Origin of the sequence: Mesorhizobium vachelliae, assembly GCF_033977325.1 — a bacterium.
Taxonomy (GTDB): Bacteria; Pseudomonadota; Alphaproteobacteria; order Rhizobiales; family Rhizobiaceae; genus Mesorhizobium; species Mesorhizobium vachelliae.
Genome location: NZ_JAVIIR010000010.1, coordinates 110733 through 166417 on the forward strand (window position 1 = coordinate 110733; position 55685 = coordinate 166417).

Sequence of the window (55685 nt, forward strand, 5' to 3'; positions counted from 1 at the left end):
TTCTCAACGCAGTCGGCGCCTCCTCAGGGCCACTCTACGCAACCGCTCTTCTGCGCGCCGGCAAGGCCGCGGGTCCGCGCCTATCCATGCCGGGAGCTGATTTGCGAACGATCATTGTGGCGATGCGCGACGGCATCGTCCAGCGCGGCAAGGCGGAGCCCGGCCAAAAGACAATGCTCGACGCCTGGGGGCCGGCTGCGGACGCCGCAGCCGACGGTCAGAGTGCCGATGCCATAGTCGCTGCGGCCCGGCAAGGAGCAGAAGCGACACGCAACATGGTCGCAACCATCGGCCGCGCCGCACGCCTCGGCGAGCGTTCTCTGGGCCACCCGGACCCGGGCTCGATTTCGGCCGCTATGCTGATCGAAGAAATCTGCAATGCGATGAAAGCCGCTTAACCCTTCTTTTTGTGGGCGATGAGCTTCCGATGAAATGAGTTGGCCGGCACCGCAAGCCTAAAGCATGTCTCCCGAAAGTGGGAACCGGTTTCGGGATAAAGACATGCTTAGAATAAAAACCTAAAGCGCATGGAGCGAATCTGAAAGATCGCGACGCGCTTTAGCGGGCGTTGTACTTGGCGTCGACTTGATCGATGGCGGCGACGTTGCCGGCCGACCGCCCCTGCGGGTCGAACGTCTCTTTGAGAAAGGCATCGGCGATAGCTTTCGCGAGTTCCGTGCCGATGACGCGCGCCCCCATGGTGATGATCTGGGCATTGTTGGAGAGCGCGGCACGCTCGGCCGAGTACGTATCGTGGGTCAGCGCCGCGCGGATGCCCGGCACCTTGTTGGCCGAGATGCAGACGCCGATCCCCGTGCCGCAGATCAGGATGGCTCGATCATATTTGCCGGCCAGCAGATCGCTGGCGACGCGGTCGGACAGATTGGCATAGAAAGGGTCGGGGCCGCCCTCGGCGCGCGACACTTCCGACACCTCGTGCCTGTCTTTCAGGTAATCCGCGAGAACCTTGGCGAGGCCTTCGCCGGCGCTGTCGCCGGCCACTGCAAGTCTCATGGTCAATTCCTTCTACAATGTTGCGGCGCATCTGGCGAGGATGTCGAGATAGCCCTCGACAGCCCAGGCGGAGCGCCCGATGAATAGCCCGTCGATATGCGGGCATGCGATGAGTTCGGCGCAATTGCCGGGATTGACCGAACCGCCATAGAGGCAAGGGACACGGCGCCCGAGCATGTCATGGGCAGTAGCGACGATCTCCGCCTGGCGGGCGTCGGCATAGTCCGAGGTTGCCGGAATGCCTTTGATGCCGATCGCCCAGACCGGCTCGTAGGCGAGCAGGATCGGCGCGCTCTTCTGCGCGGCGCCAAGCTTGGAGAGCGCGCCGCGCACCTGCCTGTCGAGAACGTCGCGAGCAACGCCGGCCTCGCGCTCGGCCAATGTCTCGCCAATGCAGATCAGTGGCGTCAGGCCATGGCGCACCGCGGCTTCCGTCTTGAGGCCAACGGTCTCGTCGGTCTCGCCGAAATGCTCGCGCCGCTCGGAATGGCCGAGCTCGACGATATCGAGGTTGCAGTCCTTGAGCATCGGCGGCGAGATCTCGCCCGTCCATGCCCCTTCGTCGGCCCAGTGCATGTTCTGCGCGCCGACCTTGACGGACGTATCCTTCAGCATCGCCTTGACCTCGCGCGCCGCCGTGAAGGGCGGGATGACGAACCGCTGGATACGCGCGTCGCCTTCCGGGCCGGCAAGCAGCCCGTCGGCGAAGGCGCGCGCCTGCGCCAGCGTCTTGTTCATCTTCCAGCTGGTCCCGATCCACAGTTGGGGCATCTCTGTCATCGGTCAGTCCTTGGCGGCTGCGAGCCGAATGCGGTCTGGTGCGGCATGGCTGTCAGTCGCCGAAACCGTCACGGATGGCCAGGAAATAGCGGTCGGTTCCGACCTGCCCGCCTTTCAGCGCGACCTCCAGCCCGTCGATTGCCGCGATGCCGGAGTGGGCGACGCAGAGCGGTGAGCCGGGCGAGGCCGGGAGGGGCATCCTGACCGTCAGCGCATCGACGCCCATCTGTCCAAGCGCATGGCTTGACGTATCGCCGCCGGCGATGATCACGCGCTTCAGTTTCTGCTCGACGGTCAAGGCGCGAAGCAGTTCGCCGAGGCCGCGGCCAAGCTTGTGGCGGGCGCCTTCCTTCCGGTCGATCTCGGCGCCACGATCGGCGGTGGGGCCGAGCGCGGTGTAGAGGATGACGCTGCGCCCGGCCTCGAGGCTAGCCTTGCCGGCTGCCACCGCACGCGCGATGGTGGTGTCGGAATGTTCCGACACCAGTTCGACCGGATCGACCTCGATGCCGTCGAAGCCGTCGCTCATCGCATGCCGGATCTGCCGTTCCGTCGTCGGCGAGCAACTGCCGGACACCACCGCGATGCGGTCGGCGGCACCGGGCGACGTGAAAGTGGCTTCGGCGGCCCGATCGTCGCTCTGCTTCCATTCGGCGAGCAATGCATATTCGATGCCGGAGGAGCCGACGACGAAGTAGCCGCCCGGCTTGCGGGCGCGCCAGATCTCCTTGCCGGCCAGCGCCTGGCTTTCGGGACCGTCGACATCGATGAGCAGGATCGCCGATCCGGCGGCCAGTCTGTCGAAGGTGGCGGACCGAGTCGGCGAACGCAGCGTCGCCAGGTCGAGCAATTCAGACGGAAAGTTCGTCTGGCGTGACAGGTGCACCAGAAGGTCCGATTCATCCATCGGAGTCGCCGGGTGGCGGCTCATCACCGGGTGGCGGTCGATGCGGTAGTATCTGTCGCGGTAGGCCGCGAAAAGATGGCCGAAGGCGGTGTAGCGCTTGAGCTGCGGCGCGCCGACCACCAGCGGCACGCAGTCTTGCGCGAACACCTCGTGGCCGATCTCGATCGCCCGGCCGATGCTGCCGATCGTCGGGCTGGAATCGAATGTCGAGCAGACCTTGTAGTGGCAGATCTCGGCTTGGAGCGACTTCAGCCAGGCGAAAGCGGCTTTGAGATGCGTGTCCATCCATTGCGGGGATTCGCTGCGGCTGGTGCCGGCAAGGCCAACGGCGCGGCAATGCGCGAAGCGTTCAAGCAGGTCGTTATCCGGCTTGCGCATGAACAGCACGGTCGGCACGCCGCCGAGCTCGAGTGCCTCCATCACGTCGGTCGAGCCGGTCAGGTCGTCGCCATAGTAGCTGAGAAGCAGGTCTTGCATGCTCAGGCCGCCTTGCCGTCGGCGAATTTCTCGATCGAGCGCGCAAGTTCGACATGGTCTTTGGCAAATTCCGTCAGCGGAATGCCCTCGACCGCAGCTTGCCAGGCCTGCAGCACGGCGCGCACGCCGGCTCCCGGCCCGTCCGGATGGCTGACGATGCCGCCGCCGCAGAGGTAAAGCAGGTCAACCGTGCGTCCTGTGCGTCGATAGGTTTCCGGCGCCTGTCCACCCCATTGGCCGGAGCAGACCACGGGCAGCGCGCAATCCTCGGGCGAGAACAGCGGTGTCGTCACCGCCTCGAAGGAGCGGATGAAGGAGTCATCCGGCTCCCAGTATTTGGACGCAATGCCGTTGATCTGGAACTGGTCGACGCCGAGCAGCCGCCAGAATTGCTGCCAGACCCTGAAATCCATGCCGAGGCCGGGATGGCGGGTGAGGATATCCCAGCCGTTGCGGTGCGCGTGCAGCACCAGCCCGGAACGCTTCCTGAGGAAAGCCATGCCGCCGAAGCCGATGGAGTTGATGTTGACCACCGCGCAATTGCCGCCGGCCTCGAGCACCAGGTCGTGGTTGCGCATCATCTCGTCCGGGTCGGCATGCGAGATGCCGAAGGCGTACATCACCTTCTTGCCGGTCTTCTGCTCGTGGTCGAGGATCAGCGGCATGATCTTCTTGACCCGCGCCGGCAGCGGCGAATAGGCCGGGCTCATCAGCTTCTCGTCGTCCTTGATGAAGTCCACGCCGGCCTCGATCAACTCGCCGACCATCGCGGCGGTCTCAGCGGGCCTCAGACCCAGCGCCGGCTTGACGATGGTGCCGATGATCGGGCGGCCCTCGACGCCGGCCAGCCGGCGACTGCCGGCAACACCGAATTGGGGGCCTGGATGAGCGCCCCTGAATTCCTCCGGCAACTTCATGTCGACGACACGGAGGCCAGACAACCCTCTGATCGAATAGGTGCCGCCGATCGCAATCGTCATCAGCGCCGCGAGGTCGGTGCCGATCGCGTCGAAGGGAAAGGCGATGTCGACATCGGCACGTTTGAAGGGACCGCTGCCGGCCTCGGGAATGGAAGGTTGCGCCGCGTCCGGCAGATGCCGGATCGCCAGCACGCGTGCGGCCACTCGTGCCTTTAGCTCCTCGGTTTCCCCAGGCAGCGCGACGAAGGTACCGGTCGACTGGTCGCTGGCGATCTTGGCCGCCAGTCCCTCGATGCTCCCTGAGGTCTCGATGCGATAAGTGAGGGTGATCATGGCCGGCAATACCCAGTCGAAAGGCCAGGAAAGGAATTCCCTGAGTTCAAAATCTGGTATAATGAGTACATAAGCATTGCAAGCAGTATCCGCCCGGCGCGACGTCAAAGCATGACGGGCATTCTGGAAATTGCGGTCGCGGTGCTAGATTGGAATCAGGGCCAAGGGAGTGATTCGCGGCGATGAACCGTTCGGAACCGATCGTCCGACGCAAGCTTTCCGATGAAGTCTTTGCCAGGCTGAAGCGGCTGATCACCAGCGGTGAACTGCAGCCAGGCGACGACATGCCGTCCGAGCGCGAGCTGATGGAGCGCTTCGAGGTCGGCCGGCCGGCGATTCGTGAAGCGATGCAGGCGCTGAGCAATATGGGCCTGGTCGCCATCTCGCATGGCGAGCGCGCCAAGGTGCTGCAGCTCACTGCCAAGTCGATCATCAAGCAGGTCGACGGCGCGGCCAAGATCATCCTGTCGTCATCGAAGGACACGCTGGAGCATTTGAAGAGCGCGCGCATCTTCTTCGAGCGCGGCATGGTCAGGGAAGCGGCCGAGAAGGCGACGCCCGAGGATGTGCAGCGGCTCAGGGCAACCGTCGCCGAGCAACGTAGCGCGCGCGGCGATGCCGAGGCCTTCATCTCCGCCGACATGAAGTTTCACTCCCAGATCGCGGCGATCTCGGGCAATCCGATCTATGTCGCGGTCAGCGAAGCGATGCTCGGCTGGCTGAAGGAATACCACACGGAAATGCTGATCTGGACCGGCAAGGAAAAGTTCACGCTGACTGAGCACGAAGAGATCATCGGCTGTATCGAGAAGAACGACGCCGAAGGGGCCGAGAAGGCGATGATCAAACACCTCGAACGCTCGCGCGCCCTCTACGTGATGAACTCCGAAAAGTAGCTTCAGCCGACCCTGGCTATGCCATAGGGGGGCATTGTCAGGTGCCCCGAAGCTGCACCTGGGTCAAACCCGCGCGCATCCGCTCCTTCCCAGATCATAACCGGACCTGCCGCTTCGCGAAGCAGCGCCGAGGTGTCGACCGCTACATTGTCCGGCGTGATGTTTGCCAACCAGGCTGTGATGACGCCGGCTGGTGAGCGGCCCGCCAGAACGGCCACGCGATCGTCACTGACGCGCACGGCAATCTGCGAATGGCCGGCCAGTGCGGCAAAGCCCTGCACCGCATGGAAGACCGGCCGCGGCGTTCCTTCCTCGGCGGGCTCACCGGCGGCCGCCAGCACGCCGAACGGTCCGGCAAAGCTGGATAGCGTCAGCATCTCCAGCCCGGCCGGCGCGACGCGCGCGGCATAGCCGATCGTCCATGCGGCGGCGAACAAGCCTGCATGGCGCGGATCGCGATTGGCCATGGCTATGCGCTGGCCGTTTGGATTGTCCTTGGTCGCGCCGCCATAGGGGTTCTGCCGCATGGCGATCGTCGACGGGCCGATGCGATAAGGCTTCGCCCCATAGATCGCCCTTGTCGACTGGGTGATGAAAGGCAGCGCCTCCAGCGATTGCATGATGCTGAGGTCGTCCGCCGCATGCACGATCGGGCAGGTGCAATGGGTGACGAAATCGAGCGCGCCGGCTGGGACGCGCTTGCGATTGAGCTCGGTGAAATAGCTGAACATGCCGCCGCCTAGACGGAGGCCCGGAAAGGCGCGGCGGGCCGCTGCGTAGACGTCCTCGAGCGGCGGACAGTCTGGCCAGGCGCTGCCGGGCGGCGTTGACTGGCGGTCGACCGAAGGCGAGACCGCGACGGCATCGAGCCGCAGGCCCGCTCTGCGCACCATCTCGGCGACGCCGGAGAGCTCAGCGTCGAGATCGCCGGCGCAGGCGACCACGCATTCAAGCGTCGTCGCAGCCGGGTACGCGGCGACAAGCCTGGCATGAGCCTGCAAGGCGTCCAGGCCATGGCCGCGTGTCGGATCGTAATGAAGGAGGAGCTGCTGTGGGCCAAGCTTCTCGAGCAGCGGCAGCTCGTCTAACGCCGCCTCGACATCTTCCGGATAAATGACCACACCGACATCGGGCAGCCTCGCTCCGGTCTCGCCGGGTTCGATGCGGACCGGCTCGGCGCCGGGTGCCGCGGCAGTCTGCTTGGAGCCGCCGGTGATGCGCAGGCTGATCGTCTGGCGCATCGGCTGGCCGGCCGGCAGCACATAGGGCCATGGGAGAGCGAGCGGCCGCACATAGGTCTTGTAGGAAGCATCCGACCAGTTGCGCTGGTCTTCCATCTCGAAAATGTCGCCTTCCATCCGGCATTCGGCGCTGACGCCCGGCCGCACCTGATGGGTGATGGCGCGCATACCCTTGAACGGTTGCCAGGGGTCGATCAGCAGCGGCAACTTGGTATCCACGATGGTGCCGTCGGTGTGCTCGACCTTGACCGGGCTGCCGGCGAGGCCGGCGATCGGATGCAGGATGCAGAAGCCGCAGCGGTTGGTCTTGAAATCGACGTCGGGGAGCGCGCTCACATCGAAGCTGAGGCGGCCGTCGGCGTGGCCTTCGATCGTGGCGCGGAAATCGAGCCGGCTACCGCCTGGACCTTCGCAGCTTGCCGAATAACGCACGGAGAAACGATCGTCGGCTTGTTCGATCGCTAGATCCGCCAGCACCGGCTCATAGGTGCCCCAGTCACGATCGCGTACGATATAGGCGATGGCGCGCAGCACCTCGATGCCGCCATGGCGGATGCTGCGCAGATTGCCGTTGGCGAAGTCGGCGCTGAGCGGGCCGGCGACGAGCCGGACCGGTTCGGCTTCGACCGCGCGTGTGCCGTAGAGCAGGATCGGATCGGCGGTCATTTGAGCAGCTCGTCGATCCGCACCGGTTGCCGGCTGGCGGCGCCGGCATAGGCTGCCTCGACCAGCGCGAATGTCTTGAGGTTGTCGGCGCCGGAGGTGGCGGGTTCCTTGCCAGCGGCAAGGCAGTCCACCCAATGTTTCTGGATCGTCATGACGCTTTCCTGGATATTGTGCCAGGGCCGTGACGCCCAGGTGAGTAGCGGCGGTGAGACATCGGTGACGCTCGTGCCGCTCCTGCCGGTTACGGTGAGCTTGTAGCCCTGAGCCAGCCGGATCGTGCCGTCCGAGCCGTCGAGCTCGATCAGAGTCTCGGGGAACGGTTCGGTGGCAAGCTTCGTCGCGTAGCTGCAATCGACCACCGAGGTTGCGCCACTGTCGTGGTCCATCAGCATTGTCGCAACATCCTCGCCGGCGATGTCAGGATTGACGCGTTTGGTACGCGCGGTGAGGCTCGATACGTCGCCGAGCAGGAAGCGGGCGATGTCGAGGATGTGGATGCCGAGATCCTCGATGATGAAGCGCTTGCCGGTCGCAAGATAAGGCTGCCCTGAAAACACGTCATAGGCCGATCGGAAGGAGATGCGGCCGAAGAACGGCCTGCCGATCTCGCCGCTGTCGAGCACCGCGCGCACTGCCTGGATTGGCGACTGCCAGCGGAAGTTCTCATGCACCATCAGCGGCACGCCCGCGTGGGCGCAGGCTTTCACCATGGCCTTCGCGTCGGCAAGCGTCGGCGCAAACGGCTTCTGGCAAATGACGGGAACGCGGTTATCGGCCGCCATCTCGACCAGTGACCGATGGCTGTTGACGGTAGTCGCGATGTCGACGAAGTCGAGCGTCTCATTGGCAAACAGCGCGGCCGCATCGCTGTAGCGCCTCGCTATGCCGAACTGGTCGCCGACGATCCTCAGCCGCTCGGGATCGCGGTCGCAGATAGCCGCGATCGAGGCGCCGTCTATGTCGCGCCAGGCATGCATCTGGTTGACGGCGAAGAAACCGCAGCCGATCAGCGCTCCACGCAAGGTCGACATGATCAGCCTACCCTTGCCATCTGCATCAGCGTCACGCGGCTCTGCAGCCGGCGCTGGGCCTGGTCGACGACGACCGCGACGATGATCACGAGGCCCTTGATCACCATCTGCCAGAACGAACTCACACCCATCATCACCAGTCCGTCGGAAAGGATACCGATCACGAAGGCGCCGACTATGGTGCCGCCGATCGTGCCGCGACCGCCAGACATCGAGGTGCCGCCAAGCACCGCGGCCGCGATGGCGTTGAGCTCGAAGCTCTCGCCGGTGGCCGGATGCGATGCCATCAGCTCGGACGAGATGATGAGGCCGACGATCGCCGCGCAGAAGCCGGAGAACATGTAGACAAACATCTTGACCATGTTGACCCGCACACCCGAAATCCGCGCAGCGCGTTCGTTGCCGCCGACAGCGAAGATGTGGCGGCCGAGCGGCGTGTAGCGCGCGAGATAGGCAGCTCCCAGCGCGACCACCACCAGAATCCAGATCGAAACCGGCAATCCAAGCACCTTGCCGGCGCCGAGATAGCCGAAGCCGGTGGTGCCAAGCTCCGGCTTGCCGACGAGGTTAGGGAAGGTCCGGCCATCGGACGACAAGAGCGCCATGCCGCGCGCGACATAGAGCGTGCCGAGCGTGGCGATGAAGGGCGCGACATTCAGCCTGGTGATGAGCAATCCGTTGACGGCGCCGATCAGTATGCCGACGGCAAGCGTGATGAGGGCGATCTCAACAACGTTGAAATAGACGGTATAGCCGATCTGCAGATCGATGCCGTTGAGCACGAGATAGCCGGCGACCATGCCGCACAGGCCGACGATCGAGCCGACCGACAGGTCGATGCCGCCGGTGATGATGACGAAGGTCATGCCCATGGCGAGGAAAGCATTGAGCGCCACGTGCTTGGCCATCAGGATCAGATTGGCGGCCGACAGAAAATTCGGCGCCGCGATCGAGAAGAATACCAGCACGGCAATCAGCGCGATGAAGGTCCTGAGCTTCATCAGCGTCAAGAGCATTGAGCCGCTGGAGGCGGAGGGCGCGGCAGCCTTGGCGGGGATGTCGGTCATCGGCGTTGCTCTCCGTGCGCGGGTCCATGGCCAAGCGCCGATGCGGCCACGATCGCCGCTTCCGTCGCCTCGGCGCGATCGAACATGCCCGTCAGTTTTCCGTTGCTCATCACCGCGATCCGGTCGGACAACGCCATCACCTCGTCGAGATCGGAGGTGGCAAAGAGTATGCCCAGCCCATCGCGCGAAAGCTTGCGCATGGTGCGGAACACGTCGGCCTTGGCGCCGACATCGATGCCGCGGCTTGGCTCGTCCATCAACAGCACCTTCGGTCCGGTGAGCAGCGCCTTGCCGATCACCACCTTCTGCTGATTGCCGCCAGAAAGCGACGACACCTCCTGCGCCGGGTCGGCGACCTTGATCGCCAGCTCGCGCACCATCTGCGTGACGGCCTGCCGCTCGGCCCCGCCGCGTATGTGGAACAGGCTGACGAAGCGCGACAGGCTGGCCAGCGTCAGGTTGCTGGCCACCGACAGGATCGACACCAGGCCCTCGCGCTGCCGGTCCTCCGGGATCAGCGCCAGGCCGCGCTGGATGCGCCGTGTCGTGTCGCGCTCCTTGACCTGCTTGCCGTAGATGAAGATCCTGCCGCTCGCCTGGCCGTGCCGGCCCATGATGCAGTCGAACAGTTCGCTGCGCCCGGCGCCCATCAGCCCGTAGATGCCGAGGATCTCGCCGGCGCGCAGCGACAGCGAAACGTGATCGACCGCCAACCCACCGGTGACGCGCGGCAGGCAGATTTCTTCGGCGCGGAACACCTCGCCGCCCGGCTGGTGGCCGTCGGCCTTGGCGAAATCCTTTGCGTCCGAGCCGATCATCTGCCGCACGATCCACTGCGTGTCGACGTTTCGCATTTCTTCCTGGCCGGTGATGCGACCATCGCGCAGCACGGTGATGTAATCGCCGATGCGGATCAGCTCTTCCAGTCGGTGCGAGATGTAGACGACGGCCACGCCGCGCGCCTTGAGATCGGCGATCACCTTGAACAGGATATCGACCTCGGCAGCGCTCAGCGCCGAGGTCGGTTCGTCCATGATCAGCACGCGCGCGTCGAGCGAAACCGCTTTGGCGATCTCGACAAGTTGCTGCTGGCCGATGCGCAGATCCTCGACCAGCATGTCCGGCCGGATGCCGGCTTCGAGCTGTTCGAGGAATTCGGCGGCGCGCCGCTCTTGCGCCTTGTGGTCGATCTTGCGCAAGGCGTTGGTGAGCTCGCGGGTGGCGAAGATGTTCTCGGCGACCGAGAGGTTGCCGAACAGGTTCAGCTCCTGGAACACCATGCCGATGCCGCGGCCGACGGCATCTCCGGAGGACGAGAACGAAACCTCGTTGCCGTCGAGCAGGATGCGGCCGGCGGTCGGCCGTTCGACGCCGGCGATGATCTTCATCAGCGTCGACTTGCCGGCCCCGTTCTCGCCGACCAGCACGTTGACCGCGCCCTTGCGCACCTCGAAATTCGCGTGCTTGACCGCGACGGTGCCGGCATAGACCTTGGAGATGTCTTCCAGCTTGAGAATGACGTCGTGACCGGAACTCATGGCTTCGGCCCGATCTCGGCCTCCGCCGGCGTCACCAGCGGGAGATCCTGGCCGCTCTCGATCGTGTAAGCGCCGAGCACCTTCGCGGTTCGACCCTCGAGCCCGTCGCGCGGCAGCTTGGACAGCACCGTCTTATCGGCGTAAGCATTGAAGGCCTTGCCGAACTGGGCGAAGTCGATCTGGTTGGTGAAGTCGTTGAACTGCACGAAATCCAGGCTGTCGCGCAGCGCCGTTCCGCGCATGGCCGGCCCGATCTGCACCCGCGCATCCGCCTTGCCGTCGCCATCGACGTCGACATCGATGGTGGCAGCGCGTGATTGTGTGTTGGCTGCGACGATCTTACCTTCGACGCGCACCGCGAAGGTCCACGGCGAATTCGCCTGCTTCTTTGCATTGCCGTATTTCGCGCCAGCGGCGGCTTGATCGGTCTTGGCCAGCGCATGGACCTCCGCGAAGGGTCCTGCCTTCTGCTGCAGATAGGGAATGACCTTCGAGGCCCAGATATCCTCGACCATCTTGTCGGGACTGAAGGCAGAGCTGTTGGCGCTATCGCCACTTTGCGCGGAAGGCGTCGGCAAGATCTTGCAGGCGCTGAGGCCGACGACGGCGGTGAGCGCAAGGATCAGCCAACTCTGCTTGGTCATGGCAATCAAGGATACCCGAAAGTGAAATGGAGGCGAGGGACGAACGAGCGTTCGCCCCTCGCAGCTTGCATTCGCGCCGGCTCAATTCTTGAGCGCGAAGGTCTCCAGCTTGGGAGCATTGTCGCCATTGATCAGAACGCAGTCCATCAGCTGCTTTTCCTTCTCGGGCGACTTCTTGTTCTTGATAAAGTCGTTGGCCTGCTCGACGGCCATCTGCGCCTGGGCGAAGGCCGGCTGCAGGACCGTCGCCTTGATGCCGCCGGAGGTGATGGAGTCGCGCACGTCGTTCGAGCCGTCGAAGCCGACGACGATGACGTCCTTGCGGCCAGCAGCCGCCAGCGCCGCATAGGCGCCCATGGCCATCGTGTCGTTGCCGGAGATCACGCCTTTAATGTCCGGGTTGGCCTGCAGGATGGACTCCATCTTGGAATAGGCCTCGGTCTGGCTCCAGTTGGCCGACTGCTGCGCGACCTTCTTCAGGTCCGGATAGTCGTCGATCACGTCGTGATAGCCCTTGGAGCGGATGCCGGCGTTGGTGTCGGACTCCTTGCCGACCAGCTCGACATAATTGCCCTTCTCGCCCATCAGCTTCACGAACTCCTGCGCGCCGAGCTGGGCGCCTTGGTAGTTGTTCGAGACGATCTGCGCCACGGCGACGCCAGTGGCATTGATCTCGCGGTCGATGAGGAAGGAGGGAACACCGGCGTCCTTGGCCTTCTGCACGGCGGCGACGGTGGCGTCGGCGCCGGCATTGTCGAGGATGATCGCCTTGGCGCCGCGGCCGATCGCCGTGTCGATCAGCTGCGACTGCTTGTTGGCGTCGTCGTCATGCACCAGCACCAGCGTGTCGTAGCCGAGTTCCTTGGCCTTGGCCTCGGCGCCCACCGCCTCCGCCTTGAAGAACGGATTGTCGTGCGAAGGCGTGATGATGGCGATCAGGTCCGCCGCATAGGCCGGCGCGGCGGTGCCGAGTGCGAGCACGCCGGCGAAAGCCGCAAGCGTCATTCTGCGAGTGAGTTTCATGAAGTCCTCCCGTTAAAAACCCGCCTCGGACGACCGAGGCCAATTGTCTGAATTCGTCAGATGGTTCAGACCGCGCCGCTCGGATCTTGAAAGCCTTTTGCCGGCTTTCATTCCGAAGCTTGTCTCGCGACTCTTCCCCGCCGTCTGTCACTCCTCCATGGGTCGGATTTTCAAAAATCCGAGCCAGGACAGCTAAGGCCAACTGGTATGATGAGTCAACCACTAATTCAGGTGATATGTACCTAGGGCATGATCCCGAAAAAGTGGGAACCGGTTTTCGGAAAAGATCATGCCCAACTAAGAGCTAGATCAGGGTGACGATTCAACGAAACGTCATCCTGATCTAGCGCGCGCGACTTCTTCGCGTCAGGTTATGCGCTGGATGCTGGCTGCGATCTCTTCCGGTTCGAAGACCCGCTTCCAGTCTTCGCGCATCAGCACCGGCTTGCCGAATTCGATGGCCTTGTTGCAGGCGTCCGAGAACACACCCTTGGTTTCACCGAAGATGACGGCGCCGAGCACGTTCATGTGGCCAAGCAGGAAGTCGAGCGCCGCCTGCCTGTCGACGCCGCGCGCCACGACCTCGTCGACGGCTTCCTTCATGACGACGAGCAGCGAAGCACACACCGTCTCCGACAAACCAGGCTCGAGCAGCGCCATTTGCTCAACAGTCACGCGATGCGAGCGCATCACCGGCGCCCAGATGATCCGAGCGATCTCCTCGCCCTTGGCATAGTCCTCCTCCGGACCTTGCATCAGGGCGCTGACGAAGTGCTGCTTGGCCTTGACGCCGCCGAAGAAGTCCTTTTTGGCCGCCATATCGGTTTCGTCATTGAAGATCGGCGGATGACAGGGATGGGTGACGAAATAGGTGAGATCCGGACGCTTCGGCAGGTGTCCGGCAAAGGGCGCCGCGGCGTCCAGCACGACAACCATCGTGCCCGCCGCCAGCTTGCTTTCGATGCTGGCCGCGACTTTGCCTATATGCGTGTCGGGCACCGCCAACACCACCACGTCGGAGCCTTTGAGTGCCTCGTCAACGTCAACCGTGTCGATCCCGAGCCCGCTCTTAAGCCGCTCCTTGCCAGATTCGCTGATCTCGACATGGCGGATGGTGTAGGGCGAACCGCGAAAATTGGTCGACAGGCGGTAGCCCATTTTGCCGCCGGCACCGAATAGCGCAATCGTAGTCATCAATCTGCTCCTGACGTTCAGACGACGGGCTGCGCCAATCGTCATCTTGCATACTGGTATGATCACTCTACCAGAATTTGGCAAGAGGAATCGTCTATGGTTTGTCCGTCATCTCGGCTGTACCGTCGCCGCCGGCACTTTCGTGTTGGCCTCCGGGTCCTTGTCGCCGTCCGCGAGCTCGGCCGGCGTACGCCGCCCCAGCGCCTGCCGTCCGGCCAGCGCCAGCACGAAGATGACGACGATGCCCTGCACGATGTCCTGGGCGCCCGGCGGCAGGCCGATGATCTGCATGGTGGTGACGATGAGGATCAAAAGGATGCTGGCGAACAGGGTGCCCAGCGCCGTCGCCGAGCCGCCGAAGATCAGCGTTCCACCGAGCACCACCGCGGCGATCGATTGCAGCAGATAGGGCTGGCCCATCTCCAGGAAGGCGCCGCCGATATAGGCGCCGAGCAGCAGCCCGTCGAGCGAGGCCAGCACCGATGAGATGACGAAGGCCGACACCACCACCGGGCCGTTGCGGATGCCCGCGAGCCGTGCCGCGACGCGGTTCTGGCCGACCGCCGACAGCAGTTGCCCGAACACCGTGTAGCGCAAAACGAAGGAGGTCGCGGCGACGCCGAGAATGGCGATGACGGCCATTATCGGCACGCCGGAGACACGGCCCGTCGCCAGCTCCTTCAGCGCCGGGCTGACCGCGAAACCCGGGATCGCCTTGTTCGACAAGAGCGTTGCGGTCGCCAGCACATAGCCGGTCGCCAGCGTCGCGATGATCGCCGGAATGCCTAAGCCGACGACAAGCAGCGAATTGAGCGCCCCGACGGCCAGGCCGAGCAGGATCGCGGCGATGATGCCAATGGCAAGGTTGGCATCCTGCCCCTTGATGGTCAGCAGGGCGACGAAGGCGCTGAGCGTGATCACCGAAGCGACGGAGAGGTCGATGTTGCCGCGTCCTGTGGTCACCACGAACATCTGGCCGATGCCGACGACCGTCAGGAACGATGCCGACAAGATGACTCCGGACAAGCTGGACAGGCTGAAGCGGTTGGTGACCACGGAGAGCACCAGCCACAACACGAGCACGCCGATCGCCGCCCAGATCCAGCGGTTCCGCTGCGCCCAGATGCCGAAAAAGGCAAATGCGTTCATGGCTCGCTCCTGCGGTCGGCGGTCAGACTGCGCAACGTGAGCAGCGCGATCAGGATCAGCCCTTGCGTGGCGGCGTTGTAGTCGCTGCTGACGCTGAGGGTGCCCAGAAGCGCACCGATCAGCGACAGCGTCACCGCGCCGGCGACGGCGCCGACCGGCGAGATCATGCCGCCGAGCAGGGAGCAGCCGCCCATCACCACCGCGGCGACGCTGAGCAGCGTGAAGGAATTGCCGGAGTTGATGTCGCTCGCCGTGTTGATGGCCGTCAGCGACAGGCCTGCAGAGCCCGCGAACAGGCCGGCGATGAGATAGCGCACCAGCGCATAGCGCGTCGGCGACCATCCCGAGCGGATCATCGCCGCGGGATTATTGCCGAAGCCGCGCAGCACCACGCCGAGCGGCAACCGGTCGATGACAAGCACGATCACTGCCACGGCCGCGATCATGATGATCGACGTCGGCATGAAGCCGATCGACCAGCCGAAGAGGGCGCTCAGCCAATCGGGGCTCGCGCCGCCGGGTGTCGGCTGCAGCGCATAGCCGATGCCGACCCAAATGAAGGACGCGCCCAGCGTGACGACGATGGCGGGGATCTTGCGCGCCTGGATGACGCCGCCAAGCCCTGCATAGGCGGCGAGCGCGGCCACCAGCGCCAGCGCGCCGAGCCATGGCTGGTCGTAGAGCAGCGTGGCGCTGATCACGCTGACCAGCCCGGCAAACGCGCCGACGCCGAGGTCGATCTCGCTGCCGCCGACGATGAACATCTGCGCCGCCGTCACCAGCACCAGCGACAGCGCCGGCATCAGCAGAAGGTCCAGCCCGAAAGTCGAGGCGACCGCCGGATTGATCGCGATCATGATGGCAAGCACTGCGGCAAGCCCGATGAACGGCGCGGCGTTGACCAGCCTGCGCCCAAGTCCCGCCATGGCGTTCCGATTGCTGACGGCGCTTGCCTGGCTGTCCGCCGATTGCGCGAAGGAGGCGCCGACGATGGCCTGCTCGGAGATCGCCTCGCCTGCCAGTTCCTTGACGATGCGGCCGCCGGAGAAGACCAGCACGCGGTCGCAAGCGAGCAGTTCCGCATCCTCCGTCGTGTGCCAGACCAGCGCGCGGCCGCCACGCGCGACTTCGTTGCAGAGCCGGTAGAAATCCTGCTTGGTGGCGATGTCGACGCCGCGGGTAGGATCATCGAGCAGGATGATCGGCGTGTCAGCAACCAGCGCTCGCGCCACCAGCGCCTTCTGCTGGTTGCCGCCGCTGAGCTCGGTGATGTTGGATTGGAAGCGCTTGTCGTCGAGCCGCAGCTTACTGGCGGCGCCTTTCGCCGTGTCGCTGTTGACGCGCTCGGAAACGACGCCCAGCGCCGACCGGCGGGCAAGCGCGCCGATGCTGATGTTGCCGAGCACGCTCCACAGCGGGAACACGCCTTCCTTCTGCCGGTCACCGGCGATAAAGCCTGCCTCGGCATGCCTGGCGACGGTCGCCTGCTGTTTTCGGTCGGGCTTGAAGATCGCGTGCAGCAGCTCCTTCTGCCCGCTGCCCTCGAGCCCGGCCAACCCGACGATCTCGCCGCGCACGATGTCGACGTCGCGGCCGAGCTCCGACGTCAGCGCTCCCGAGAGCCGCAGGAGCAGGTCCTGCGAGGATGCGGTGGGGACGCTGTGCTGATGGATCGGATTGGCGTCGCCACCCATCAACTGCACCAGCTTGCCGATCGAGGCATCCGAGGCGTGGCCCTGCCATGCCATGCGGCCGTTGCGCAGCACCACGACTTCGGTGGCGATGTCGATGATCTCCTGCAGCTTGTGGCTGATGAAGATGAAGGCCAGTCCGGCTTTTGCCCGTTCGCGGATGAAGGCCCTGAGCTGCTTCGAGCGGTCGAGGTCGAGAGAAGAGGTCGGCTCGTCGAGCACGATCAGCTTGACGCCGGGCGTCGCCGCGGCACGCGCGATCTCAACCATCTGCCGTTCGGCAATCGTGAGATGGCCAACCTCGGCATCGGTGTCGATGCCGTTACCCGGGAAGACGGCGTCGAGCGCCGCGCGGGCGCGGGTCCGGTACAGCGCGCGCCAGCCCGGCCGGCTTGCCGAGTCGCCAGGGGTTTCCAGGAAGAAATTCTCGGCGACAGACAGGTTGGCGCACAGCGACAGCTCCTGATGCACCATGCGGATGCCGCGCCGCTGCGCCTCGCCAGTGTCGTAGGCTGCGAACGCCACCTCTTCGCCGGCAAAGGAAATCGCCCCCAGCGTCGGCCACGTCGCGCCGCACAATATACGCATCAGCGTCGACTTGCCGGCGCCGTTGCCGCCGACGAGCCCGATCACGTCGCCGGCCCGCACACAAAGGTCGATCCCCGCATTGGCAAGCGTCGGCCCAAAACTCTTGGTGATCCCGCTCAGCGAAACGACGCTCGGTCCAGCAGGGGCGGCAGCGGCGCCCTGTACGGCAACGGCGATGTGGGACATTCGTCCTCCGGTTTTGCGCGGACAAAGATCGGGCGCGGCCGTGCGGCAGCGCCCGATCCCTGAACTGCTTGCCTTACTTGCTGAGCAGGTTCTGCTTGACCCAGTCCAGCGAATAGCTCGGGCTGATGATCTGCCCGCCCGGCAGCTTTGCATAGTCCTTCAGATTGCTCGCATCGACCGTCGCCACCGGCATGATCATCAGCTTGGGCGCCTTGGCGCCCTTGAGCAGCGAAAGACCGAGCCAGAAAGCGGCGCCGCCTATGCCGGGCGTGGTGTTCATCGAAACCGTCTGGTAGCCGTTCTTGGCGTTCTCCTCGGCCCACCATTTGACGAAGTCGGTGCCGCCGCCGCCTTCGATGATCGGCATCTTGTCCTTGTAGTCGCCGCCATACTGGACGAAGGCCTGCGCGATGCCGACATCGTCGCTGCCACCCTGGCCGAGCACGGCGTCGACGTGCGGCAGCGAGGGCAGCACATTGGCGATGGCCGCCTGCGCCACCGAAGCGGTCGCCTGGCCGTAGACGGTGGCCACCACCTTGATGTCCGGATACTTGGCCAGCACCGACTGCTGCGCGTTGAACATGTCGTTGTCGGGCGCCGAGCCCTTCACGCCGCGCACCTGGATGACATTGCCCTTACCGCCGAGCATCTTGAACACGGCTTCGGCCTGGGCCGCTTTGTAGCCCTTGAAGTCGAAATTGAGCTGGTAGTTGCACGGCGCCGAAGCGACGGAATCGAAGGAGATCACGATGATGCCGGCCTTGCAGGCCTTCTCGATCACGCCGTTGACGGCGGTCTCCGAAGCGGCGTCGACGGCGAGCACGTCGACTTTCTTCAAGATCAGTTCGGCGATCTGGCTGTTTTGCTGGGCGACCGAGCCGTCGCCGTTCATGACGATATAGTCGGCGATCTGCCCGGCGGCCTTGGCTTGCTTGGCCGAAGCTTCGAACGCCTCCACCATCTGGTGCCGCCAGGTGTTGCCGTAATAGGCGTTGGCCAGCGCGATGACCGGCGCGTCCTGCGACGCCATTGCCGGTAGAACCGAAACACTCGCCAGCGCAGCGGCAAGTGCCGCCACAGTTGCAAACTTCATGGATATCTCCTCCCAAAAACACCGCCCAACACGGCCGGTCGTCTGCCATTCCCTTATAGCGCCTCTTCCGAAAGATGCCATACCATTTACATGTTATACCAGCATACCAAATAGGCAAGCCGGTAGCGGAACTCGTTCGCTCCCGATTGTCGGGAAGCGAAATGCGGCCTGTCAGTTTTGTCTGTCCTCGCCAGTCGGACGGGGCCGGCTTCCGTTCCGGCCGCTCCGGCATCCCGTGCGCCGGTCTGTGGCTCGCCCACAAGGTGGACGTTATGTCATCATATATGTAATGTCAATTGGCGAGCAGGGCTTGTTTGCCTGTGCGACTCGCTGTCGATATGCCGGAGAGGGATCAAGGAGAGGCGGATGGAGCCGGTCCAGAAGAAGAAGTTGTATGTCGAGGTGCTTGATCGGCTGTTGGCTGCGATCTCGACATCGGAGTTTCCGCCCGGTTCACAATTGCCGTCGGAAAAGGAACTGATGACGATGATTGGCGTGGGCCGGCCGTCGATCCGCGAAGCGATGAAGTCGCTGCAGCAGATGGGTCTTATCAGGATTTCGCATGGGGAACGCGCACGCGTGATCAATCCGACGCCCGAAGTGATCGTCGACCAGGTCTCCGCCGCGATGATCATGATGCTGGCGACGAATTCCCGCGGGCTCGAAGAACTGAAGGAAGTCAGGCTCTTGCTGGAAACTGGCCTGGTCAGGATCGCCACGCGGCGGGCCACGGCCAAGAGCCTGGAGCGGCTTGCGGAAACCTTGCGCCATTTGCGCGAGGCAAAGGGCGACCAGACGCGATTCGTAGCCGCCGACATGGAGTTCCACGCCGTCATCGCGGAGATGAGCGGCAATTCGATGATCGCCGCCGTGGCCAAGGGGATGCTCGAGTGGCTCTCCCGCTTCAAGCGGGATCTCGTCGCCATGAAGGGCGCCGAACGTCTCACAGTCGAGGAGCATGAACGAATATACAAGGCGATTGCCAGTGGCGATGCGGAAGGCGCGAGCGCAGCCATGGCCGACCACATTGGCCGCGCCAATGAACTGTATTCGAAGTTGGCCGGCGGCACCGGCAGCTAAATAGCCTGCCTCTCAAAATTTTTTATCAACCAAACTCATATGATGACATAATGTCATTTTGGTGCTAACGCTCGCCCCATGAATGACATCTCAGTCGCGACAGCCGCATCGAGCGAGCGTCTCTCCGCCACTTATCTGGTCGAAACGCGCTATCCGCTGGAGGCGGCTGCAGCCGCGATGGCGGGCGAACAATCCAGTGGAACGTTCCGCGCCATCCCCGGAGAAACGGCAGAACTCCTTCGTCGGTTTGGAGCCCGCGTCGAGTTCATCGAGGACATCACCGATGTCGGGGAAGAGGCTTTGCCGTTCTCGCGCCCGCCGAAGAACGCGGCTGCCGCCACGCCTCGCCGGGCAAGGGTGGGCCTTTCCTGGAATATCGAGAATACCGGCACGGTGCTGGCTTCGGTCTGGTCCACGGTTCTGGGCAATCTGTTCGAGCTGCATCATTTCTCGGCCATGCGTCTGCTCGACGTCAGCTTCCCCGATGTCTTCGCGGATGCCTATCCGGGGCCGGCCTTCGCAGTCGAGGGAACGCGCCGTCTGACTGGCGTCGAAGGCCGTCCCCTCATCGGCACGATCGTCAAGCCGAGCGTTGGCCTTTCGCCGCAGGAGACAGCGGCGCTTGCCGACACGCTGATCGCCGCCGGCATCGATTTCATCAAGGACGACGAACTGATGGGCGACCCGCCGCATTCGCCGTTCGAGCAACGATTTGAAGCGGTCATGGCGGTGATAGACAGGCACGCGGACCGGAGCGGTCGCAAGGTCATGTATGCGGCCAATATTTCCGGAGATGTCGACGCCATGCGGCGACAACTGGATCTGATAGGCAGTCGCGGCGGCACTTGCGCCATGCTCGTCCTGAATTCCGTAGGTCTGTCGGGTGTCGTCGAGATGCGCCAGCATTCCGCCGTCCCCCTGCATGGCCATCGGGCCGGCTGGGGCCTCTTCAGCCGCTCACCCGATCTGGGCATGAGCTATCTCGCCTACCAGAAATTCTGGCGTCTGGCCGGCATCGATCACATGCATGTCAACGGGCTGTCCAACAAGTTCTGCGAGCAGGACGAGACGGTGATGGCGTCGGCCCACGCCTGTCTGACGACGATGTTCGGGCGCGCGGATCGTCCCGATACGGTCATGCCGGTGTTCTCGTCCGGACAGACCGCGGTGCAGGCAGGCGAGACCCGCGACAGGCTCGGCTCGAACGATTTCATCTATTGCTGCGGCGGCGGCATCATGGCGCATCCAGGCGGACCGGCCGCGGGCGTGCAAAGCCTGCACGATGCTTTTGACGCCGCCGCAGCCGGCATTCCCGCGCGCGACTATGCCGCCAACCATCCGGAACTCGAGGCCGCGCTGCAGGCGTTCGGCTGAATCTGCGCCATCCGGCGCGCCGTCAAGGTGAACTGGGAGAGAACAAATGACGACATCCGTAGCGGTGCTTGGAGCCGGAGGGAAGATGGGCTTCCGCGTGACCGGCAAGCTGATCGGAGCGGGTTACGATGTCCGCGCCGTGGAAGTCGGCGAGGCAGGCCGCAAGCGGCTGGCCGATGCCAACATCGGCGCCGTCGTCATGGAGGAGGGCATTCCCGGCGCCAAGGTCCTGGTGATGGCTTTGCCTGACAACATCATCGGCCAGGTGATGCGGCAGATATCGCCTATGTTGGCCGAGGGCACCATGATCCTCGTCCTAGATGCCGCGGCGCCCTATGCCGGCGACCTTCCCGGGGATCGGCCGGACCTAACCTATTTCGTCGGCCATCCTTGCCATCCGCCCTTATTCAATGACGAGACGGAGTGGGCGGCGCGTCGCGACTATCACGGCGGCATCGCAAGGCAATCCATCGTCTGCGCCCTGATGCAGGGTCCCGAGGAGCACTACGCGCTTGGCGAAGAAATATGCAAAGCGATGTGGTCGCCGATCATCGACTGCCATCGCGTGACCGTCGAACAGCTGGCGATCCTCGAGCCGGGCCTGTCCGAGATGGTTGCGATGCCCTTCGTCGACACGATGGTCGAGGCTGTCGAGGAATGCGAGCGCAGATATGGCATTCCGAGACAAGCCGCTCTCGACTTCCTCATCGGCCATCTGAACGTCGAGATCGCCATGTGGTTCGGTTACTCGCCGAAAGTGCCGTCGGATGCGGCGCTGCGCCTGATGCGGTTTGCCAAGGGTGTCGTCGTCCGCGACGACTGGCGCCAGGCGCTGTCTCCGGCCAAGGTCAAGGAAGCTTCCGAACTCATCGTCTTCGGCAAGGGAGCCTGAGCGCTGTCTTCGACGCCACGGATCATATCGATATCGACAGCTCTCTTCGACGGCTACTCCATGGAGTTGGCCGTCGCGGAAATCGCGCGGGCTGGGGCCAGGCATGTGGAGCCAGCCTTCATTCGCGGTTATGTCGATTTCGATGAGGGCATGTTCACCAGCACGAATGCCTCGAGGCTGCGGGCAACAGCAGAAATTGCAGGGCTTGGGATCAAGGCCGTATCGGCTCATCTCGACCTGTCGGGACCGGATGCGGTCGACGCGTTGTCGCGGCGCATCGCCTTTGCTGCCGGTCTTGGAGCATCCTTCCTGATCACCAATGTCGGGCCGATGATGAAAAGGGCGGACATACGAAGAGCGATCGATGCCGTTCTGCCGAGGCTCGAGCAGGCCGGGATTGTTCTGGCGCTCGAGAACCCCGGACATGGCGAAGGCGATTTGCTCGGCAATGCTCGATCTGGGGCAAGTTTCGTGCGCCAGATCGGATCGCGACACGTCTGCCTGAATCACGACGCCGGAAATGTTTTCACCTATAGCCGTGAGGCTACGCAGCCGGCAGAAGATATCGCGGCAGCCATCGACGTTGTTGGCCATGCGCATCTCAAGGACGTTGTCAGCGGCGATGCAGGATGGGCGTTCTGTGCTCTCGGCGTGGGCGTCGTCGATTACCTGAAATACTGGCGCCTGCTCTCTCCGGCGCTTCCGGTCAGCATCGAAATGCCATTGCGATTGGAACGCCCCGAGCGCCGCGACCCGCAACGACGAAAGATCCCTGTCGATATTCCGACCATTCGGGCCGCGCTGGAGCGCTCGCTGCGTTTCGTGAACTCGCTGGAGCCTGCCTGAAACAGCGCCGCGTGAACCGCGACGGTTGTTCAGGCGACGACGATCCAGCCGTGCCTTTCCGCTAAGCTCTTGAAAGAGCGTGGTGATCCCGACAGGAATCGAACCTGTGACCTACAGATTAGGAATCTGCCGCTCTATCCTACTGAGCTACGGGACCACGCGGCCCGACACATAAACGCTTCGGGCCGGTTCGCCAAGAGGCGAGAAGGCAGTTGGAACGCTTGCTGCCTTCGACAGCTGGATCGTCAGGCAGCCAGCGCGGTCTCGGCCAGCTTGACCCAATAGCTCATGCCGTGCGGGATGACCTCGTCGTTGAAGTCGTAGGCCGGGTGATGCAGGCCGGCCGAGTCGCCGTTGCCGATGAAGATGAAGGCGCCGGGGCGGGCTTCCAGCATGTAGGAGAAATCCTCGCCGCCCATCACCGGCTGGATGGCACGGTGGACATGGCTGTCGCCGGCGATGTCGGCGGCGACATCGCCCGCAAACGCGGTTTCCTCGGCATGGTTGAAGGTGACGGGGTAGTTGGCGTCGTAATCGACCTCGATGGTGGCGCCGAAGGCGGCGGCGAGGCCGGCGCAGAGCGCGCGGATGCGCTCTTCCGATTTCTTGGCCACTTCCTTCTTCAGCGTGCGCACGGTGCCGGCGATCTCGGCGCTTTCGGGAATGACGTTATAGGCGTCGCCGGCGTGGAATTTCGTCACCGACACCACCACGGCCTCGACCGGATCGGTGCTGCGCGAGGCAATCGTCTGCAGCGCGCCGACCAGCTGGCTGGTGATGACGATCGGGTCGATCGTGCCGTGCGGCATCGCGGCATGGCCGCCGCGGCCCCTGACGGTGATGGTGAATTCCGCCGTCGCGGCCATGATCGGGCCGGGCTTGATGGCGAACTGACCGACCGGCAGGCCCGGCATATTGTGCATGCCGAACACTTTCTCGATGCCGAAGCGTTCCATCATGCCGTCCTTGACCATCTCGTTGCCGCCGCCGCCGCCTTCCTCCGCCGGCTGGAAGATCACCGCCACGGTGCCGGTGAAATTGCGCGTCTCGGCAAGATATTTGGCCGCGCCCAAGAGCATCGCGGTATGGCCGTCATGGCCGCAGGCATGCATCTTGCCGCGCACGGTCGAGGCCCATGGCTTGCCGGTGATCTCGTCGATCGGCAGCGCGTCCATGTCGGCGCGCAGCCCTATCGTCGGGCCATCGCCCCTGCGGCCGCGGATGATGCCGACGACGCCGGTCTTGCCCAGCCCCGTCACCACCTCGTCGCAGCCGAAAGCCTTCAGCTTCTCGGTGACGAAGGCGGCGGTCTGGAACACGTCGAAATTCAGCTCCGGTGTCTGGTGCAGATGTCGTCGCCAACCGGCGACTTCTTCCTGCATTTGCGCGGCTCGGTTCAGAATCGGCATGATCGTTCCATCTCTTGGTTGGTTGGCGGCAGTCGGTCCAGAGCCGATGCTCAGCAAATGTGATTGTCAATTGTGATGTGTGGCACTTTGCCATTTTGGCGACACATAGGGTAAATAGCACCGCAACAATGCGGTCCGGGGTGAGGGTCGGCCCGCATTTATGCTGGTGATGGGTAACGAAATCTTACGGACCCAGCGGCGATCACGGCAAGAGGCGATTTCGGATTTGATCATGCGGCAGAGGCATTTCCTCAACCTATTGCTGGCAGGCGCGCTGGCGATTACGGCTTTTGCCGGCGCGGCTCGGGCCAATCCGGTCGTGCTTTTCGACCTCAAAAGCGGCTATGTGCTGGAGCATCAGGACGCGTTCAAGCGCTGGTATCCGGCCTCGCTCAGCAAGCTGATGACGGCCTATGTCACCTTCCGCGCGATCCAGGCCGGCGAGGTGGCGCTCGATTCGCCGATCAAGGTGACGAAACATTCGGCCGGCGAGCCGCCGAGCAAGATGGGCTTCAAGCCCGGCTCGGTGATGCGGCTCGACAACGCGCTGAAGATGATGCTGGTCAAGTCGGCCAACGACATCGCAATGGCTGTCGGCGAGAATATCGGCGGGTCGCAGGCCGCCTTCGCCGACCGCATGAACACCGAGGCGGCCCGGCTTGGCATGGTCGGTACGCATTTCGTCAACCCGAACGGGCTCTACTCGCCGGAACAATATACGACCGCGCGCGATCTTGCCGTGCTGGTGACGGCGTTGCGCAATGATTTTCCGCAATACGCCCCGTGGTTCTCGATCGAGGGCCTTGCCGTCGGCAAGAAGGCGATCCCGAACTACAATCTGCTGATTGGGCGCTATGCGGGCGCCGACGGCATGAAGACCGGTTTCGTCTGCTCGTCCGGCTTCAACATGATCGGCTCGGCGACGCGCAACGGGCGCACGCTGGTGGCGGTGGTGCTTGGCGAGAAATCGGCGATCAGCCGCGCCGAAGCGGCGGCAAAGCTCCTCGACCAGGGTTTCGACATGCCGGCCGCCACCTCGACCACCCTCGCTGCGCTCAAGCCTTATGGCGACACGCTGTCGCCCAACGACATACACGACGAGATCTGCAAGAAGAAGGAGCCCGAAGAGCAGTCCGAAGCGGCCCCCGAGGTTGCGGCCAAGGATAAGCCGAAATCGCCCTACCAGGTGAAGCTCGACCACCCGACGCTGGTGGCGGTCGGGCTCGGCGGCGCCACGGGGCCGGCGCCCAAGGCATTCGTCGACCAGGCCGATCAGAACTATGCCGATGTGCCGCTGCCGAGCTGGCGGCCCGACCGGCCGGCGCCGGCCGGCGCCGAGCCGGTAGCGACGGCCGCTGCCGGGGCGCAGGGCGACCGGCCCGTCAAAGCCGCCAACTAGCCACGCTCATGAGCAGCTTTCCCATTCCCGTTTCCGTGCTCACCGGTTTTCTCGGTGCCGGCAAGACGACGCTGCTCAACCGGCTGCTCAAGGATCCGGCGCTCGCCGACACGGCGGTGATCATCAACGAGTTCGGCGAGGTCGCGATCGACCATCTTCTGGTGGAGCAGGCTTCCGACGGCATCATCCAGCTTTCCGACGGCTGTCTCTGCTGCACGGTGCGCGGCGACCTGGTCGACACGCTTGCCGATCTCGTCGACCGGCTGCAGACCGGCCGTATCGCCAAACTGGCCCGCGTCGTCGTCGAGACAACGGGCCTGGCCGATCCGGCACCGGTGCTGCAGTCGATCATGGCGCATCCGGCGCTGGTGCAGGCCTTCCGGCTCGACGGCGTCATCACGCTGGTCGACGCCGTCAATGGCGAGGCGACGCTCGACACCCATGTCGAGGCGGTGAAGCAGGCGGCGGTGGCCGACCGCATCGTGCTGACCAAGACCGACCTTGCCGATGCGGCCGAGGTCGAGGCGTTGCGGGCAAGGCTGAAGCAGGTCAATCCGGGCGCCGTCGTGCTCGACGTAAACGAGGCCGGCACGGGCGCCGCGTCGCTGTTCAATTGCGGCCTCTATGATCCTGAGACCAAGTCCGCCGACGTGCGGCGCTGGCTTGGTGAAGAGGCGGCGCATGGTCACGACCATGATCATCACCATGACGGCGATCATGATCACCATCACGGGCATCGCCATGATACGCGCGTGCGCACGCACTCGCTCATCCATGACGGCCCGGTGCCGTTCTCGGCGATCGAGATGTTCCTCGATCTTCTGCGCTCGACGCATGGCGAGAAACTCCTGCGCATGAAGGGCGTCATCGAGCTTGCGGAGGATCCGTCGCGGCCGCTGGTCATCCATGGCGTGCAGAAGATCCTGCATCCGCCGGCGAGGCTGCCAGCCTGGCCCGACGGCCAGCGTGGCACAAGGCTGGTGCTGGTCACGCTCGACATGCCGCAGGACTATATCCGGCGGCTGTTCGCCGCCTTCACCAACAAGCCGTCGATCGACACGCCGGACCGGGCAGCGTTCGAAGCCAATCCGCTGGCAATTGCGGGGCTGTAAGCCGAAAGAGCAGTCTCGGGTCTAACGTTTTCACGCAATTCCGGACGGAAAACCGCGACGCACTTTTCCTGGAATTGCTCTAGCTGCCGCGCTCGACCAGGAAACGGTGGCCGCCGGAAACCGCCGCCGTCTCAATCAGCTGATGGCCGGCATCGGCGCAGAACGCCGGAATGTCGATCACGGCCAGCGGGTCGGTGGTCTCCAACCACAGACGGCTGCCCGGCCGCATCGCGGCCAGGCGCTTTCGCGCCTTCAGCACCGGCAATGGGCAATTCAGTCCCTTGAGATCGTATACGGCGGACTTGGCCAAGATTAGCCGCCGAACATGCCGAGCAGTTTCTTCTTCAGCTTCGACACCGTGCCCTCATCGGCGCTTGCCGCCTGGGCCTCAACCGCCGGCTGCGCGGGCGCTGCCTCGACGCCGGCGGTGACGACCGGCTGCTGCGCCGCCTGCTTGGCGGCTTCCTTCTCGGCCAGGGCCTGCGCCTTCGCCTGCTCCTTGGCGGCCTTGGCCGCCTCGATCGCGGCCAGGCGCTGCTCCTCGGCCTTGCGCTTGGCTTCCTTTTCCGCGTCGGCTGCCGCCATCTTGCGGCCGAGCGGGGAATCGATGCGGCCCATGCGGGTCGTTTCGGTCACCGAGCCGTCGGAATTCATCGACGGCGGATCGATCGGCACCCGCTCGCCGCGGGCGCGGCGCTTCGACCAATCGGAGACGATGCTGGCTTCCTTGATGCCGGCAATCGTCGGCTTGGGCGGCGGGGTGCTGGAGCTCACGGCCGAATTGAAGGCCGCGTCGTAGCTTTTCTCGTAATTGGTGTAGGCCACCTTCAGCGAATCCGGCTGCGTCGTCGCGGGGCAGGGGCCGGTCGGGTCGAAGGTGGTGCCTTCCGGCGCCACCTGGTTGAACACGTAGCGCTTCTCGCAGACGTCAACCTTCGGCGGCACCTTGGTGATCTCGAAATTGTCGTAGCCGACCTTCAGCATCTTCCAGAACTCGTAGTTCGGGTCGTTGCGGTAGCGCGCCATGTTGGCGGCGGTCATGCGGAAAGGGAAAGCCTGGATCTGGAACTCGGTCTGGCCGCCCTGGAAGGCGTCGCGGCCGAAGGCATAGATCTGCTCGATCTGGGCATCGGTCATCGAATAGCAGCCGGATGACGAGCAGGCGCCGTGAACCATCAGGTTCTGGCCGGTGCGGCCATTGGCGCGGTCATAGGCGTTGGGAAAGCCGATGTTGAACGACAGATGGTAATTCGAGCGCGGATTCATCTGCGAGGGACGGACCGTATAGAAGCCCTCCGGCGCCTGGCGGTCGCCCTCGGTGTATTTGGGACCGAGCTTTCCCGACCATTTGCAGATGTCGTATGTGGCGACGAGATCGTAGCGGCCATTGGTCTTGGCCTTCCAGATCTCCAGCTTGCCTTCTTCCTTGAAGATGCGCGCCATCACCGAGGAGGTGCGCACCATGCCCTTGGCCCTCATGTCGGCAAGGATCTTGTCCGGCAGCGGCTTGTTGGCCTCCGGCGCGAAATCCTTCATCGACGAATCATTGCAGCCGGCGACGCCGATGGCGGTAATCAGGACTCCGGTGCGGGCAAGCTTGGCAAACATCGATACGGCTACGTCTTTTCTCTCGGGCCAACGGCTTTCGGCATGGCCGGGCCCGCAGGCTGAACACCAGTGGACCGTAAGCCCGTTAACCTTGAAAATTCCTTACCGCAAGCTTCGACAAACCCCTCACGGCAATTTCCATTGAGCCGAATCCGGCGGCATTTTTGTGGCGAAATTGGTCATTGCCGCCACAGTTCACCGCCAGAGGCCCGATTAGAGGCTGCGGCCCATCGCCAGGTACTTCTCGCGGCGCTGCTCGCGGAAATCGGTGTTGGCGCCGGCAAAATCCTTCATCGTCCTGGCGATGAGGTCGCCGGTGGACGCAATCACTGTCTCCGGCGCACGCTGGGCGCCGCCGATCGGCTCGGGAATGATGGCGTCGATGATCTTCATCTCGAGAAGATCCTGCGCGGTGATCTTCATGTTGGTCGCCGCATCCTTGGAGCGGGTGGTGTCGCGCCACAGGATCGAGGCAGCGCCCTCGGGCGAGATCACCGAATAGATGGCGTGCTCCAGCATGTAGACGCGGTTGGCGGTGGCAATCGCGATGGCGCCGCCTGAGCCGCCTTCGCCGATGACCACCGAGATCGACGGCACCTTCAGCGAAAGGCAGGCCGAGGTCGAACGGGCGATCGCCTCGGCCTGGCCGCGCTCCTCGGCGCCGACGCCGGGATAGGCGCCGGCGGTGTCGACCAGTGTCAAAAGCGGGATCTTGAAACGGTCGGCCAGTTCCATCAGGCGCACCGCCTTGCGGTAGCCTTCGGGCCGCACCGAGCCGAAATTGTGCTTGATGCGGCTTGCCGTGTCGGAGCCCTTCTCCTGGCCGATGACCGCCACCGGCTCGCCGCGGAAGCGGGCGAAGCCGCCGACGATCGCCTGGTCGTCGCCGAAATTGCGGTCGCCGGCCAGCGGCGTGAAATCGGTAAACAGCGTCTTGATGTAGTCGACGCAATGTGGGCGGTCCGGATGGCGCGCGACCTGCACCTTCTGCCAGGGCGTGAGCGCCTTGTAGAGGTCGCGCAACGCGTCGCGCGAGCGCTTTTCCAGCCTGCTGATCTCTTCGGCGACATCGACCGCTTCGCCGTTCTCGGCAAGCTTCTTCAGCTCAAGGATCTTGAGCTCCAGATCCTGCACCGGCTTTTCGAAGTCGAGGTAGTTGTACATGCTTGAGCGGACCGATCCGTCGGGAAGGCAAAATGGCTGGCGGAACCGCTGAAATGCCGGCTCCGGGCGGTGGAACGTCGCCCTCACATAGCGATATGAGGCCTAGTCGGCAAGCGGATGATGATCGTTGACCAGCCGCACCAGCCGCTCCTCCAGCACATGGGTGTAGATCTGCGTGGTCGAGATGTCGGCATGGCCCAGGAGTTGCTGAACGGCCCTGAGATCGGCGCCGTTCTGCAGGAGATGGCTGGCAAAAGCATGGCGAAGCACATGCGGCGAGATTTTCGCTGCCGCGATGCCGGACCGCGCGGCCAAGCCTTTGAGATCGCGGGCGAAAACCTGCCTGGAGAGGTGGCCGCTGTCGGAGGAGGCAGGGAACAGGAACGGGCTCTCGGCAAAGGCCGGCCTTTCGGCCCTTGCGGCAAGCCAGGCGCGCATGGCGGCATGCGCCTTGGCCGACAGCGGCACCATGCGCTCCTTGTCACCCTTGCCGCGCACCATGAAGAAACGATCGTCGCGCAGCGCCACCGTCACCGGCAGTCCGACCAGCTCCGACACGCGCAAGCCCGTGGCGTAGAGCACCTCGACCAGCGCGTGCAGGCGCAACGCCGCCAACCGGTCGCCATCCGGCCCGGTTTCAGCGGCCTCCTGCGCCGCCCGGTCGAGCAGGCGGCCGGTCTCGGCCTCGCTCATCGTCTTCGGCAGCGGCCGGCCCTTGCGCGGGCTGTCCAGCGTGCCGGTCGGGTCGTCGCCGCGCAGGCCTTCGGCATAGAGGAATTTGAAGAACTGCCGGATCGCCGACAATTTGCGCGCCTGCGAGGTCGCCGCGAAGCCCCGCGCCGCGATGTCGTCGAGATAGGCACGGATGTCGGCCGATCCCGCGCCGGCAAGCCCGCCTTTGATCGCCTCGGAAGCGTCCTCCAGATCGCGGCGGTAGGACGAAAGCGTGTTTTCGGCCGCGCCCCGCTCGGCGCTCATCATTTCGAGGAAGGCTTCGATGCGGGCGGCGCTGTTCATCGGGCCGGAAGCAGTGCTTCGCCAGTTTTCTTGGGATTGAGCTTTTCGGCCGGAATACGGATGCTCATTTCCGCCTTTCTCGGCTCCACGAACATCGCCAGGGCGAACATCGCGCCATAGGCAATGCCTGCGAGAACCGCCAGCGTCACGACGAAGCGAAACAAAGTCGGCATTCAAATTTCGCCCGTCTTGTTGTTCTGCGTTTCCAAAGCCCTGTGCCCTTATGGGACGCCAATCCGGGCAATTCAAGGACGAAGGGTTTGGGTCGACAGAGGTTTTGCCGGAAAAGCTTCTAAGCAGGCATTCGCGGCAAGCCCACGAATGCTTGCTTAGGGATTGTAGTTTTTCGCAGGTTCTCTTCGCAAAACCGTGGGCCACTTTTGCGGAACCTGCTTAGGACGTTTGCCCGGCCGTGCTTGACGCAACCGGGCTTTTGATGTCGATACGGCGCAAAGAGGCCCCGATGAACGCTCTGCCACCAAATCCGACGGACGAAGGCCGCGCCGCGCTGATCGAAGCGCTCGGCAGCCGTTCGATCGTCTTCGTCGGGCTGATGGGAGCCGGCAAGACGGCGATCGGCCGCAAGGTGGCGACGATGCTTTCGCTGCCCTTCATGGACAGCGACCAGGAGATCGAAAGCGTCTCGCGCATGACGGTGCCGGAGCTGTTCGAACGCTATGGCGAGCCGGAATTCCGGGCGCTGGAGCAGCGCGTCATCCTGCGCCTGCTGGAGAACGGACCGCAGGTGCTGTCGACCGGCGGCGGCGCCTTCATGAACGCGCAGACGCGCGAGGCGATTTCCGCGCATGGCATATCGGTCTGGCTGAAGGCCGACCTGGACCTGTTGATGGAGCGCGTCTCCAAGAAGCAGAACCGGCCGCTGCTCAAGAATCCCGATCCGCGCGGCGTGCTGGAGAAATTGATGGGCGAGCGTTATCCGGTCTATGCAACGGCCGACCTGACCGTGCCGACGCGCGACGACCGCAAGGAGATCATCGCCGGCGAAGTCGTCGCGACGCTCTGCACCCATCTCGGCGTCGAGGCGATCGCGACGGGCGCTACAAGCGCCACAAGTGACGAGGTGCAGCCGTGAGCCATGCCGAGCCGGTGAAGGTCGAGGTCGGCCTCGGCGACCGCGCCTATGACATCCTCATCGGCTCGGGGCTGCTCGCGCGCTCCGGCGAAGAGATCGCGCGCCGGCTTCCCGGCACCCGTGCGGCCATCGTCACCGACGAGAACGTCGCCGCCGCGCATCTCGACACGCTGAAGGCGGGGCTACAGAAAGGCGGCATCCAGTCCGCCGTCATCACATTGCCGGCGGGCGAGAAGACCAAGAGCTTCGCTCATCTCGAGGAGGTGGTCGACGGCGTGCTCGCGGCAAAGCTCGAACGCCGCGACGTGGTGATCGCGCTTGGTGGCGGCGTCATCGGCGATCTTGCAGGCTTTGCTTCCGGCATCGTGCGGCGCGGCATGAATTTCGTGCAGATCCCGACCTCGCTCCTGGCGCAGGTCGACTCCTCCGTCGGCGGCAAGACCGGCATCAACAGCGCGCGCGGCAAGAACCTTGTCGGCGTCTTCCACCAGCCCCGGCTGGTGCTCGCCGACACCCAGGTGCTCGATACGCTGCCGATCCGCGAGTTCCGCGCCGGCTATGCCGAGCTTGCCAAATACGGGCTGATCGACCGCCCGGCCTTCTTCGCCTGGCTGGAACAGAACTGGGGGCAAGTCTTTGCCGGCGGTGCGGCGCGGGTCGAGGCGATCGCCGAGGCTTGCCGCGCCAAGGCCGATGTCGTCGCCCGTGACGAGTTCGAGACCGGCGACCGCGCGCTGCTCAATCTCGGTCACACATTCGGCCACGCGCTGGAAGCCGCCACGCAATATGACGGCGCGCGCCTCGTCCATGGTGAGGGTGTGGCCATCGGCATGGCGCTGGCGCACCGCTTCTCGGCGCGGCTCAACCTGGCGAGCCCGGACGATGCGGACCGGGTCGAAGCACATCTGCGCGCCGTCGGCCTGCCGTGGCGGATGGCCGATATTCCGGGCGACCTGCCGGACGCCGAGGCGCTGCTCGGCTTCATCACCCAGGACAAGAAGGTGTCGCGCGGCGCGCTGACCTTCATCCTGACGCGCGGCATCGGCCAGTCGTTCATCGCCAAGGACGTGCCGCCCTCTGAGGTGCTGGCTTTCCTCAAGGTGAGCCATCCCAGATGACTGGCACCGGCTGGATCGTCGCCGCCGTCCTTGCCGCCATCGTGCTTTTGGCGCTTCTCTTCCGCGCCCGGTTGCTTGCCGCTTTCGGCTATGCGCTGCGGCCGCTCGAGCCGCAGCAGCGGTCCGAGCGCAACGGCAAGGATGAAGACGGCGACGAACCCCGCCGCGAGGGCGGGGCCGCCGGTGAGGAGCGCAACCGGCTCGAGGGACTCTTCGACCTTGATGAGCTCGAAGTGTCGGACGTCATGGTCCACCGCACCAATATGCGCTCGGTCAATGCCGACAATGCACCCGAAGCGGTCGTGCGCGAGATCCTGCAGAGCCCGCACACCCGAATGCCGCTGTGGAAGGGCTCGCTCGACAACATCGTCGGCGTCCTGCACGCGAAGGATCTGCTGAGAGCCCTCAACGAGGTCGGCAACGACTTTTCGCGGATCGACGTCATGAAGATCGCGGCCAAGCCCTGGTTCGTGCCGGACACCACCACCCTGCAGGAACAGCTCAACGCCTTCCTGCGACGCAAGGCGCATTTCGCCATCGTCGTCGACGAGTATGGCGAGGTCGAAGGACTGGTGACGCTGGAAGACATCATCGAGGAGATCGTCGGCGAGATCGCCGACGAGCACGATGTCGACATGCAGGGCGTGAAGAAGGAAGCCGACGGTTCGGTCGTCGTCGACGGCACGGTGCCGATCCGCGACCTGAACCGCGCGCTCGACTGGGACCTGCCCGACGAGGAGGCGACGACGATCGCCGGTCTCGTCATCCATGAGACGCAGTCGATCCCGGAGGAGAAGCAGGCTTTCACCTTCCACGGCAAGCGTTTCGTGGTGATGAAGCGCGACAAGAACCGCATCGCGAGGTTGAGGATCAGACCCGCCGGCGAGGGATAGGCATATCGGTGCCCCGGCCGGTCCACACCGCAGCTTCGCTTTGCCTTCAAAGCTCCTTGGTCCAGCGCTCGCTGACCAGCGCGCCGGTTCCGCCGTCGATCGCGGCCAGGCTGACGTCGTAGCCCCAGAGGTTGCGGATATGGCGCAGGGTCGCGTCGCGGCTTTCACCCTCGAGCATCACGCCGTCCTTCACCGTGTGCTGGAGCCGCAGGTGCCGGTCGCCCAGGAGGTCGACGTCGACCACCTGGATGTCGGGGCGACTTGCCCCGATATCGTAGCTTTGCGCCAACGCCGACCGTATCTTGGCATAGCCACGCTCATTGTGGATCGAGGCAACTTCGTAATGCGGCTCGTCGGCGCCGTCGGCCAGCACGAACAGACGCCATTTGCGGATCAGCGTCGGGCTCAGATACTGGCGGATGAAGGATTCGTCGCGGTGGTTGGCCCAGGCGTCGAGCAGGGTGTCGCGCCAGTCGCCGCGGCCGGCGATGTCGGGAAACCAGTCGCGGTCCTCGGCGGTCGGCGCGGTCGAGATGCGCTGGATGTCCTGCATCATGTCGAGACCGAGCGCATAGGGATTGATGCCGGAAAACCGAGGGTCGTCATAGACCGGCTGAAAGACCACATTCGAGTGGTTGCGCAAGATCTCGAGCATGGCACCTTCACTGATGCGGCCACGATCGAACAGCGTGTTCATGAGCGTGTAATGGACGAAGGTGGCGCAGCCCTCGTTCATCACCTGGGTTTGCCGCTGCGGGTAGAAATATTGCGCGATGACACGCACGATCCTGACGATCTCGCGCTGCCAGGGCTCAAGGACGAGGCTGTTCTTCTCCAGGAAATAGAGCAGGTTCTCCTCCGGCAGATTGAGCGATTTCTTCCGCTCGACCAGGTTGTCGTCCCCTGTTTCCGGCTTGCTCTTTCCCTGCGAGGGCGGCAGCGTTCGCCATAGATCGTTGAAGGAGCGCTCCTCATATTCGAGGCGCTCGCGCAGCCCTTCGCGCTGTTGTTCCGATGACAGTTTCGGCGGCCGATGGTAGCGGAATACGCCCTGCTCCATCAGCGCGTGGGCCGAATCCAGGATCGCCTCGACCGCGGCCAGGCCATGCCTTTCCTCGCATCGGGCGATGTAGCTCTTGGCAAAATCCAGATAGCTCAAAATGCCGCCGGCGTCGGTCCATTGCCGGAAGAGATGGTTGTTCTTGAAGAAATGGTTGTGCCCAAGCGCGGCATGGGCGGTCACCAGGGCCTGCAGGGCCATGGTGTTCTCTTCCATGAGATAGACGATGCAGGGATTGGAATTGATGACCAGCTCGTAGGCCAGGCCGCGCGCGCCCTTGCGGTAGAGAAGCTCGTCATAGAGGAAACGCTTGCCGAACGACCAATGCCGGTACATCAGCGGCATGCCGACCGAGGAATAGGCGTCGAGCATCTGCTCGGAAGAGATGACCTCCATCTGCACCGGATAGATGTCGAGGCGAAGCTCTTCGAGGCCGATCGCCTCGATCTCGTCATAGACCCGGGACAGTTTCTTGAAATCCCAGTCCGACCCGGAAAACAGCAGTTCGGATTTGCGCGCCTGGCTGACCATGTCGAAGCCCTCAAGCGCTCTTGCGCAGATCAGGCTGCCTGGCAAAGAGCTGTCGGAAGACCGGGTATATGTCGGCCGGCGCGGCGATGCGCCTCATCTGGAAGTTCGGCCATTTCCCGTCGACGGCGTTGTAGGCGCGCCAGAGCGACGTCCCGTTCTCGGTCGAGCCGAAAATATGGCTTTCCCGCTCGTCGATGATCTCCACATAGGCGAAATACTGGCAAAGCCGCATGAGCTTGCGGTCGAGCAGCTCTATGCAGCGCTCGGAGTCGGTGGCGAAGTTGTCGCCGTCGGAGGCTTGGGCGGCGTAGATGTTCCATTCGGCGACCGGATAGCGTTCTTCGATGATGCGGTGCATTTCCTCGAGCGCGGTGGAGACGACGGTGCCGCCGCTTTCGGTGTGGTAGAAGAATGTATGCTCGTCCACCTCCTTGGCTTCATGGGTATGGCGGATGAAGACGACCTCGATGCGTTCATAGCGACGCGTCAGGAAGAGATGCAGCAGCACAAAGAAGCGTTTGGCCAGATCCTTCTCGCGTTCTCCCATCGAGCCGGAGACGTCCATCAGGCAGAACATGACCGCGTTCGCATTGGGCACCGGCTGAGGATCGAAGCGATTGAAGCGGATATCGACCGGGTCGACATAGGCAATGCGCCTGCGCCGGCGCTCAAGCCGCTCGAACTCTTCGCGCAGGGCCGCGATCCGTTCGCGCACCGCCGCGCTTGCCGGCTTCGCTTCCAGCTCGGCAATCTGCCGGGCGATCGCGTCAAGCTCCGCTTGTTTGGGGCGTCTCAGCGCGATGCGCCGCCCATGGCTGTTGCGCATCGTGCGTCCGACATTGATGTTGGTCGGCGCTCCGCTTGCCGTGAAACCGGCCCGTTTCGGCTTGAAGCTCAGTATCTGCTTGAGGTTGAGCTTGACCAGATCGGGCAGTTCGAGATCCTCGAAGAAGAGGTCGAGCACTTCCTCGCGCGACAGCACGAAACGGAAGTCGTCTTCGGACTCTGCGGTCCCAGGGGCCGATCCGTAGCCTTCGCCGCCGCCCGGCTTGGCGATAAGATCACCCGAGCTGAATGTCCTGTTGCCGGGCAGGATGTGCTGGCGCCGCCCGGTTGCCCTGTCGTCGCCGAAGGTCGGCTCGCCGGTGCCTTTGCGAGGCATCGGCACGGCATGCTCGCGGTCGACCTCGGCGATCCCACCGGTGCGGACCTGGTCGCGGATGCTGCGCTTGAGATCTTCGCGGGCGCGCCTGAGGAAGCGCTGGCGATTGCCCAGGCTCTTGTCCTTCGGGTTCAGGCGGCGGTCGATGAAGATCGGCATGGAACCGTCCCGGCTTTGTTCAGCCCGCCTTGTTCACGCGCATATACCAGTCGACCAGCCGTCGCACCTGCCGCTGGGTATAGCCGCGCTCCACCATGCGCTGCACGAATTCGTTGTGCCGCTTCTCGGTGACGCTGTCCTGCTTGGAGCCGAAGCTGATCACCGGCAACAGGTCCTCGACCTGGCCGAACATGCGCTTCTCAATGACCTCGCGAAGCTTTTCATAGCTCGTCCAGGAGGGGTTGCGGCCATGGTTGCGCGCCCGCGCGCGCAAGGTGAACTTGACCACTTCGTTGCGGAAGTCCTTGGGATTGGCGATCCCGGCGGGTTTCTCGACCTGCGACAATTCCTTGTCCAGCACCTCGCGGTTGAGGATCTGGCCGGTGTCGGGGTCCTTGTAGTCCTGATCCTCGATCCAGGCATCGGCGTAGGCGATGTAGCGGTCGAAGAGGTTCTGGCCGTATTCGCTGTAGGATTCCAGATAGGCCTTCTGGATCTCGTGGCCGATGAATTCGGCATAGCGGGTGGCCAGTTCCGACTTGATGAACTCCAGGTAGGCGGCTTCCGTTTCCTTCGGGAATTGCTCGCGCTTGATCGCCTCCTCGAGGATATACATCAAGTGCACCGGGTCGGCGGCGACCTCCTTGGTGTCGTAGTTGAAGGTCTGCGACAGGATCTTGAAGGCGAAGCGGGTGCTGACCCCGGTCATGCCTTCGTCGACACCGGCGGCGTCGCGGTATTCCTGGACCGACTTCGCCTTCGGATCGACCTCCTTGAGGTTCTCGCCGTCATAGGCGCGCATCTTGGTGTAGAGCGGCGAATTGTCATGCTCGGCAAGACGGGTCGAGACGGTGAAGCGGCTGAGGATATCCAGAACCTCGGGCGCGCAGGGGCTGTTCGCCAACTCGCTCTCGCGCAGCAGCTTCTCGTAGATATGCCGTTCCTCGGTGATGCGCAGGCAATAGGGAACCTTGACCACGAGGATGCGGTCGAGGAAGGCCTCGTTGTTCTTGTTGTTCTTGAACTGCTGCCATTCCGACTCGTTGGAATGGGCGACGACGATGCCCTGATAGGGGAAGGCGCCGAAATTCTCGGTGCCGTTGTAGCTGCCTTCCTGGGTCGCGGTCAGCAACGGATGCAGCACCTTGATGGGCGCCTTGAACATCTCGACGAATTCCAGCAACCCTTGAGTCGTCCGGTTGAGGCCGCCGCTGTAGGAATAGGCGTCCGGATCGGACTGGCTGAAATGCTCCAGCTGCCTGATGTCGACCTTGCCGACCAGGGCCGAGACGTCCTGATTGTTCTCGTCGCCGGGCTCGGTCTTAGCGATGGCGATCTGACGCAGCCGCGACGGCGACAGCTTGACCACGCTGAATTTGGAGATGTCGCCGGACAGCTCGTCGAGGCGCTTGGCCGCCCAGGGCGAGATCAGCCCGTTCAGGCGGCGGCGGGCGATGCCGTATTTGTCTTCCAGCAGATCGCCCATGCGATCAGGATGGAAAAGGCCGAGCGGCGATTCGAAGATCGGGCTGATCTGATTGCCGACCTTGAGCGTGTAGATCGGCCGCTCTTCCATCAGTTTCTTCAGCCGTTCGGCGAGCGAGGACTTGCCGCCGCCGACCGGTCCGAGAAGATAGAGGATCTGCTTGCGCTCCTCGAGGCCTTGCGAGGCATAGCGGAAATATCCGGCGATGCGCTCGATCGTATCCTCCATTCCGTAGAAGTCGGAGAAGGAGGGATAGATCTTGATGGTGCGGTTGGAGAAGATGCGGCCGAGCCGCTCGTCCTTGCTGGTGTCGACCAGGTTCGGCTCGCCGATCGCCTCGACCATGCGTTCCGGCGCTGAGGCGTACATGGATTTGTCCTCGCGGCAGGCCAGCAGATATTGCTGGAGGCTGATCTCTTCCTGGGCCGCGTTGGAATAAATCTCCGAAAACAGATCGAAGACGTCGGATTGGTTCTCGCGCATGATGCTTTGCCTCGGAGCCGATAGGCTGCCAATCGGCTCATCGCTTCATCAACCGCCGGAAAGCATTGTGGTTCCCTTCACATGAAGGGAGAGCGCACTTTGCACTCCGGCATTGGCCCCTCGGGAACACCCCGATTCGGCCGCAAATGCTCGCCTATGAACATACGTGGTGATTGCCAGCGGACGGTCAAGGAGTGGATTTGTTTTCGCACCGAAAGTTGTCATTTTTGGTCCGTAAATGAGGCGCGTGGCGAACATCCATGCCCGCCGCGGCGCAACCTGGCCGGAGATGGCGATGATCGATCGACGCAGCTTCATCTTGGCATCGCTGGCGGCGCTGCTGCCGGCGGGTGCGTCAGCCGCCGGGCGTCCGGTCCAGCCGGAACCGCAAACCCGCGATTACGGTCCGGCCAAGCTCGACATCTATGCCGCGGGCGGCGCGGACAACCTGCCCGTGGTCTTCTTCGTCCATGGCGGCGCCTGGCGGTTCGGCAAACGCAGCCAGGTCGGCGCCAAGCCGGGTTTCCTGCTCGCCAACGGATTCGTCTTCGTCTCGATCGATTACCGCATGTTGCCGCAAGCCGATGTCGCGACCCAGGCCAGCGACGTCGAGAAGGCTTATGCCTATGTGCGCGCCAACATCGCCCGGCATGGCGGCGACCCAAACCGCGTCATCGGCATGGGCCATTCGGCCGGCTGCCATCTGGTTGCGCTGACCGGCATGCGAGGAAGCTTGCCTGGCGTCGACGGGCTTATCCTCGACGACACCCGGGCCTATGATCTCGCCGCGCTTTCCAGAAATGGCGGCATGGTCCGCGCCTATGCGCGTGCGTTCTCCGACCCGGCACAGTGGGCGGCGCTGTCGCCGGCGAGCTATGTCGACGGCAGGAAACATCCGCCGACCTTCATTGCCTATTCGCGCGCGCCCGGGCGAGACGAAGAGTCGCAAGCTTTCGCAAAACGCCTGCGCGCCACAGGCACCAAGGTCACGCTGTTCGACGGCAGCGCCTATACGCACATGTCGATCAATGGTGATTTCGGCAAGGACGGCGACGCCTTCACCGCCGCGGCGCTGGCATTTCTCAAGGCGAGTGTCGGCTGACTACCAGCGCGTCTTCTCGCCCGGTGCCGCCGGCTCGATCGCCAGCGCATGCACGCCGGCTTTCAATTCGTCGGCAAGCAGTTCATTGACGGCGCGATGGCGCTCGACGCGGCCCATGCCGGCAAAGGTCGGCGAAACTATGCGAACGCGGAAATGCGTCTCGCCGGTGCCGTCGAAATGGGCCTCGTGGCCGTGCTCGACATGGTGATGGCCGGCGTGAAGGTGGCTTTCATTGATGACGGCGAGCCTTTCGGGCGAAAATGCCGCTTTCAGCTTGTTTTCCATCGTCGACTGTATGGACATCCTGGTTTCCCTTCACCACATCTACGGCACAGCCGCAAAATCTATCTTTTTGACCGCTTTTAAGGCGCGATTCAGCGGTTAGGGCGATCATCGGCGAAATGTCAATTCTTGTTTCGCACGTGCGAACAGCCCATAAATGGGGGAGATGAAAGCGTATCCCAAATATTTCGAAAAAATTCGAATCCGGCCGGAAAAGGACGCGGAGCTGAAGTCGCGCGCGCCGATCTGCCAGTGGGACGGCTGCAACGAGGCCGGCACGCATCGCGCGCCCGTCGGACGCCTCAAGGAAGGCGAGTATTTCCGCTTCTGCTTCGAGCATGTGCGCGAATACAACAAGGGCTTCAACTACTTCTCCGGCGTGTCGGACAGCGAGATCGCCCGCTTCCAGAAAGAGGCGCTAACCGGCCACAGGCCGACCTGGCGCATGGGCGCCAATGGCGGCGGAACGCGCTCGGCGCCGGATTTCGCGCAGCAGCGTTCGGGGCGCGCCGGCTACTACAACCGCATGCGCGACCCCTTCAACCTGTTCGGCGCCGGAGCGCGCGAGCCGCGCGAGCGCAAGGCAAAGCCGCTTGAGGCCAAGGCGCTGGAAACGCTTGGCCTTGACACAAAGGCGACTGGCCAGGACATCAAGGCGCGTTATAAGGAACTCGTTAAGCGCCACCATCCGGATGCGAATGGCGGCGACAGAGGTTCGGAAGACCGGTTTCGCGATGTGCTCCAGGCCTATCGCGTGCTCAAGCAGGCAGGATTGTGCTGAGCGGCCCTACGGTTCGTGTCGTTTTCCAACTTTCATAAGGTTGGAAAAGGCTCTAAGACCGCCCCCGGACAAAATCGATTGCCGGCGAAACACGGCGTTTCGCCCGTGGAGACGTTGATAGAGATGAACAAGGTCGATCGCGACATCGCCAACCTGCCCGACACGACGGTGTCGGTGAAGGAGAAATTCGGCTTCGAGTCCAAGATGGTCGTTCCCGCCTATTCGGCGGCGACCGAGCACGTGCCGGACATCGACCCGGATTATCTGTTCGACAAGGCGACGACATTGGCGATCCTCGCCGGCTTTGCCTACAACCGCCGCGTCATGGTGTCGGGCTATCACGGCACCGGCAAGTCGACGCATATCGAGCAGGTGGCGGCGCGGCTCAACTGGCCCTGCGTGCGCGTCAACCTCGACAGCCATGTCAGCCGTATCGACCTGGTCGGCAAGGACGCCATCGTCGTCAAGGAAGGCCTGCAGGTCACCGAATTCCGCGACGGCATCCTGCCCTGGGCCTATCAGCACAATGTCGCGCTCTGCTTCGACGAATATGACGCCGGCCGCCCGGACGTGATGTTCGTCATCCAGCGCGTCCTGGAATCCTCCGGCCGCCTCACGCTGCTCGACCAGAGCCGCGTCATCCGTCCGCACCCGGCCTTCCGGCTGTTCGCCACCGCCAACACGGTCGGCCTCGGCGACACCACCGGCCTCTATCATGGCACGCAGCAGATCAACCAGGCGCAGATGGACCGCTGGTCGATCGTGACCACGCTCAACTACCTGCCGCACGACAATGAAGTGAACATCGTGCTGGCCAAGGCCAAGCACTACCGCGACAATAAGGGCAAGGACATCGTCAACAAGATGGTGCGTGTCGCCGACATGACGCGCTCGGCCTTCATCAATGGCGACCTGTCGACCGTGATGAGCCCGCGTACCGTCATCACCTGGGCCGAAAACGCCGAGATCTTCGGCGATATCGGCATGGCGTTCCGGCTGACCTTCCTCAACAAATGCGACGAGCTGGAGCGTTCGGTGGTGGCCGAGTTCTACCAGCGCGCCTTCGGCGAGGATCTGCCGGAGAGCGCCGCCAACGTGGTGCTGGGCTAGGCGCGCAGCTGAAAGGCCTCCAGCCTTTCAGCATGAAAACGCGCAGGGAATGATCAATGGCGGGTCCGGGCGACAACACGCGCAACAAGCCGAAGAACGGGTCTGAAGCCGACAGCTTCAAGCGCGCCGTCACCGTGTGCATGCGCGCCGTCGCCGGCGACAAGGACCTCGAGGTTGGGTTTGCCAAGGACCGGCCTGCTCTGGCGGGAAATCGCGCGCGGCTGCCCGAACTGCCGAAGAAAGCGTCCCGCAACGACATCGCGGTCACGCGCGGCATCGGCGATTCCATGGCGCTGAAGCGCGCCTGCCACGATCAGCGCATCCACAACAAGCTGGCGCCGGAAGGCAAGCTGGCGCGGTCTATCTTCGACGCCGTCGAGCAGGCCCGCGTCGAGGCGATCGGCAGCCGCGCCATGCAGGGCGTGGCCGACAATATCGGCTCGATGCTCGAGGACAAATACACCAAGGCGAACCTTGTTGACGTCAGGGACAAGGCGGATGCGCCGCTCGAGGAAGCGATCGCGCTGATGGTGCGCGAGAAACTCACCGGCCGCGCGATCCCGAAGAGCGGCGAGCGGCTGGTCGATCTCTGGCGTCCCTGGATCGAGGAGAAGGCCAGCGCCGATCTCGACGGCCTGTCGGCCAAGCTCGAGGACCAGCAGGCCTTTGCCCGCGTCGTGCGCGACATGCTGGTTTCCATGGAAATGGCCGAGGAGCTCGGCGACGACCAGGAAACCGACGACTCGGAGGAAAACGAAGAGAACGAGCAGCAGGGCGAGGAGCAGAGCGAGGAAGGCGGCGAGGAGGATTCAGGCTCCGATCAGTCGCAGTCGGAAGATGCCGAAGCCTCCGCCGACGAGGAAGAGTCGGCCGAGACGGAAGCGACCGACGCCACGTCCGACGACCTCTCCGACGAGGATGATTCCGACGCCGAGACGCCGGGCGAGGCCAAGCGCAACGACAATCCGTTCCTCAACCTGCCGAAAGAGATCGACTACAAGGTGTTCACCACCGCCTTCGACGAGACGGTCGGCGCCGAGGAGCTTTGCGAGGAAGAGGAGCTCGACCGGTTGCGCGCCTTCCTCGACAAGCAGCTCGCAAACCTTTCCGGCGTCGTCGGGCGGCTCGCCAACCGGCTGCAGCGCCGTTTGATGGCGCAGCAGAACCGCTCCTGGGATTTCGACCTGGAGGAAGGCTATCTCGATCCGGCCCGCCTGGTGCGCGTCGTCATCGATCCGATGCAGCCGCTGTCCTTCAAGCAGGAGCGCGACACCAAGTTCCGCGACACGGTGGTGTCGCTGGTGCTCGACAATTCGGGGTCCATGCGCGGGCGGCCGATCACGGTCGCCGCGACCTGCGCCGACATCCTGGCCCGCACGCTGGAGCGCTGCGGCGTTTCGGTGGAAATCCTCGGCTTCACCACGCGGGCGTGGAAAGGCGGGCAGGCGCGCGAGAAATGGCTGAAGGACGGCAAGCCGCCGAATCCCGGCCGGCTCAACGACCTGCGCCACATCATCTACAAGTCCGCCGACCATCCGTGGCGGCGGGCGCGGCGCAATCTCGGGCTGATGATGCGCGAGGGCCTGCTCAAGGAGAACATCGACGGCGAGGCGCTGCTTTGGGCGCATAGCCGCCTGATCGGCCGGCCCGAGCAGCGCAAGATCCTGATGATGATCTCGGACGGCGCGCCGGTCGACGATTCCACGCTCTCGGTCAATCCGGGTAATTATCTGGAGCGGCATCTGCGGGCGGTCATCGAGCTGATCGAGACGCGCTCGCCGGTCGAGCTTTTGGCGATCGGTATCGGCCACGACGTCACGCGCTATTATCGTCGCGCCGTCACCATCGTCGATGCCGAGGAACTGGCCGGCGCCATGACCGAGCAGCTCGCCTCGCTGTTTGGCGAGGAAAGCGCGCGCGACACCCGGCGTGGCGGCTTGCGGCGCGCCGGATGATCTTTTCGGGGCGGCGTGCGCGGCGGAGGCTTTTCGCCTGCATGCTGGCCTGCGCCTCGCCGGCAATGACCGTCGCGGCAGCTCCCGTCGAGACGGTCGAGATTTCGGTGCGGCCGATCAACCAGTTCCATATCGGCCATGACGAGACGCGGTTCGGGCCGCTCGAATTCGTCGGCGGGCTGGAGATGAGCTCGCCGGCGCGAGATTTCGGCGCGCTGTCGGCCTTCCGCTTCCTGAAGCCGGGCGGCGATTTCATCGGCGTTACCGACACCGGCTTCTGGTTCTTCGGCACCATCACGCATGACGCCGGCAAGCGACCGTCGGGCGTCAAGAGTTTCCGCATGCAGCAGATGGTCGACGCCTCGGGCCGGCCGATCGACAAGAAATCGCAGGTCGACGCGGAAGGGCTCGCGGTCAAGGACGGCATCGCCACCGTCGGCTTCGAGCGCGACCAGCGCGTCACCCAGTTCAAGATCGATCCCGACAATATGAAGGCGCCGGTCAGGCAGCTCGATTACCTGATTCCTGCGCAGGAGCTGCGCCAGAACCGTGGCTTCGAGACCGTCACTCACGCCGACGCTTCCGGACAGCACGAGGGTGGCCTGGTCGTGGTCTCGGAGAGGAGCCTCGACACATCAGGCAATGTCTACGCCGCCGTCATCGAGGGGCCGCGTAAGGGCGTCTTCACCGTCAGGCGCGACGGCGATTTCGACATAACCGACGGCGCCTTCCTGCCGGACGGCGACCTGTTGCTTCTGGAGCGCAGCTTCTCGATCGTGCGCGGAGTGAAGATGCGGCTCAGGCGCATCTATGGCGAAAGCGTCGAGAAGGGCGCGGTCGCCGATGGGCCGGTGCTGATGGAGGCCGACATGGGCTATCAGATCGACAATATGGAAGGGCTGGAGGTCTGGACCCGCGACGATGGCGCGCTGATGGTGTCGCTGGTATCGGACGACAACCATTCGATCCTGCAGCGCAACCTCTATTTGGAATTCATCCTGCACCAGGACTGAGCAGGACCGGCTGCATGCGGCCAGTCTTGCGGGCGCGCGCCGAGAGATTACCGGCCGACGTGGCGGACTTCGTTCGTCACGAAATTGGCCACGCGCTTGCTCCGGTTGCGGATCTTGAGCATCGCGGTGTTGTCGACGAAATAGGTGTGAAGGATGCTGTCGCGGGTGCGGACCTCCGGTCCGACGGTGTCGACCGCGTGCCATGTGTCGGTGCCGACCGCAAAGGCGTAGCCCGTGTTCGGCGAAAACGACATCCGGTGCGAATTCTCGAAACGCCCGTCCGGCATGCGCTCGGCGAAGCGGGTGCCGATATGGTTGATCGAGTCATCCTCCGGCAGGTAGAACTGGACCGTGATGCCCTTCCATTTCGTGTCGGTGTGGAAGCCGATCTTGTAGCCCGCCACGTCGCGCGTCAGCATCGGCACCGGATACATGCCGACCTTCATGAAGTCCGACCCGAACCGGCGCTCCAGGCCCGGGGCAAGGCGGCGCATGAACGCGTCCTTCAGCTCCGGCGCGTGCAATGCCTTGCCGACCAGAGCCCAGACGGCCCGCTTCTCAGCCGGCAGATGGCGGATATATTCGGGATAGAGGTCGATCTTGATCCGCGTCGCGGTTCCGTCAGCCATGATATTCACATTGTTGCGTCCCTTGAGCGCACGATATTCGCGCGCCTCCGGCATGGCGGCGCGCATGCGCAGATAGAGGTCCGCTGGAAAGACATCCGTCATCTCGAGGTGCCAGAACGGCTTTTCCACAAACGTGGCGCGGTTCACGGCGCCCACCATGTGGGAGACAACATATTGCAGCGTTTGCTTGGCTGATGCTGGCGCCAACGCGCCGTCTATGGCCGACATGGATATCCCTTTCCCCAATCCAAAGAACCCCGAATCCAAAATTTCTTGAATAGATATATCGCTCGCCGCGCGGAATGCTAACCAAAGCACAGGCTGGATTGCAATGATCCACGGGACCGGCTTCAATCGCGGGTTTCTAAATCACGAGGCGATCTTGCATCGGCGCAAAGCGAGTGCGTTGCGAAGGGCGCCGTCGACGATGCTGATATGGCCCGTGCCGATATTCAACGGACCTTGTAGATCTCGATCGGCTTTCCCGCGGTAGACTGGTCCAGCTCGAGCCATGCCGGCAGGTCGCCCCGCAGCAACGCCGCGGCAAGGCCCTTCGGCGCCTCCAGGCCCAGCGATATCTCTTCGGTGTTGCCGCGGCAGATCGCGACCAGTCCCACACGCTCGCGTTCGATGACGGCGTGGGCGGCGTCCGGCGTTCCCATGAAGGCGTCGAGCATGGCCAGATTGCCGCCGACATTGCGGTGGTAAGGGCCGGCCAGCGCCCGGTGGCCCGTGAACATCAATATTCCCGAGCCGAGATTGGACGAGGCAAGCACCGTCGTCGCCGGCATGGCCGCAAGGTCATGGAAGTCGCTTGGCTTGCCGCAGGTCACTGCGTGGTCGGGATCGGAATTGATCCGCTGCGGCGCCTTCTGGACCATGGACTGCGCCGCCACCGCGACACCGGCCCAGGTCGCGTTGAGCGAGACCAGCCACGCCATGACGATGCCGGTGGAAAGGCGCCATGACGGCGTGGCGTCAGCCCGCAGGCGGATTTTCGCAATCCAGGCCGAGAGCGGCAGCACGGCGAAGGCCACGGAGAAGGTCGAGCCGCGCACCTGCCAGAGGCTGACGACGAAGGCGACGAGGAGCAGGATGGCAGCGAGCGTTTCCTCGCGGCGCAGGCGGCGGCTTCGCAATTGAAAGCCGATCAGCAGGATCGCGATGAAGGGCGTCACATAACGCGCCGCCATCAGCTTCGGCTGGTGGATGGCGACGCTCCAGAAGGGCTGCGCTTCGACCACGTCGGCCAGCCAATAGGTGCGGATACGCTCGTCCATGCCGGCATAGGGCGATGCCAGGCATTGCGGGAAGAATGCTATCACGGCGGCCGCGACCACCACCGCCAGCGCCAGCGTGGAGCCGAGCCGCGCCCGGGTTGTCGACGCGGTCAATGTCGCCGCGATCGCGAGGCCGAAGCCGGACAGTGCCGCAACCGCGAACTGGAAGGCCGAGAAGGCGTCGCATTGGGCCAAGCCCCAATCGGCCGGCCGAATGGTCGCTACGAAAACCAGGGAAGCGATGCCTGCAAATCCGAGACTAAAGCCTCGCGCCGTAATGCGCTCCCTGTCATCGAGGACGAACAGGGCAGCCGCACAGATGCCGAGCACCGCCACATAGGGAGCGGTCTCCATGCCGACAGCGAGCGTCAGGCCGGCGCAAATGCCCGACAGAAGGGCAGCGGGGCGCCAGGAAGGCGCTTCCATCAGAAGCCAGAGGCTGGCTGCCGTCAGCAACAGCTGGACGTTGTGGTGATCGATCACTCCCGGGCTGTAGATCACCAGGAAGAACAGCGCCGCCGTAGACAGGATGACCGCCGGCATCGCGACATTCGCGCCGGCGAAGCGCCGCGAGGCGCGCATGAGCACGAATATGGTCAGCCCGTAGAGCAGGGTCGGCCAGATGATCTGCGCGGCGCGTTCGGCAGTCGCAGGGCTGGCGCCGAGCGCATCGAAGGCCATGATGATCAGCGCGAGGGGCGTATCCACCAGCCGCGACCAGTGCATGACGAAGCCGCCCGAGGCGCCCATCCTGTATTGATGGAGATCGAACCAGCTTTGGCCGCCGAGCAGGTCGCGAACCTCGACCAGCCGCAGCATGCTGTCATTGTCTGCGCCATAATTCGCAAGGGTGGGGAAGCCGGACACCGCGTTGATCGTCAACACCACCAGCGTGGCGCACAACGCAAGCAGGAGATCGTTTTTCCAACCGGTGCCTGGCACGGTCATGCTGGTCGCAATGCCCTGGAGAATTTACGCGATCCTGCATCATCGGCCGTAACAAAGCGTAAAGCCGTGTGACTGAAAGCGTCAGGGCCGGTTGGTCGCGATCCAGATGACGTGGCGGGCGCCGCGCTTGCCGTTGGCCCGCGTGTTGATCTCCTCGACCGCGAAGCCGGCCTGCTTCAGCCGCCGGGTGAAGCCGCTGTCCGGCCCCTGCGACCAGACCGCCAGGACACCGCCAGGCTTCAATGCGGCACGCGCGGCCGCCAGTCCGGCCGCGCCATAGAGCGTGTCGTTGCCCTTGTAGATGATGCCTTCGGGGCCGTTGTCGACGTCGAGCAGAATGGCGTCCCAGGCGGCTTTGTCCGCCCTGATCAGCTGACCGACATCGGCCTCGCGAATGGTGACGCGAGGGTCGTCGAGGCAGCCGCCGAAGATTTCCGCCATCGGGCCGCGCGCCCAGGCGACGACCGCGGGAACCAGTTCGGCGACAGTGACGGCGGCGTCGCCATCGAGCGCGGCGAGAGCGGCGCGCAAGGTGAAGCCCATGCCGAGCCCGCCGATGAGCAGCCTTGGCTGCTTGCGGCCGGAGATCCGCTCGCAGGAAAGCCTGGCGAGCGCCTCTTCGGAGCCGCTGAGGCGGCTGTTCATCAGCTCGTTGGTGCCGAGCATGATGGAGAATTCATCCCCGCGCCGCTTCAGGCGAAGTTCCTGAGCGCCATCAGGCGTGCGGGCGGAATCAAGCTGAACCCAGGGGATCATGGCCTGATTCCACGTTTTGGGATCATGCTCTCTCTTTTTGTTTGGAGCCTGATCTTTTCCAAAAACCGGGTTCCACTTTTTGGGATCATGCTCCGACCGCGACCGCGGGCTGGCTCCAGCGGGCAGCGAGCAGCCGGTAGGGGATCAGCGCCACGACGGCGATGATGAGCTTCACCGAAAGGTCGCCAAGCGCCCAGGACACCCAGCGCATCGTCTCGACCGGCAGCACGCCCATCAGCGGGGCCGCCTCCAGCGCGAAGCTGTCATTGGGGCCGGCAAAGGCGAAGGCGGCGGAGAAGGCGACGCCGAAGAAGACGACCGTGTCGAACACCGAGCCTACCAGCGTGCCGACGATCGGCGCGCGCCACCAGCTCTGCCGGCGCAGCCGGTTGAAGACGGTGACGTCGAGCAGCTGCGCGGTGAGGAAGGCCGTGCCTGAAGCGGCGGCGATGCGCACCAGGCGGTCGGCGGCGGTCTCAAACTCGATCAGCCCATGGCGGAACAGGAAGGGCGGGATCAGGATCGAGCAGGTAACCGCCGTCATGAAGCCGACGAACACCACCTTGCGCGCCACGGCCGGGCCGTAGCGGCGGTTGGCGAGGTCGGTGACCAGGAAGGAGAAAGGATAGGTGAAGGCGCCCCAGGTGAGCACGTCGGCAAGCGCCAGGCCGCCGATCTCACCCTGCATCGGGAACTGCACGAGGATGTTGGAGGCCACGACGACAAGCGCCATGGCGGCCACGAAGGGCAGATATCGCATCAGGAAGTTCATTTTTTTATCCTGGGTAATGGAACCAGCCGAGCGTCATGGCGACGCTCGCTCTTATTCCGAGCACCGGCAAGAGCGGTGCCCGAGGCGGTCGTCCCCCGCCTGAAAGCTGCTTTAAGCGGCCGACTGCTCGGCAAGCTTCTTGGCGATCTGCTTCTTGAGCAGGCGCGCGCGCTGCGACAGTTCCTTGACGTCGGCCTTGACCAGGAAGGCGTCGAGGCCGCCGCGATGCTCGACCGAACGCAGCGCGTTGGCCGAAATGCGCAGGCGAACATTCTGGTTCAGCGCTTCGGAAATCAGCGTCACATTGACCAGGTTCGGCAGGAAGCGCCGCTTGGTCTTGTTGTTGGCGTGGCTCACATTGTTGCCGGTCTGAACTGCCTTGGCAGTGAGTTCGCAGGTGCGGGACATTTGTCTAACCTTCAGTTTCTAAACCTGCCAAACCATTCTGCCCGCGCCAGGCGGCGCGCGGTCTCGGTCAGGCGGCCTTTGGAAAAGTTGGCGTTCCATAGTGGCATTTCACCACTGCGTCAAGCTCCGGCACGCCGCCGGCTGTCAGCCACGCTCCATATAAAGGCCGGATTTCACACTATAAGCCCTTCGCGAAGGGATATGCCAGGCTGGATCCTCTGCGTTCCGGCCGAACCGCCAGGGATTCGCCAGCCGCCATGCTCCGTCCATCTCATGCATTCGCCACCCTGCTTGTCCTTGCCGTGCCGGCAACAAGCTTCGCCGCCGCGGCGCCGCAATCCTTCAAGGGCGAATATACGGTGTCCTATCTCGGCCTTTCGATCGCCAGGGCGACCTTTTCCAGCCTCTACGAGGGCGATACCTATGCTATCAACGGCACCGTCTCCGCCGCCGGGCTCGGCAGGCTGTTCGACGATACGAAAGGCACGATTTCGTCGAAAGGCACGATTTCCGACAAGCGGATGAAACCGCAGGTGTTCAGGGCCGATTATACTTCCGGCAAGAAGGCCTCGATGGTCGACATCCGCTTCAGCAACGGGGCGGTCTCCTCCACGCAAGTCGTTCCCGCCCCCGGCAAGCGCGATCCGAAGAGCTGGGTGCCGATCGGCGACGGAGACCTGAAATCAGTGCTCGATCCGATGGCCGCGACCGTCATCCATGCCGACAGCCTGGACAAGGTCTGCGGACGCACGGTCAAATTCTATGATGGCGAGATGCGCGCCGACCTGACCTTGACCTATGCCTCCAAGGGTTCGATCTCGGTGCCCGGCTACAAGGGCGACACGGTGACCTGCAAGATGGGCTTCGAGCCGGTGGCGGGCTACCGCAAGGGCCGCAAGGCGCTGAATTTCCTGAAGAACAAGAGCCGCATGCTGGTGACGTTTGCGCCGGTCGGCCAATCCGGCGTATATGCGCCGATCCGCGCCACGGTCGGGACACAGATCGGTCCGCTGACCATCAGCGCGGGACGGTTCGAAGCGGTCAATTAGGCCAGGCGCTACCGCGCACCGGCGGGGGGAATGGATGGGGCGCGCAACACTGATCGGGTTTTCGGCGGTCGCCATGTGGGCATCGCTGGCGCTGCTCACCGACGCTTCAGGGCAGGTGCCGCCGTTCCTGCTGTCGGCCATCACCTTCGCCATCGGCACCTGTGTCGGGCTGGCCGCGCGGCTGGTGATGCCGGCCGCCGACAGAAACCAGAAGATCCCGCCACAGGTCTGGGTGATCGGCATCGCCGGCCTGTTCGGCTATCATTTCTTCTACTTCACGGCGCTGCGCAACGCGCCGGCGGTCGAGGCCAGCCTGATCGCCTATCTGTGGCCACTGCTGATCGTGCTCGGCTCGGCGCTGATGCCGGGCGAGCGGCTTGCCTGGAACCATGTCGTCGGCGCGCTGCTCGGCCTTGCAGGCACGTTCCTGATCGTCACCAAGGGCGGCGGGCTGGCCTTCGACGCGCGCTACGCCTTCGGCTACGCGATGGCCGCCGTCTGCGCGCTGTTGTGGTCTTCCTATTCGCTGCTGTCGCGGCGCTTCCCGTCGGTGCCGACCTCGATCGTCACCTGGTTCTGCGCGGCGACATCGGTGCTGTCGCTGGCCTGCCATTTTCTGCTTGAGAAGACAGTGCTGCCGGATGGCCCTGGCCAGTGGCTGGCCGTCATCGGGCTCGGCCTGATGCCGGTCGGCGCGGCCTTCTATGCCTGGGACATCGGCGTCAAGCGCGGCAACATCCAGGTGCTGGGCGCCGCGAGCTACGCCGCGCCGCTGCTCTCGACGCTGGTGCTGATCGCTGCCGGCGTCGCCGAGCCGTCGCTGCGCATCCTCGCTGCCTGCGTGCTCATCACCGGCGGCGCGGCGCTCGCGGCGAAGTCGCTGCTGATGCGCAAGCCGGCGGCAAAAGAGGTCAACGCATGATGCCGTTTGCGGGCGGCATCGAGGCCAACGCCAACGCAACGCTTTTGTTCTCGTTCGTCGCGGCCGTGATCTACGCCTTCGCGCTCGACATGCCGCCGAAATGGACGCGCACCGCGGCAAAGACGCTTGCCGTGGCTTTGTTGGCCGCGCTTGCCGCCATGCAGGGCGGTCCGTTGCTGCTCGTCGCGGCGCTGGCACTCAGCGCGGCCGGCGACGCGTTTCTGTCGCGCGACGGCGAGAAGGCCTTTCTCGGCGGGCTGGCGAGCTTTCTCGCCGGCCACATCGCCTATATCGCGCTGTTTTTACAGGCAGGCGGCGGGCTGCGGCTGTTGAGCGCCGAATTCTGGCGTGGCGCGATCGCGCTGGCCATGGCCGCGTTCAGCATCGTCATGCTTGCCGCGCTCTGGCGCCGTGTCGGCCCGCAGTTGCGCGTCCCCGTTGCCGTCTATGTCTTGGCAATCCTCGCCATGGGCATTTCGGCGCTTACCACAAGCAACCGCTGGGTGATCGCCGGCGCGGTGCTGTTCATCGCCTCGGACGGGCTGCTGGCCGCCGAGCGCTTCCTGCTCGCGGCGATCTCGCCGCATCGCCTGTGGATGCGCTACGCGGTCTGGGTGCTTTATTACGCCGCCCAACTGTCGATCACGCTGGGGTTTTTATTGGGCATAGCCGGTTAGACCGGCTGCCAGCCCGGCTCGGCCAGCTCGAAGGCGGCGAAATCGAAGCCCGGCGCCACCGTGCAGCCGACCAGCGTCCATTCGCCAAGGCTGCGCGCCGACTGCCACCAGCCTGCCGGCACGACGATCTGCGGCCGCTCGCCGGCGGCAAAGGCAGTGCCCAGCACCTGCTCGATGACCGAGCCCGGGCCTTCCCCATGCATCGACAGCGCCAGCGGCGCGCCGGCATAGAAATGCCAGACCTCGGCCGCGTCCTTCACCCGGTGCCAGGCCGAAAGCTGGCCTCGCTCGAGCAGGAAATAGATCGCGGTCGAATAACCGCGCGGGCCGCCAGCGGCGTCGCGAAAGGTCTCGGCATACCAGCCGCCCTCGGGATGCGGCTTGAGGCCAAGTGTGGCGATAATCTCGGCGGCGCTGGCGGTCATTCAGGCAGGCTCAAAAGTTGTCCTTACGCTTGCGGATCTCGGCAAAGACCTCCGCATCGGAGGCCTTCTCCATGCCGAGATGCTTGCGGATCGCCGGATCGTGCCAGCGCAGGAACGGGTTGGTCGACAATTCCTCGCCGATGGTGGTCGGCAGCGTCGGCTTGTTGTCGGCGCGCAGCGCCTCGATCTTTGCCGCGCGCTGCTTCAGCACCGGGTTGCTGGGATCGATCGTCACCGCGAAACGGGCATTGGCCAAAGTATATTCGTGGCCGCAATAGATGGCGGTTTCGGCTGGTAGCGCCGCCAGCTTCTTCAGTGAGTCATACATGACCGGCGGCTTGCATTCGAACAGGCGCCCGCATCCCAGCGCAAACAGGGTGTCGGCGGTGAAGGCCACCTTCGAGGCCGGCAAATAATAGGAGACGTGGCCGGCGGTATGGCCGGGTGTCTCGATGACCTCGATCCTTTCCTCGCCAAGGCGCACGACCGAACCCTGGCGGATCGTCTCGTCGATGCCGGGGATCTTCGCCTTTTCGGCTTCCGGGCCGACGATGCGCAATTTGAAGCGCTCCTTCAGCGCCAGATTGGCTTCGACATGGTCGGCATGATGATGCGTGGTGAGGATCACTGTCGGCGTCCAGCCGGTGCGCTTGATCGCCGCCAGGATCGGCGCCTCTTCGGGCGCGTCGATGATCGCCGTCTCACCGCTCTTCGGATCGCGGACCAGCACGCCGAAATTGTCGGTGCGGCACATGAACTGCTCGATTTCGACCGGCATCGCGTGTCTCCCTTTGTCGCCGCAGACATAGGGCGGGCGGGCGCCGATGTCATCCGCGTTTGTTGAACCTGGCACCTTTGTTGAACTTGGGCCCCTTCGCAGCTACCGTCCCGCGCATGCATTCGGATATCGTCGATCTGCGCTCCTTCTACTCGTCGACGCTCGGCCGCCTGGCCGAGCATTCGATCACCATGGCGCTGTCGTCCATTTGGGCAACCGTGCCCAACGAGCGGCTGGTCGGCCTTGGCTACACGCTGCCGTGGCTGGAGCGCTTCGGCACCGATGCCGAGCGCGTCTTCGCCTTCATGCCGGCGACGCAGGGCGCGGTGGTGTGGCCGGCGACCGGGCCGGCGGCGACGGCGCTGGTCTTCGACGAGGAGCTGCCGCTGGTCGATTCCTGCATCGACCGCGTGCTCCTGGTGCATTCCCTCGAACATGCCGAGAACCCGCGCGAGACGTTGAACGAGATCTGGCGCGTGCTGTCGCCGGCGGGCAGGGTGGTCATCGTCGTGCCCAACCGGCGCGGCGTGTGGGCGCGCTTCGAGCACACGCCCTTCGGCAATGGCCGACCGTTCTCGCGCGGCCAGCTGACCGAATTGCTGCGCGAGGCGAACTTCACCCCGGCGACGTGGAGCGATGCGCTGTTCTTTCCGCCGTCGCCGCGGCGTTTCATGATGCGGTTCCACAATGTGCTGGAGAAGGCCGGCCGGCGGTTCTGGCCGATCTTCTCCGGCGTCATCGTCGTCGAGGCGCAGAAACGGCTCTATCAGGGCGTGCCGGTCGCGCAGCGCGCCTCTCGCCGCGTCTTCGTGCCGGTCTTCTCGCCGCAGGGGGCAACGCGGCTTGGCCGGCACGCGACCGGCGGCGCGCCTGGCCAAGTGACGCGTTCGTGATCGCAGCGCCTTGCATCGCGCGGCAATCGCCACCCTATCTGAGGCATGCCCGATCCAAGGCATGCTCGCTTAGCGCGGTATTCATGACCGCCGCGCAAACCAGGAATATCCTTCATGGACGACCAGACCGATAAAAAGCCGGGCCCGCAGAAACCCGCAGTCTCAGTCGAGGCGAGCAGCCTCGCCGATCAGGTGGCGACGATCAAGCTGGGGCTGAAATCCTCGCCGGTGCGCAGGCAACTTGCCTGGGTCTCCATCGGCATCGTCGCGGTCATCATCGCCACTTCGATCGGGCAGGTCCTGCTCAATCGCTGGAACCAGCCTTTCTACGATGCGCTGGCGCGGCGCGATATGACCGACTTCCTGCATCAGCTTCTGGTCTTCGCGATGATCGCCGGCGGACTTCTGGTGCTCAATATCGGCCAAACCTGGCTCAACCAGATGATCCGTCTGAGGTTGCGCGAGGCGCTGACCCTCGACCTGATCGATCAATGGATGCGCCCGGCGCGGGCCTTCCGGCTCGCCAATGCCGGCGCCATCGGCGTCAATCCCGACCAGCGCATGCAGCAGGATGCCGCTCACTTGTCGGACCTGTCGACCGATCTCGGCGTCGGCCTGCTGCAGTCCCTCATCCTGCTCGTCTCCTTCATCGGCGTGCTATGGGAACTGTCTTCCGGCTTCGTGTTCCACATCGGCGGCTATTCGCTGGCGATACCGGGCTACATGGTCTGGGCGGCCTTCCTCTATGCCGGCATCGCCTCCTGGCTGAGCTGGCTGGTCGGGCGTCCGCTGATCGGCCTCAACAGCGAGCGCTACACCCGCGAAGCGGAGCTGCGCTCCTCCATGGTGAGGGTCAACGAAAACGTCGACGCCATCGCGCTCTACCATGGCGAGCCCGACGCCCGGCGCAGGCTGGAGCTTGACCTCGGCACGGTGCTCGGCGCCATGCGGCGCATCTTTACCGCCCAGATCAACCTGTCCTGGGTGACCGACACCTATGGCTGGATAACGGTGGTGGCGCCCATCCTGGTGGCTTCGCCGGTCTATTTCTCGGGCGACATCTCGTTCGGCGGGCTGATGATGGCGGTCGGCGCCTTCAACCAGGTCCATTCGTCCCTGCGCTGGTTCATCAACAATATCGGCAGCATCGCCGACTGGCGCGCGACGCTGATGCGCGTGGCCGACTTCCGCATCGCGCTCACCGAAACCGACGCGCTGCACGACACGGAAAAACGCATCCAGTTCGTTGAGAATGCCAATGGCAGCCTGACCTTCGACAGGCTCGAAGTGGGTTCGCCGGAAGGCTGCACCAAGCTTGCCCAGACCGATGTCGAAATCCACGCCGGCGAGCGCGTCATGATCACCGGCGAGCCGGGCGCCGGCAAGACATTGTTCTTCCGTGCCATTGCCGGCCTGTGGCCATGGGGAAGCGGCCGGATCGGCCTGCCGGCCGGCGAGACCCCCATCTTCGTGCCCAGGGTGCCGTATTTCCCGGCCGGCACGCTGCGCGAGGTCCTCGACCATCCGAACGGCGAGGCCCCGGCCAGCGATGCCGAGATCGCGGCGGTGCTTGGCGAGGTC

At 64.1% G+C, this 55685-nt stretch carries 52 protein-coding genes and 1 tRNA gene (2 of these 53 cut by a window edge); 21 read left to right on the forward strand and 32 right to left on the reverse strand.

Going from position 1 to position 55685, the window contains the following annotated elements; translation table 11 throughout:
- Nucleotides 1-398: the 3' portion of a dihydroxyacetone kinase subunit DhaL gene (gene dhaL / locus RFM41_RS21335; RefSeq protein WP_320250789.1), read on the forward strand. It extends 211 nt beyond the left edge of the window; the window shows 398 of its 609 coding nt (coding positions 212-609); the start codon falls outside the window, past its left edge; the stop codon is at nt 396-398.
- A 160-nt stretch (nt 399-558) separates the two neighbouring features.
- Here the strand turns inward: dhaL and derI are convergent, their stop codons facing one another.
- The 4 genes from derI to oiaX form a co-directional block, all read right to left on the reverse strand.
- Entirely contained in the window at nt 559-1014 is a 456-nt protein-coding gene (gene derI / locus RFM41_RS21340; RefSeq protein WP_320250790.1) for a D-erythrulose-4-phosphate isomerase, read from the reverse strand.
- A gap of 12 nt (nt 1015-1026) precedes the next feature.
- Nucleotides 1027-1785, reverse strand: coding sequence for a triose-phosphate isomerase (locus RFM41_RS21345; protein WP_320251043.1), 759 nt, complete (start codon nt 1783-1785; stop codon nt 1027-1029).
- A gap of 61 nt (nt 1786-1846) precedes the next feature.
- The gene (locus tag RFM41_RS21350; protein ID WP_320250792.1) at nt 1847-3178 is read right to left on the reverse strand and encodes a four-carbon acid sugar kinase family protein; all 1332 of its coding nucleotides are present in this window, start codon (nt 3176-3178) and stop codon (nt 1847-1849) included.
- Between the two features lie 2 nt (nt 3179-3180).
- Nucleotides 3181-4431 (reverse strand): 3-oxo-isoapionate-4-phosphate decarboxylase OiaX, encoded by a 1251-nt coding sequence (gene oiaX, locus RFM41_RS21355; protein WP_320250793.1) that lies wholly within the window; start codon nt 4429-4431, stop codon nt 3181-3183.
- 182 nt (nt 4432-4613) lie between these two features.
- Here oiaX and RFM41_RS21360 point away from each other — a divergent pair, with 182 nt between their 5' ends.
- On the forward strand, nt 4614-5327 hold the full coding sequence (locus RFM41_RS21360) for a transcriptional regulator NanR (protein ID WP_320250795.1): 714 nt from the start codon (nt 4614-4616) through the stop codon (nt 5325-5327).
- Between the two features lie 2 nt (nt 5328-5329).
- On the opposite strand, the gene apnL is transcribed toward RFM41_RS21360, so the two are convergent.
- From apnL to RFM41_RS21410, 10 genes are all read right to left on the reverse strand, one after another.
- Entirely contained in the window at nt 5330-7234 is a 1905-nt protein-coding gene (apnL, locus tag RFM41_RS21365) for a D-apionate lactonase (RefSeq protein ID WP_320250797.1), read from the reverse strand.
- Nucleotides 7231-8265 carry a Gfo/Idh/MocA family protein gene (locus tag RFM41_RS21370; protein WP_320250799.1) on the reverse strand — a complete coding sequence of 345 codons (1035 nt, stop codon included), beginning with the start codon at nt 8263-8265 and terminating at the stop codon, nt 7231-7233. Before RFM41_RS21370 ends, apnL begins: the two co-directional genes overlap by 4 nt.
- Before the next feature lie 2 nt (nt 8266-8267).
- Nucleotides 8268-9332 carry an ABC transporter permease gene (locus RFM41_RS21375; protein ID WP_320250801.1) on the reverse strand — a complete coding sequence of 355 codons (1065 nt, stop codon included), beginning with the start codon at nt 9330-9332 and terminating at the stop codon, nt 8268-8270.
- The gene (locus RFM41_RS21380) at nt 9329-10870 is read right to left on the reverse strand and encodes a sugar ABC transporter ATP-binding protein (RefSeq protein WP_320250803.1); all 1542 of its coding nucleotides are present in this window, start codon (nt 10868-10870) and stop codon (nt 9329-9331) included. The genes RFM41_RS21375 and RFM41_RS21380 overlap by 4 nt, the downstream gene beginning before the upstream one ends.
- Entirely contained in the window at nt 10867-11514 is a 648-nt protein-coding gene (locus RFM41_RS21385; RefSeq protein WP_320250805.1) for a DUF2291 family protein, read from the reverse strand. The genes RFM41_RS21380 and RFM41_RS21385 overlap by 4 nt, the downstream gene beginning before the upstream one ends.
- Nucleotides 11515-11595: 81 nt before the next feature.
- Nucleotides 11596-12537, reverse strand: a complete 942-nt coding sequence (locus tag RFM41_RS21390; RefSeq protein WP_320250807.1) for a D-ribose ABC transporter substrate-binding protein — start codon at nt 12535-12537, stop codon at nt 11596-11598.
- A gap of 366 nt (nt 12538-12903) precedes the next feature.
- Nucleotides 12904-13731, reverse strand: a complete 828-nt coding sequence (locus tag RFM41_RS21395; RefSeq protein WP_320250808.1) for a phosphogluconate dehydrogenase C-terminal domain-containing protein — start codon at nt 13729-13731, stop codon at nt 12904-12906.
- 108 nt (nt 13732-13839) lie between these two features.
- The gene (locus RFM41_RS21400; RefSeq protein WP_320250810.1) at nt 13840-14880 is read right to left on the reverse strand and encodes an ABC transporter permease; all 1041 of its coding nucleotides are present in this window, start codon (nt 14878-14880) and stop codon (nt 13840-13842) included.
- On the reverse strand, nt 14877-17345 hold the full coding sequence (locus RFM41_RS21405; RefSeq protein WP_320250811.1) for an ATP-binding cassette domain-containing protein: 2469 nt from the start codon (nt 17343-17345) through the stop codon (nt 14877-14879). The genes RFM41_RS21400 and RFM41_RS21405 overlap by 4 nt, the downstream gene beginning before the upstream one ends.
- Nucleotides 17346-17418: 73 nt before the next feature.
- Nucleotides 17419-18438, reverse strand: a complete 1020-nt coding sequence (locus RFM41_RS21410) for an ABC transporter substrate-binding protein (protein ID WP_320250812.1) — start codon at nt 18436-18438, stop codon at nt 17419-17421.
- 366 nt (nt 18439-18804) lie between these two features.
- Between RFM41_RS21410 and nanR the strand changes: the two genes are divergently transcribed.
- The 4 genes from nanR (at nt 18805) to RFM41_RS21430 (ending at nt 22630) form a co-directional block, all read left to right on the forward strand.
- Entirely contained in the window at nt 18805-19518 is a 714-nt protein-coding gene (gene nanR / locus RFM41_RS21415) for a transcriptional regulator NanR (protein ID WP_320319296.1), read from the forward strand.
- A gap of 78 nt (nt 19519-19596) precedes the next feature.
- Nucleotides 19597-20892, forward strand: a complete 1296-nt coding sequence (locus tag RFM41_RS21420) for a ribulose-bisphosphate carboxylase large subunit family protein (RefSeq protein ID WP_320250816.1) — start codon at nt 19597-19599, stop codon at nt 20890-20892.
- A gap of 46 nt (nt 20893-20938) precedes the next feature.
- Entirely contained in the window at nt 20939-21784 is an 846-nt protein-coding gene (locus RFM41_RS21425) for a phosphogluconate dehydrogenase C-terminal domain-containing protein (RefSeq protein ID WP_320250818.1), read from the forward strand.
- A 60-nt stretch (nt 21785-21844) separates the two neighbouring features.
- Nucleotides 21845-22630, forward strand: coding sequence for a sugar phosphate isomerase/epimerase family protein (locus RFM41_RS21430; RefSeq protein WP_320250819.1), 786 nt, complete (start codon nt 21845-21847; stop codon nt 22628-22630).
- An 80-nt stretch (nt 22631-22710) separates the two neighbouring features.
- Here RFM41_RS21430 and RFM41_RS21435 read toward each other — a convergent pair.
- A tRNA-Arg gene (locus RFM41_RS21435) sits at nt 22711-22787 on the reverse strand.
- Between the two features lie 88 nt (nt 22788-22875).
- A complete protein-coding gene (locus RFM41_RS21440) occupies nt 22876-24039 on the reverse strand; it encodes a M20 aminoacylase family protein (protein ID WP_320250821.1) in 1164 nt (387 codons plus the stop codon).
- 232 nt (nt 24040-24271) lie between these two features.
- On the opposite strand from RFM41_RS21440, the gene RFM41_RS21445 reads away from it, so the two are divergent.
- Both RFM41_RS21445 and RFM41_RS21450 read left to right on the forward strand, forming a co-directional pair.
- Entirely contained in the window at nt 24272-25438 is a 1167-nt protein-coding gene (locus RFM41_RS21445; RefSeq protein ID WP_320250823.1) for a D-alanyl-D-alanine carboxypeptidase family protein, read from the forward strand.
- Nucleotides 25439-25446: 8 nt separating this feature from the next.
- Nucleotides 25447-26550 carry a CobW family GTP-binding protein gene (locus RFM41_RS21450; protein ID WP_320250825.1) on the forward strand — a complete coding sequence of 368 codons (1104 nt, stop codon included), beginning with the start codon at nt 25447-25449 and terminating at the stop codon, nt 26548-26550.
- A gap of 79 nt (nt 26551-26629) precedes the next feature.
- Here RFM41_RS21450 and RFM41_RS21455 read toward each other — a convergent pair whose 3' ends face one another.
- From RFM41_RS21455 to RFM41_RS21475, 5 genes are all read right to left on the reverse strand, one after another.
- Nucleotides 26630-26860, reverse strand: coding sequence for a sulfurtransferase TusA family protein (locus tag RFM41_RS21455; RefSeq protein WP_430691548.1), 231 nt, complete (start codon nt 26858-26860; stop codon nt 26630-26632).
- A gap of 2 nt (nt 26861-26862) precedes the next feature.
- Nucleotides 26863-28158 (reverse strand): L,D-transpeptidase family protein, encoded by a 1296-nt coding sequence (locus tag RFM41_RS21460; RefSeq protein WP_320250828.1) that lies wholly within the window; start codon nt 28156-28158, stop codon nt 26863-26865.
- A 213-nt stretch (nt 28159-28371) separates the two neighbouring features.
- Nucleotides 28372-29322 carry an acetyl-CoA carboxylase carboxyltransferase subunit alpha gene (locus tag RFM41_RS21465; protein ID WP_320250830.1) on the reverse strand — a complete coding sequence of 317 codons (951 nt, stop codon included), beginning with the start codon at nt 29320-29322 and terminating at the stop codon, nt 28372-28374.
- A 102-nt stretch (nt 29323-29424) separates the two neighbouring features.
- Complete coding sequence (locus RFM41_RS21470; RefSeq protein ID WP_320250832.1) at nt 29425-30339, reverse strand: site-specific tyrosine recombinase XerD; 915 nt, start codon at nt 30337-30339, stop codon at nt 29425-29427.
- Nucleotides 30336-30512 carry a histidine kinase gene (locus RFM41_RS21475; RefSeq protein WP_320250834.1) on the reverse strand — a complete coding sequence of 59 codons (177 nt, stop codon included), beginning with the start codon at nt 30510-30512 and terminating at the stop codon, nt 30336-30338. The genes RFM41_RS21470 and RFM41_RS21475 overlap by 4 nt, the downstream gene beginning before the upstream one ends.
- A 290-nt stretch (nt 30513-30802) precedes the next feature.
- Between RFM41_RS21475 and RFM41_RS21480 the strand changes: the two genes are divergently transcribed.
- From RFM41_RS21480 to RFM41_RS21490, 3 genes are read left to right on the forward strand one after another with little or no spacing between them, the layout of a single operon-like run.
- Nucleotides 30803-31432 (forward strand): shikimate kinase, encoded by a 630-nt coding sequence (locus RFM41_RS21480; RefSeq protein ID WP_320250836.1) that lies wholly within the window; start codon nt 30803-30805, stop codon nt 31430-31432.
- Complete coding sequence (aroB, locus tag RFM41_RS21485; RefSeq protein ID WP_320250841.1) at nt 31429-32550, forward strand: 3-dehydroquinate synthase; 1122 nt, start codon at nt 31429-31431, stop codon at nt 32548-32550. Before RFM41_RS21480 ends, aroB begins: the two co-directional genes overlap by 4 nt.
- The gene (locus tag RFM41_RS21490; protein ID WP_320250843.1) at nt 32547-33443 is read left to right on the forward strand and encodes an HlyC/CorC family transporter; all 897 of its coding nucleotides are present in this window, start codon (nt 32547-32549) and stop codon (nt 33441-33443) included. The genes aroB and RFM41_RS21490 overlap by 4 nt, the downstream gene beginning before the upstream one ends.
- Before the next feature lie 46 nt (nt 33444-33489).
- Here RFM41_RS21490 and RFM41_RS21495 read toward each other — a convergent pair whose 3' ends face one another.
- Genes RFM41_RS21495 through RFM41_RS21505 form a run of 3 tightly spaced genes read right to left on the reverse strand, consistent with a single transcriptional unit; the run spans nt 33490 to nt 38324 of the window.
- Entirely contained in the window at nt 33490-35034 is a 1545-nt protein-coding gene (locus RFM41_RS21495; RefSeq protein ID WP_320250845.1) for a SpoVR family protein, read from the reverse strand.
- Between the two features lie 10 nt (nt 35035-35044).
- Nucleotides 35045-36355 carry a YeaH/YhbH family protein gene (locus RFM41_RS21500; protein WP_320250847.1) on the reverse strand — a complete coding sequence of 437 codons (1311 nt, stop codon included), beginning with the start codon at nt 36353-36355 and terminating at the stop codon, nt 35045-35047.
- 19 nt (nt 36356-36374) lie between these two features.
- A complete protein-coding gene (locus RFM41_RS21505; RefSeq protein ID WP_320250849.1) occupies nt 36375-38324 on the reverse strand; it encodes a PrkA family serine protein kinase in 1950 nt (649 codons plus the stop codon).
- Nucleotides 38325-38619: 295 nt separating this feature from the next.
- Between RFM41_RS21505 and RFM41_RS21510 the strand changes: the two genes are divergently transcribed.
- The gene (locus tag RFM41_RS21510) at nt 38620-39426 is read left to right on the forward strand and encodes an alpha/beta hydrolase (RefSeq protein ID WP_320250851.1); all 807 of its coding nucleotides are present in this window, start codon (nt 38620-38622) and stop codon (nt 39424-39426) included.
- Here RFM41_RS21510 and RFM41_RS21515 read toward each other — a convergent pair whose 3' ends face one another.
- Nucleotides 39427-39729, reverse strand: a complete 303-nt coding sequence (locus RFM41_RS21515) for a BolA family protein (RefSeq protein ID WP_320250852.1) — start codon at nt 39727-39729, stop codon at nt 39427-39429.
- 136 nt (nt 39730-39865) lie between these two features.
- Here RFM41_RS21515 and RFM41_RS21520 point away from each other — a divergent pair, with 136 nt between their 5' ends.
- From RFM41_RS21520 to RFM41_RS21535, 4 genes are all read left to right on the forward strand, one after another.
- Nucleotides 39866-40489, forward strand: coding sequence for a J domain-containing protein (locus tag RFM41_RS21520; protein WP_320250854.1), 624 nt, complete (start codon nt 39866-39868; stop codon nt 40487-40489).
- 123 nt (nt 40490-40612) lie between these two features.
- Complete coding sequence (gene cobS, locus RFM41_RS21525) at nt 40613-41599, forward strand: cobaltochelatase subunit CobS (RefSeq protein ID WP_041000295.1); 987 nt, start codon at nt 40613-40615, stop codon at nt 41597-41599.
- 56 nt (nt 41600-41655) lie between these two features.
- Nucleotides 41656-43554: a cobaltochelatase subunit CobT gene (gene cobT / locus RFM41_RS21530; protein WP_320250857.1), complete on the forward strand. Its 1899-nt coding sequence runs from the start codon at nt 41656-41658 to the stop codon at nt 43552-43554.
- Nucleotides 43551-44567, forward strand: a complete 1017-nt coding sequence (locus RFM41_RS21535; protein ID WP_320250859.1) for an esterase-like activity of phytase family protein — start codon at nt 43551-43553, stop codon at nt 44565-44567. Before cobT ends, RFM41_RS21535 begins: the two co-directional genes overlap by 4 nt.
- A gap of 47 nt (nt 44568-44614) precedes the next feature.
- On the opposite strand, the gene RFM41_RS21540 is transcribed toward RFM41_RS21535, so the two are convergent.
- The 5 genes from RFM41_RS21540 to rpmB all read right to left on the reverse strand — a co-directional run bounded on the left by RFM41_RS21540 (nt 44615) and on the right by rpmB (nt 49360).
- Nucleotides 44615-45424, reverse strand: coding sequence for a hypothetical protein (locus RFM41_RS21540; RefSeq protein ID WP_320250861.1), 810 nt, complete (start codon nt 45422-45424; stop codon nt 44615-44617).
- A 224-nt stretch (nt 45425-45648) separates the two neighbouring features.
- On the reverse strand, nt 45649-47424 hold the full coding sequence (locus RFM41_RS21545) for a GtrA family protein (protein WP_320250862.1): 1776 nt from the start codon (nt 47422-47424) through the stop codon (nt 45649-45651).
- A gap of 81 nt (nt 47425-47505) precedes the next feature.
- Nucleotides 47506-48180, reverse strand: coding sequence for a spermidine synthase family protein (locus tag RFM41_RS21550; RefSeq protein ID WP_320250863.1), 675 nt, complete (start codon nt 48178-48180; stop codon nt 47506-47508).
- A gap of 85 nt (nt 48181-48265) precedes the next feature.
- On the reverse strand, nt 48266-48952 hold the full coding sequence (locus tag RFM41_RS21555; protein WP_320250865.1) for a queuosine precursor transporter: 687 nt from the start codon (nt 48950-48952) through the stop codon (nt 48266-48268).
- 111 nt (nt 48953-49063) lie between these two features.
- The gene (rpmB, locus tag RFM41_RS21560; protein WP_040989302.1) at nt 49064-49360 is read right to left on the reverse strand and encodes a 50S ribosomal protein L28; all 297 of its coding nucleotides are present in this window, start codon (nt 49358-49360) and stop codon (nt 49064-49066) included.
- A 257-nt stretch (nt 49361-49617) separates the two neighbouring features.
- On the opposite strand from rpmB, the gene RFM41_RS21565 reads away from it, so the two are divergent.
- Genes RFM41_RS21565 through RFM41_RS21575 form a run of 3 tightly spaced genes read left to right on the forward strand, consistent with a single transcriptional unit; the run spans nt 49618 to nt 52008 of the window.
- The gene (locus tag RFM41_RS21565) at nt 49618-50409 is read left to right on the forward strand and encodes a DUF3108 domain-containing protein (RefSeq protein ID WP_320250868.1); all 792 of its coding nucleotides are present in this window, start codon (nt 49618-49620) and stop codon (nt 50407-50409) included.
- Between the two features lie 34 nt (nt 50410-50443).
- Nucleotides 50444-51331 carry an aromatic amino acid exporter YddG gene (yddG, locus tag RFM41_RS21570; protein ID WP_320250870.1) on the forward strand — a complete coding sequence of 296 codons (888 nt, stop codon included), beginning with the start codon at nt 50444-50446 and terminating at the stop codon, nt 51329-51331.
- Nucleotides 51328-52008 carry a lysoplasmalogenase family protein gene (locus RFM41_RS21575; protein ID WP_320250872.1) on the forward strand — a complete coding sequence of 227 codons (681 nt, stop codon included), beginning with the start codon at nt 51328-51330 and terminating at the stop codon, nt 52006-52008. The genes yddG and RFM41_RS21575 overlap by 4 nt, the downstream gene beginning before the upstream one ends.
- On the opposite strand, the gene RFM41_RS21580 is transcribed toward RFM41_RS21575, so the two are convergent.
- Together RFM41_RS21580 and gloB are read right to left on the reverse strand one after the other, a co-directional pair.
- Complete coding sequence (locus RFM41_RS21580; RefSeq protein ID WP_320250874.1) at nt 52005-52433, reverse strand: cupin domain-containing protein; 429 nt, start codon at nt 52431-52433, stop codon at nt 52005-52007. The genes RFM41_RS21575 and RFM41_RS21580 overlap by 4 nt on opposite strands.
- Nucleotides 52434-52443: 10 nt before the next feature.
- Nucleotides 52444-53211, reverse strand: a complete 768-nt coding sequence (gene gloB, locus RFM41_RS21585; protein ID WP_320250876.1) for a hydroxyacylglutathione hydrolase — start codon at nt 53209-53211, stop codon at nt 52444-52446.
- Nucleotides 53212-53327: 116 nt separating this feature from the next.
- Here gloB and RFM41_RS21590 point away from each other — a divergent pair, with 116 nt between their 5' ends.
- Complete coding sequence (locus RFM41_RS21590) at nt 53328-54104, forward strand: class I SAM-dependent methyltransferase (RefSeq protein WP_320250878.1); 777 nt, start codon at nt 53328-53330, stop codon at nt 54102-54104.
- A 114-nt stretch (nt 54105-54218) separates the two neighbouring features.
- Nucleotides 54219-55685, forward strand: partial view of an ABC transporter ATP-binding protein/permease gene (locus tag RFM41_RS21595; protein ID WP_320250879.1) — the 5' portion only. It continues 375 nt past the right edge of the window; the window shows 1467 of its 1842 coding nt (coding positions 1-1467); it begins with the start codon at nt 54219-54221; its stop codon lies beyond the right edge, outside the window.

Excerpts from the sequence above, each read along its gene's own strand:
- derI (WP_320250790.1), bottom strand. The coding sequence starts at position 1,014 with ATGAGACTTGCAGTGGCCGGCGACAGCGCCGGCGAAGGCCTCGCCAAG.
- RFM41_RS21345 (WP_320251043.1), bottom strand. The coding sequence starts at position 1,785 with ATGCCCCAACTGTGGATCGGGACCAGCTGGAAGATGAACAAGACGCTG.
- RFM41_RS21350 (WP_320250792.1), bottom strand. The coding sequence starts at position 3,178 with ATGCAAGACCTGCTTCTCAGCTACTATGGCGACGACCTGACCGGCTCG.
- oiaX (WP_320250793.1), bottom strand. The coding sequence starts at position 4,431 with ATGATCACCCTCACTTATCGCATCGAGACCTCAGGGAGCATCGAGGGA.
- RFM41_RS21360 (WP_320250795.1), top strand. The coding sequence starts at position 4,614 with ATGAACCGTTCGGAACCGATCGTCCGACGCAAGCTTTCCGATGAAGTC.
- apnL (WP_320250797.1), bottom strand. The coding sequence starts at position 7,234 with ATGACCGCCGATCCGATCCTGCTCTACGGCACACGCGCGGTCGAAGCC.
- RFM41_RS21370 (WP_320250799.1), bottom strand. The coding sequence starts at position 8,265 with ATGTCGACCTTGCGTGGAGCGCTGATCGGCTGCGGTTTCTTCGCCGTC.
- RFM41_RS21375 (WP_320250801.1), bottom strand. The coding sequence starts at position 9,332 with ATGACCGACATCCCCGCCAAGGCTGCCGCGCCCTCCGCCTCCAGCGGC.
- RFM41_RS21380 (WP_320250803.1), bottom strand. The coding sequence starts at position 10,870 with ATGAGTTCCGGTCACGACGTCATTCTCAAGCTGGAAGACATCTCCAAG.
- RFM41_RS21385 (WP_320250805.1), bottom strand. The coding sequence starts at position 11,514 with ATGACCAAGCAGAGTTGGCTGATCCTTGCGCTCACCGCCGTCGTCGGC.
- RFM41_RS21390 (WP_320250807.1), bottom strand. The coding sequence starts at position 12,537 with ATGAAACTCACTCGCAGAATGACGCTTGCGGCTTTCGCCGGCGTGCTC.
- RFM41_RS21395 (WP_320250808.1), bottom strand. The coding sequence starts at position 13,731 with ATGACTACGATTGCGCTATTCGGTGCCGGCGGCAAAATGGGCTACCGC.
- RFM41_RS21400 (WP_320250810.1), bottom strand. The coding sequence starts at position 14,880 with ATGAACGCATTTGCCTTTTTCGGCATCTGGGCGCAGCGGAACCGCTGG.
- RFM41_RS21405 (WP_320250811.1), bottom strand. The coding sequence starts at position 17,345 with ATGTCCCACATCGCCGTTGCCGTACAGGGCGCCGCTGCCGCCCCTGCT.
- RFM41_RS21410 (WP_320250812.1), bottom strand. The coding sequence starts at position 18,438 with ATGAAGTTTGCAACTGTGGCGGCACTTGCCGCTGCGCTGGCGAGTGTT.
- nanR (WP_320319296.1), top strand. The coding sequence starts at position 18,805 with ATGGAGCCGGTCCAGAAGAAGAAGTTGTATGTCGAGGTGCTTGATCGG.
- RFM41_RS21420 (WP_320250816.1), top strand. The coding sequence starts at position 19,597 with ATGAATGACATCTCAGTCGCGACAGCCGCATCGAGCGAGCGTCTCTCC.
- RFM41_RS21425 (WP_320250818.1), top strand. The coding sequence starts at position 20,939 with ATGACGACATCCGTAGCGGTGCTTGGAGCCGGAGGGAAGATGGGCTTC.
- RFM41_RS21430 (WP_320250819.1), top strand. The coding sequence starts at position 21,845 with ATGGAGTTGGCCGTCGCGGAAATCGCGCGGGCTGGGGCCAGGCATGTG.
- RFM41_RS21440 (WP_320250821.1), bottom strand. The coding sequence starts at position 24,039 with ATGCCGATTCTGAACCGAGCCGCGCAAATGCAGGAAGAAGTCGCCGGT.
- RFM41_RS21445 (WP_320250823.1), top strand. The coding sequence starts at position 24,272 with ATGCGGCAGAGGCATTTCCTCAACCTATTGCTGGCAGGCGCGCTGGCG.
- RFM41_RS21450 (WP_320250825.1), top strand. The coding sequence starts at position 25,447 with ATGAGCAGCTTTCCCATTCCCGTTTCCGTGCTCACCGGTTTTCTCGGT.
- RFM41_RS21460 (WP_320250828.1), bottom strand. The coding sequence starts at position 28,158 with ATGTTTGCCAAGCTTGCCCGCACCGGAGTCCTGATTACCGCCATCGGC.
- RFM41_RS21465 (WP_320250830.1), bottom strand. The coding sequence starts at position 29,322 with ATGTACAACTACCTCGACTTCGAAAAGCCGGTGCAGGATCTGGAGCTC.
- RFM41_RS21470 (WP_320250832.1), bottom strand. The coding sequence starts at position 30,339 with ATGAACAGCGCCGCCCGCATCGAAGCCTTCCTCGAAATGATGAGCGCC.
- RFM41_RS21475 (WP_320250834.1), bottom strand. The coding sequence starts at position 30,512 with ATGCCGACTTTGTTTCGCTTCGTCGTGACGCTGGCGGTTCTCGCAGGC.
- RFM41_RS21480 (WP_320250836.1), top strand. The coding sequence starts at position 30,803 with ATGAACGCTCTGCCACCAAATCCGACGGACGAAGGCCGCGCCGCGCTG.
- RFM41_RS21490 (WP_320250843.1), top strand. The coding sequence starts at position 32,547 with ATGACTGGCACCGGCTGGATCGTCGCCGCCGTCCTTGCCGCCATCGTG.
- RFM41_RS21495 (WP_320250845.1), bottom strand. The coding sequence starts at position 35,034 with ATGGTCAGCCAGGCGCGCAAATCCGAACTGCTGTTTTCCGGGTCGGAC.
- RFM41_RS21500 (WP_320250847.1), bottom strand. The coding sequence starts at position 36,355 with ATGCCGATCTTCATCGACCGCCGCCTGAACCCGAAGGACAAGAGCCTG.
- RFM41_RS21505 (WP_320250849.1), bottom strand. The coding sequence starts at position 38,324 with ATGCGCGAGAACCAATCCGACGTCTTCGATCTGTTTTCGGAGATTTAT.
- RFM41_RS21510 (WP_320250851.1), top strand. The coding sequence starts at position 38,620 with ATGATCGATCGACGCAGCTTCATCTTGGCATCGCTGGCGGCGCTGCTG.
- RFM41_RS21515 (WP_320250852.1), bottom strand. The coding sequence starts at position 39,729 with ATGTCCATACAGTCGACGATGGAAAACAAGCTGAAAGCGGCATTTTCG.
- RFM41_RS21520 (WP_320250854.1), top strand. The coding sequence starts at position 39,866 with ATGGGGGAGATGAAAGCGTATCCCAAATATTTCGAAAAAATTCGAATC.
- cobS (WP_041000295.1), top strand. The coding sequence starts at position 40,613 with ATGAACAAGGTCGATCGCGACATCGCCAACCTGCCCGACACGACGGTG.
- cobT (WP_320250857.1), top strand. The coding sequence starts at position 41,656 with ATGGCGGGTCCGGGCGACAACACGCGCAACAAGCCGAAGAACGGGTCT.
- RFM41_RS21535 (WP_320250859.1), top strand. The coding sequence starts at position 43,551 with ATGATCTTTTCGGGGCGGCGTGCGCGGCGGAGGCTTTTCGCCTGCATG.
- RFM41_RS21540 (WP_320250861.1), bottom strand. The coding sequence starts at position 45,424 with ATGTCGGCCATAGACGGCGCGTTGGCGCCAGCATCAGCCAAGCAAACG.
- RFM41_RS21545 (WP_320250862.1), bottom strand. The coding sequence starts at position 47,424 with ATGACCGTGCCAGGCACCGGTTGGAAAAACGATCTCCTGCTTGCGTTG.
- RFM41_RS21550 (WP_320250863.1), bottom strand. The coding sequence starts at position 48,180 with ATGATCCCCTGGGTTCAGCTTGATTCCGCCCGCACGCCTGATGGCGCT.
- RFM41_RS21555 (WP_320250865.1), bottom strand. The coding sequence starts at position 48,952 with ATGAACTTCCTGATGCGATATCTGCCCTTCGTGGCCGCCATGGCGCTT.
- rpmB (WP_040989302.1), bottom strand. The coding sequence starts at position 49,360 with ATGTCCCGCACCTGCGAACTCACTGCCAAGGCAGTTCAGACCGGCAAC.
- RFM41_RS21565 (WP_320250868.1), top strand. The coding sequence starts at position 49,618 with ATGCTCCGTCCATCTCATGCATTCGCCACCCTGCTTGTCCTTGCCGTG.
- yddG (WP_320250870.1), top strand. The coding sequence starts at position 50,444 with ATGGGGCGCGCAACACTGATCGGGTTTTCGGCGGTCGCCATGTGGGCA.
- RFM41_RS21575 (WP_320250872.1), top strand. The coding sequence starts at position 51,328 with ATGATGCCGTTTGCGGGCGGCATCGAGGCCAACGCCAACGCAACGCTT.
- RFM41_RS21580 (WP_320250874.1), bottom strand. The coding sequence starts at position 52,433 with ATGACCGCCAGCGCCGCCGAGATTATCGCCACACTTGGCCTCAAGCCG.
- gloB (WP_320250876.1), bottom strand. The coding sequence starts at position 53,211 with ATGCCGGTCGAAATCGAGCAGTTCATGTGCCGCACCGACAATTTCGGC.
- RFM41_RS21590 (WP_320250878.1), top strand. The coding sequence starts at position 53,328 with ATGCATTCGGATATCGTCGATCTGCGCTCCTTCTACTCGTCGACGCTC.